The organism is Flavisolibacter nicotianae, from assembly GCF_003628535.1.
GTDB lineage: Bacteria > Bacteroidota > Bacteroidia > Chitinophagales > Chitinophagaceae > Flavisolibacter > Flavisolibacter nicotianae.
This window is the reverse complement of sequence record NZ_RBCI01000013.1, coordinates 57,672-115,342: the sequence shown is the minus strand read 5'-3', so window position 1 is coordinate 115,342 and position 57,671 is coordinate 57,672. Positions and strand designations below refer to the sequence as shown.

The window sequence follows — 57,671 nt, the reverse complement described above, 5'->3', positions numbered from 1 at the left end:
CTGAATGCAGAACCGGTAGCTTTTTTGGCAGGTGACGTCGCTTTTTTGGGTTTAACTACCTTCTCCGCTTTGTCAGCTTTTTCCTTCTTCTCCGGTTTTTCAGCAACTTTAGGTGTTTTGGATTTAAGCTCGTTAGCCATAAATTCAAAGATAATCATTGACCCGGTGAATCACAGGCCGGGTGCGGCTTTTCCAAAAATTTTGTCGTTATTTTTTGAGAAGGCTCACCAGCAGACAAATCCAGCCCAGTATGAAAAAAAGTCCGCCGATGGGTGTCAAAATGCCAACAGCCGTCGGCACCGACTTGTTCATGGCGTAAAGGGAAACGATCAGGTAAAGCGAACCCGAAAAAAAGATGACCCCGGCGACAAACAACACGCCGGCGTAAGAAAGGTAATTATTGATGATTCGTTCCGATAAAATGCCAACCAGCATCAGCGCCAGCGCATGGTACATCTGGTACTGCACACCGGTTTGGTAAATGGCCACATTCTCCGGCGACACCACTTTTTTCAGTCCGTGTGCGCCAAACGCACCAAGCGCAACGGCCAGTCCGGCCAGTACTGCTCCAATGATCAGAAAAATTTTTTGCATAAGGCTCAGGCGTGAAAAGTTGTTTCAATCAATTTGCCTAAGGTAAGATCATCCTCGTTAAGAATGACGTTGGCCTGCTGGTAGAAAATTTTCCGGTCGGAATATTTGCGGATGATAAAGGACCGCAGGTCTGCATCGGAAATAGAGGCGACAAGGGGACGCTGGGCTTTTTCCTTCACCAGCCGGTTGTGAAGGGTGTCCACCGAACTGTTGATCCAGATAGTCGTTCCCCGGCTCTTCATGTAATCGATGTTATTGAAAAAGCAAGGCGTGCCGCCACCGGTTGCCATGACAAAGTTTTCGTGGCTTTCAGTCAGCATGTAGAGAACATCCTTTTCCAGCATGCGAAAATATTCCTCGCCCATTTCGGCAAAGATGGCAGTGATCGCTTTGCCTTCCTTTTCTTCAATTACGCTGTCCAGGTCAAAGAAAGGAACCTGCAACTTCCGGCTCATTTCCCTGCCCCAGTGCGTTTTTCCGCAACCCATGAAGCCGATTAAATAAATGCGCATGTCGTTATAAAATTTGCAATGGGCAATTGGCAAAGCGAACCAACTTAACAATTGCACATGGTCGATTGCCTATTGATTTCCCCTTCCGCTGTTGGTGATGTAATCCTTTAGTTCACGGTTGAAGGCCGTTTCGCCGATCAACTGTTCCAGGCCAATATGCATGCGGTAGTTCCAGTAGTACTGGGGGTTGGCCGGGAGGTTAATCCGCTCTTCGGCCGGGTTTTCACGCCGCAGCGTGTCGCTCATACCCAAAATATCCTGTAGCTGGAAGATGCTCCACATAGCTGGTGAATACAGGTGTTGCAACACGATAGCCCGGTTTACCCACGGCTCGCAGAAATAAGGAGCCGGCCCCCACTCTCCCAACACCCGGTTGAAAAAGCGCTGGGTCCTTTCCCTGTCTTCTTCCCACCAGCCACGGATGGTGCTCATGTCATGCGTAGACGGCGTAACTACCGACAGGTATGGCGCATTGCGGGGATGGAAAAATTCTATAGTGTGATCTTTGGGCATGCGCTGCACTTCCAAGCTCAGGATGCCCAGGCGCTGCATCACTTCGGGAACGCTGTGCGGCACCATACCAAGGTCTTCACCGCAAATAAGCATGTCGGTGGCTGCTTTCAGCGCCGGTAATTTTTTCAGGGCTTCCTGCTTCCAGAATTCGTCCTGGCGGCGGAAAAAATAATTGACGTAAAGGTCTTTGAGTTTATGCCTGGTCGCCTCATCCAGGTGCTGGAATGAGGACGTCGTATCCATCGCAATGCGGAAATGAAACTGTTGCCCGTTCGATCCCGCCTCTTCAAACAACAGCACGTTACTCACGAGGTCAAACAGCCCACGCTGCAGTTTTTCATTGTCATCGCTTTGGGGTTGCGTCGCAAAATAGTCCTGCACTTTGCGCTGCGTATTGAAGGCTTCCTGTAAATCATACCCCCCCTTTTCATTTGCGACCAGGAAGTTTTCTTTTACAAACTGCGCCAGGCCATCAAACGTTTGGTACAGGATGGCATCAATGATAAACGGTTTGCAGAAGCGATCGTAATCGAACCAAATTCCGCGTTCGCCGAATTCGTGAGCCGACACCGGCAACGCAGGAATAAACCGCCCCATGATGCCGTCGATGCTTTCTGTCGGGATACTCCAGATACGAAAGAATCCTAGAATATGATCAATGCGGAACGCATCAAAGTAGTTGCTCATCTGGTGAAAACGGAGCTTCCACCATTCAAAATGGTCTTCCTCCATTTTCTGCCAGTTGTAGGTCGGGAAGCCCCAGTTCTGGCCTTTTACCGCAAAATCGTCTGGCGGCGCTCCGGCCTGCATGTCCATGTTATACAGGGACGGGGCTGTCCAGGCGTCCGCACCATAACGGTAAATGCCAATCGGAATATCGCCCTTGATCGCAATACCTTTTTTGTGCGCATGGTCCACTGCTTCTTTCAACTGGAGGTGAAGGTGGTATTGCACAAAATAAAAGAAGGCGATCTGCTTGTAGCTTTTTGATTTAGCCCCTGTCAGTTTTGCAATCTCCGCTTCGTTGTAAACGGCACCGGTTTTCCATTTTGAAAAATCGGCGGTCTTGTATTTATCACGGTAAAAACAAAAGGCTGCATAGGGCACCAGCCAGGCACGGTTGTCTTCGAAAAACTCCAGGAAACTGTTTTCTTCCAGGAAAGCCATGTCGTCGGCCGCATAGAGTTCCTGCAGGGTGTCCAGCTTTATTTTGATGACCTGGTCGTAATCAATTTCAGCCAGTTCATTGAGTTGCTTTTGTTTGTTGGTAAGCGACTTTACTTTTTGTAAACCCTTCTTGCCCCCCACTTTCTGCAGGTTGATGTAAATGGGATGAAGCGCAAACGCCGAGATGGCCGCATAAGGATAGCTGTCTTTCCAGGTAAATGTGGCAGACGTATCGTTGATTGGCAAAAGCTGGATCAATTTCAGGCCGGTCTCCTTCGCCCAGTCGGCGAGCAATTTGATGTCGGTAAATTCACCGATGCCAAAACTACCGGCACTGCGCAGGCTAAAAACCGGGATCGCCACGCCGGCGCCTTTCCAGGTTGTGTTTGGCAGGTGCACAAAGGCATCATGAACGATCGTCTGTTTATTCGTAAGGTCGTTGCTGAATAACACACGGTTGTCTCCGCTCTCGAAGCGAAGAAATTCGCCGCTGTCCTTCTTCACCACACCATATTTATATGATACGGGAAGGGACGACTGCGTGAGGTTCAGGCCAATACTCCACCAGGAGCCTTTTTTCGTCAGCAGCAACGGTGCAGACGTATCCCAGGAACCAAAAGTAGCCGTGCTTCCCAGCATGCATACGGCTTCGTCGGGATGGAGAAGGGGCGCTTTTACCTTAAACGTATGCGTTACCTTGCCGTCTTTTTTTGCCTTCCCTTTGCCTTTGTCTTTAAAAAACACCTCATGAAAAGGGGCTGTATTGAATGCATTTTCGACAAAACTTTCATCGTTCCAGCTATCGATCAACAAGATGTCGCCGCTCGCAGAATGGAAATCCACTTTGCGGTCTTTTTCGCCTTCCACGACGTACTCCCCGGCTTCGGTGAGAAAAACATACCGGTAATGAAGTGCATTTATTTCTGAAGGATCTACCTCAATAGAACCATACCAGAACTCCTCGTTGAGGTATTGGAGCGGAAAAGCCTTTGCCGGATCATTCTCCCCCAATGCTGTCAGATTCCCGCTCACAAAAACTGCCTGTCCATACCGTGTCCGAAACCGTAGATAAAATTCAAATTTCATTGATCGCAATTGCAGAAGGTTAATGTAATGTGTCGCTGCCACACGTCGGCGAAAATAAGAAAAGCTTTCTAAGAATACCCTGAGCACAAGACAGGACAAAAAATATCCTTTTTGTTTCCGCCCCGTCGCCTATTTTTGCCAAAATTTTTCCAGATGGAAATGCAAAAAAGAAATAAAGGTTTATACTGGATATTGTTTTTAGTCGCTGTAGCGCTGACCATTTTTGCGATAGCCACGCATTGGCCCTGGCTGACACTTATCTTACCGTTTGTTTTTACATTTTTTGTTTTGGCAATGGATATTGTGTAACGTCATCTTTCTAATTTTCAATTTCATCGAATACAATAGTAAACGAAAGCCGGCTTGCAGCCGGCTATTTTTTGCCTGCCATCCGCAAAATTTTTGAAAATGGCAGGTGGAAGCAGACAAACCGCATCCGCTTTTCATTCACGATCAATTTAAATTGCCGGGTTGGGAGTCGCTGGCTTCTTTTCCAAAAGAAAAACCCACAACCGGGGTTGTGGGTTTGTTATCTGAAAATGTTTGGCGATTACTTCACTTCTTCAAATTCGGCGTCGGTTACATTTTCACCTGTACCACCTGCACCTTGCTGACCGGCACTTTCTGCGCCCTGGTCGCCGGGCTGTGCGCCACCGGCACCTTGTGTTGCTTTGTACAACTCTTCGCTGGCTGCCGTCCATGCGTTGTTCATTTCGGTTACCGCCGCGTCGATTTGTGCAATGTCCTGCGACTTGTGCGCTTCACGCAATTTGTTCAGGGCATTTTCGATCGGTGCTTTTTTATCAGCAGGGATTTTTTCACCGTATTCCTTCAATTGCTTTTCCGTCTGGAAGATCAGGCTATCGGCCTGGTTGATCTTTTCCACCTTTTCTTTTTCAGCCTTGTCTTTATCGGCGTTGGCCGCAGCCTCTGTTTTCATTTTTTCGATCTCTTCCTTGGTCAGGCCCGAACCGGCTTCGATCCGGATCTTTTGCTCTTTGCCTGTTCCCTTGTCCTTGGCTGTTACATGCAGGATACCGTTGGCATCTATATCGAAGATCACTTCGATCTGCGGTACGCCACGCGGCGCCGGCGGAATGCCGTCAAGGTTGAAGATACCCAGGCTCTTGTTGTCCTTGGCCATGCCGCGTTCGCCCTGCAGTACATGAATTTGTACACCGGGCTGGTTGTCGCTGGCTGTTGAGAACACTTCTGATTTTTTGGTTGGAATTGTCGTATTCGACGGGATCAGGGTTGTCATGACACCACCGAGGGTTTCGATACCCAGGCTCAGCGGCGTAACGTCGAGGAGCAACACATCTTTCACTTCACCGGTCAACACCGCACCCTGGATAGCAGCACCTACAGCAACCACTTCATCCGGGTTAACACCTTTGTGCGGTTTGCGTCCAAAGAACTTCTCTACGATCTCCTGTACCTTAGGGATACGGGTAGAACCACCGACGAGGATCACTTCATCGATCTGCGACGTACTCAGGCCGGCATCTTTCAGCGCTGCTTCGCAAGGCTTCAGGCAACGCTCAAACAGCGTATCGGCCAGTTGCTCAAACTTTGCACGTGTAAGTTTCTTCACCAGGTGTTTCGGTACGCCATCGATGGCCGTGATATAAGGCAGGTTGATCTCTGTTTCGCTCGACGAAGACAATTCGATCTTTGCTTTTTCAGCAGCTTCTTTCAAACGCTGCAGGGCCATTGGATCTTTGCGCAGGTCTACGTTCTCGTCTTTGCGGAACTCTTCTGCCAGCCAGTCCATGATCACCTTATCGAAGTCATCACCACCCAGGTGCGTATCACCGTTGGTTGACTTGACTTCGAAAACGCCATCTCCGAGTTCAAGGATCGAGATATCGAAGGTACCGCCACCAAGGTCAAATACGGCAACGTGGTGATCTTTGCCTCCTTTGTCCAGGCCATAAGCAAGGGCGGCGGCTGTCGGCTCGTTCACGATACGGCGCACATTCAAACCGGCGATTTCACCGGCTTCCTTGGTTGCCTGCCGTTGTGCATCGTTGAAATAGGCCGGAACGGTGATCACCGCTTCGGTTACTTCCTGGCCCAGGTAATCTTCTGCTGTTTTCTTCATTTTCTGCAGGATCATCGCAGAAATTTCCTGCGGCGTGTACAGCCTGCCATCAATGTCGATACGGACGGTATTATTGTCACCCTTCGCTACTTTGTAGCTCCAGTGGCTGATTTCTTCTGTGACTTCATCAAAGCGGCGTCCCATGAAACGCTTGACGCTCATGATGGTATTTTGCGGGTTGGTGATCGCCTGGCGCTTGGCAGGATCACCTACTTTGCGTTCGCCATTTTTCAAAAAAGCCACCACCGAAGGCGTGGTACGACGGCCCTCATCGTTGGCAATCACAACAGGTTCGTTACCTTCCATGACGGCCACGCAACTGTTGGTTGTACCCAGATCAATTCCAATTATTTTTCCCATTGCTTATTGAATTTAAAGTTCATTATTGGTTATCAATGATTATGCCTGATGGAAAAAGGGTGAAATTTTGGCAGTCGGCGGGAGAAAGACGTGGCGAGGGGTGACAGGTTGAGGTTGAGGTTAAGATTGAGGCGAAGGAGGGGGTAATAAAATACGAAACAGTTTATCAAGCAGGAACCGGCGATAATTCGCCGGTTCCTCTTACAGACACGTATTGCAAAAAAAGACACAATAACAGTCCAGGCCGTCATCAACCATCTTTTGCCTGTCGACTGTCTTTTGCCGTCAGCCATCCGTCTGCGATCTACATTTCATCGGCGCTCGGGCCGTACATTCCCGGAACCGGCACATCCAGCAGGCGCAGGTAAACGGAAAGCTGTCCGCGGTGATGAAGCAAATGATTCATCGCCAAGGTCCGAACCGCGGCAATGCGGGGCAGGGTGAAGAAAACATGGTCGCCACCGCGGAGTGTCCAGCTTCCCCGCAGGGTCTCATCCGATGCATTTTGCAGGGTTTGCAGTGCCTTTTGGTAATTGCTTTCAAATGTTGATGCCAGTTCCTGCTGGGACGCCGCATTTTCTTCCTTGTATCCTCCTTTTGCAAAGTCAAATTCGTCAGTTGTGAGTACCAGGGTCATCCAATTTGGAATATTGGCAATGTGCGATGCAAGTTTGCCTAGCGACATTGACTTGCCGTGTGGCTTCCAGTCGAATTTTCCGTCGGGTACCTTGCCCAGCATTTTTTTCGTGGATGCCGTTTCCTGCTGAAACTCCGGGATCAGTGATTGATTGAGCATATTATTGGGTTTGGTTAGTGAATTCGTCAATTCTGTCTTCAAATGTAGCGGTGATTTCTTCCGGATGCTCGAGTTTGTGAACGGTGTCTTTTCTCTTCCGCATCTTCCAGACCTGGATCAGTGCAGTAACCGTGAAAACCCCACCGACAAGGAAATAAAGAATGTCCTGGTTGTTACTGATCCGATCTGCAATCAGGCGACCGCCAAAGATAAAAACGGCCGTGCCGGCAAACATGCCGATAGCGACACCGGCCGTATAGATAAAAAAGTGGTTCCAGCGAGGCTCCAATACTTTTTTGGTAAACAGGACGGTACTCCAGCCAAACCAAAACGGGATCTGCATCGGGTTGACGCCGTTGATGACAATGCCCAAAAGAAACTTCGGAAGAGCGTTGCTCAACAACACGTTCTTGTGCACCGCCGGGTGAAGAGCGGCATAGAAGTTGGCAAGGGCCAACGCTACCACAATCGCCAGTGTCACCCATTCCAGTGCTTTGAAAAGCGTTTTCTGTTTTTGGATCCACTGCATTGCCAACAGGGTGACCATCACGTAAACAACATCAGGCACCACCATTCCCAGCGCAAAAATGATTGCCGGTTGCAACCCGTCGGATATCGCGATTTGCATTGCCGCCAGATTCTGCGTACCCAACGGCAGCATGCCGATAAAGGAAATTAAAATTCCGGCGAAAAATATGCGCAGAAGCTTTAGCATAAACGATTTTAAACAAGTGAAACGGAAAACACGAAAAGAAGGCCTTCAATTACCAAAACGCCTGTTTCACATCTCCCGCTAAACATCTTACTAAATCAATATTTCCCTGTCTGCCCGTTCCAGGAGCGCCGCATGTTTGCGGGCCTGCTGCAGGAAACGGTAGCCTTCCCTGTTGCCCCAATAGCGAACGCCCTTATGACGGTTGTTGTACCGGCCGATCTCGTACATCACCTTCCAGTGTTGGGCAAAAACAGAAAGCGCTTTGAACCAGGAAAAACCGGCATTGTATACATGATTGGGCTCCGCTCCCGTGCCATTGAACTCAAGAATCCGAAACTTCCCCTGTTTCAGTTCTTCAATGCTGTTGCACTTCAGGTCGTAGCGACCGTAGAAAAATGAACAGCGATGACTCAGTGGATCAAAGATCTCCAGGAGGCGGCGATCGATCAAACCGTGGAGATTGATAAACCGTGCGCCCCGGTTCAGATTGGCCGCATGGGTCAGAATGTATTTTTCGCCGTTGGGAATAATCGTCTCCAATTGCTTTTCGTGCTTAATGCGCATTTCCTCCAGGCGGTGTTTTGCCTTAGGGTGTTGGAGGATCAAGTCCCACAAGCTGCTTTTCCCATCGCCGTAAACATGCATCATTTCTTTCTGGATAAAGCCGCTGATGGTACCGCTTTGCCGGTTGGGATACCGGTAATAAAACACGCTGACTTCCAGTGGCGCTTCAATCAGTTCCTGGATGATGTAGTCGACAGGAACATGATCGTGGTAGAACTTTAGTTTCTCTTCGCTGTCTACCTTCCGGAACAACAAGCCTTTCAGGCCACTTTCGGGCTTCACACACAAAGGGTAGGTAAACCCGTTTTGCGCAATCACCTTCCTCACTTCGTCAAAGGTTTGCTTCGGCTGGAGGTAAGCTGTTTTGGGGTAGGAATTTTCCGGCAACAAGTCGTACATCTCTTTCTTGCCTTCGCCTTCGAAACCCGCAAACGTCAGCGTTGGATCAGTGGGTGTAAAAAACCAAAAGCACCTTGCCTTCACCGCATACCACAACCACAACGGACCCAATGGCGCATATATCAGGTTGAAAGGCCAGAGTTCCCAGTTCGTCAGTTTTTCCCAAACACGTTTCCAGTTACGCATGAGCGGGCAAAGTAAACGGCAAAAGGCAGAATGAAAAAGTGAAAAAACAAAATCCTTCCACTTCCGCAAACCTGTTTTGAATGACCACTTTTGCCGATTGCCATTCCGCCCCGTATTTTTGGCGCTTACTAAATGATCGTTTATGCACGTTCCTTCGATGGCCGAAATGATAGCAGCCGGTGAAACGCCTGAAATCCTTTTCTGGGTTGGCTGCGCCGGGAGCTTTGACCAGCGGGCACAGAAAGTAACAAAAGCTTTCGCCACCATCCTGCAGCATGCCGGAATCAAATTTGCCATCCTGGGCAAGGAAGAAATGTGCACCGGCGACCCTGCCCGCCGTGCCGGCAACGAGTTTCTTTTCCAGATGATGGCCTACCAAAATATCCAGACCCTGAATATGTACGAGGTCAAAAAGATTGTGACCATTTGCCCGCACTGCTTCAACATTTTTAAAAACGAATATCCCGAACTGGGCGGCAATTTCGAAGTGATGCACCACACCACGTTTCTGCAGCAGTTGATTGATGAAGGAAGAATCAAACTGACTGACGCGACCTCGTTCAAAGGCAAAAAAATCACCTACCACGATAGCTGTTATCTCGGCCGCGGCAACGGCATTTACGAAGCGCCCCGAAAAGTACTGGAAGCCCTCGATGCGGAGCTGGTTGAAATGAAGCGCTGTCGCAAATTCGGCATGTGTTGCGGTGCCGGCGGTGCGCAGATGTTCAAGGAAGAGGAAAAAGGAACAACGCGAATCAACCTCGATCGCAGTGCCGAGGCCATTGAAACCGGCGCCAGCATTGTGGCGGCCGCCTGCCCTTTTTGCAATACCATGTTGACCGACGGCGTAAAGGCTGCCGAAAAAGAAGACAGCGTCAAGGTGCTGGATGTGGCGGAAATACTGGCACAAAGCCTTTCGCAGGAAAAATAGCTGCATAAAAAAAGCTCCTTCGTAAAGGAGCTTTTTTTATGCGTATCTGTATCATATCTGCTCGATCGAAACGCGGGTGTATTTTTCTTTTTTGTTGTATTCCACCACCATGATGTGACCGTCTTTTGCCGGCATGACACCCGTGTTGATGTTACCGTCCTTGTGCGGGATGGTGCGAACGGTTTTTTGCTTGTTCATGTTGTAAATCACGATGTCCTTGATATCGTCCACCACCACGAAATCGGTCTTTGTTTCGGAGTTGGTCACACGATGAAAACTTTTGTTGATCCCGTAGCCCCTGATTGGTCCGCGGCCGAAAAGGCCTCCCGTATTGTTGCAGGCAATAGGATCCAAAATTTTTAACTCACCATTGCCCGACTGCTTCAGCAGCGATGCGTCGGTAACCTGGTACTTGTTAAACCCTGTCATCATCCAGATCATCGGGCTCACAACAATCAACGGCGACAAAACGACTCCGGTGGCGATGCTGCCCCAGCGTAATTTGCGTTTTACCGACGACCCAACAAAAACGGTATTTCCATCGTAATCTTTATAGGACTGGTCAAAAAAAGGATACACCTGCTTTTCTTCAAACCGGCCTTTTTCCGAAATGCCCGGTTTGGAGCCATCATTCCAGTACGAAAATGTTTCTTTAAAATCCTTGCGGCTACGGCCATTCAAATCGATGGTAAACACACCGAAGTAAGGCGACTTCGTTACGCCTTTCATCGTTTGCACGCCTTCACTCCTGTCCGGATTGATGATCATTCCCGATACGTAAGGCCGGCCCGAGACAGGATTGCTGCCCCAGCCAATTACCCGGAGACTGTTTCCTTTTTTGTCTTTCAGGTCCAGTTTGTCATAATCCGTGGCATCGGCAAAACTGTAGCCCCTGGCTTCCCAGCCGCCTTCACTACTCGACGACTTCTGCGAAAGCACATACACATCTTCGTTTGTAGCCAGCAGGTAGTCCTGCGGATTTTTGGTGGCGAGCTTCTTGTCCCATAGTTGGGTGCCTTTCAGGTCAAATGCCGCGATGTGGCCATTGTCACTGTCCTGGAAATATGCGGCAAACCCTTTTTGGCTTACGTTGGAGAGTTGGACGGATTTCGACAGCCTGACCGAAGCCGTATTTTTTTTACCGGTAACATAGGTTGGCAGCAGCTCCGCGTCGACCTTGCTTTTCAGCGAGGCGGTTTTCAGGATCTTGCCATCTAACGTTACAAACTGGAAAAACACACTGCCGGCGCCTTTGGCTTTGGCGGCTTCAAAATCCTTTTTCGTGGGGAAACTTTTGCCGTTGAAGCTTTTAAAATATCCCAGGCAAATCACATCCTGGTCGAAGGCTACCGAATGCAGGTCGAGGTTTTGTTCGCGAAATTCCAGCTTACCGATGTCATTCAGATTTTCATCCATGATGGTAAGGCGGTAGTTGAAACTGTCCTCGCTGGCTTTTTCGAGTTGGGTCAGGGCGAGGTAGCCGACGAGCGACTGGTCCTGCCGGATCAACTGTACCTGTGAGCGGATCTCGTCCCCCACTTCTTTGAATACTTTCGACTGGGCACCGGCAAAAAAGTACATTACGCTCAACCCAAGTAAAGAGAGAATCGTTTTTTTCATAAGCGGTTTTAAAATGTTAGTCCTGGTTTTACTGTTTAAAATGATTGGCAAATTCGCAATACATGCTGTTGCTATAGGTTTCGAGGAACGCTTTTGCGGCAGAGGCATTGGCCTTGTCTTCATTGCTCTCCCCGGTGTTTAAAGCAGCCATCAGCGACTTTAGCCCAACCGCATCGGCAGGCAGGCTTTGCCAGAAGGCAAGCGAACGTGAAACGGAGCAAAACTGCTGCAGGTTTTCCCGTGGGATCTGCTCCAGCGCCGTTTGCAGGGCATAATAGTCTTTGGAAATATATTCTTTCGGAACGATGGCGATAGAGCGGAAGCGATTGAGTTGTTTATCGGAGTAATACAATCCCTGCACAATGTTGTGCACCATAAAGTCGTACCAGGGATCGTTGTTGCCCTTGTCCTTTTCCAAAAAAATGCGGTAGAGGCAGGCTGTCAGTTTGAGGTCGTCAAACAGGTTCCAGATAAGAATGCGGTTGGCTTTTTCTTTGACGGAAAATGGGATGGCCGTCAAGTTCAGGCCTGCGTCGGTTGCTTTCAAAGTCGCAGCATACCGTGCGTCGCAGTCAGGATGGGTCTTCAGCGAATCTTCCAGCTTGTTGTTATCCTGGAAATTGTAATTGCGGGTGGAAAGTCCTTTCGACCGCTTTTGCGTCCATGCATCTTCCAGTTGCATGTTGTAGGGAGAAAAATACGCTTTTACCGGGTGCGCCAGCGGCTGACGGTATTGCATGTCGGCGCTGTCCAGGCGAAGAAAGAAACGGGCGTCGAAGCCAATATGGCTATTCTTTAATAGCACAACGGCAAGAGAGTCGGCGTCGCTTTCGTGGTAACGGTGATGGCGACTCCGGTCGATAGAATATCCTTCGAAGATTTTTTTCAGTTTGGAAAACCGCTGGTATTCATTTTTGAGAACATCATCCAGCGACTTTTTGTATTCGGCCGAAGTGAAATATTCCGCCTGTTCCCGCATGGATTGATCGGGATGCTGCAGAATGTTGTGCGAAAGTTCGTGGGCAATGACAAGGGCAATTTCCTCGCGGCTTTCAGCAAAGCTGATCAGGCCCGCATTAACGGCAATGATATTTCCGCCAATCGCATACGCATTAACTGCGGCACTCCGGTCGATCAACAGCAAGGGCTTTTGTGGCAGCATACCCTGGTTACCGGAAACAAGATTGGCCAGGATGCCGTCGACATAACGGTAAACTTCATCCTCCTTTACGTAATTGTTATTGTCGATGGCCGTGGCAATATAGGCAGCGCGGCCATCCCAGATTTCCCGGTATTTTTTCTGGGTTTCTTTTTCGGTATAAAGCGTAGGGCAAATCCAAAATTTCTTCAGGGAGTCCTTTTGCCTGGCATAAGCCGTTTTAGAGAGGTCCTGGTAGGTATACAACTGGGCTTTTTGAGCCAGGGCCGGAACAGCGGCCAAACAACAGAACAGGGAAAACAGGCGAAGCGCCTTTGGCAAACGAAGAAAAGCAGTCGGTGGCATAAATATTCAAAAGATTACGGATCGGGCCACAAAATAAGGCAATTGTTTTGCCCGTGCAAGCAACCCTCCGCTACATTTGGATCAGGCTGCAGCATCCTTCCGCCGACAAATCCCGGGTCGGAAAGGAAGCCCGCCCAAAGAACGAAAGGTGTTTGTATTTTTGCACCATGAACCTCGAGTACAAGCACCTTCTTCCCGATAACTTTTCCGATAACAGCCGCGTATGGATTTACCAGAGCAGCCGGCTTTTTTCGCTCTCAGAAGCATTGGAAATCGAGGCGCTGTTAAACAAGTTTACGGCCGAATGGCGTTCCCACGGCGCCGATGTGGAAGCCTATGGCAATTTGTTCTTCGGGCAGTTTGTGTTGCTGATGGCGGATGAAACAAAGGCCGGCGTAAGTGGCTGCAGCACGGATTCCTCGGTTCGTTTCATCAAGAGCCTGGGCGAACAGTTCAAGGTGGACTTTTTCAACCGCACCCACCTTGCGTTTTATATCAAAAATAAAATTCAGTTGCTGCCCCTAAGCCAGCTCTCCTACGCCCTGCAAAATCATTTCATCGACGGGAATACGCTTTACTTCAACAATCTTGTGCAAACCAGGAATGAACTGGAAAATGCCTGGATTGTTCCGATCAAAGATTCCTGGCTTGCCCGCAAAGTAACCCTGCCGGCTGGCTCCAGCCATTAAACCAGTTTTTAATCCAATTGATCCTTCAGGCACCCGTGTGACCGGGCCAGTCTCATTGCAGCCAGGCCCGCCGCAACTGTTTTTTACCTGGCGATTTACCCGTTTCTATCTGCAAACGGATTGGTAAAAAGAGCACACCCGTTGCTGTCATCCTGTCACAAAAAAGCATATTCTTTATCTTTGACCCCACTTATCTATGATGCAGGAACTTCTTATTGATAAACAACACGACGAAAAACGGCAAGGCGAGGCATATGCGCCCTTTCAAAGCGACGCAAACACCTACAAACGCCATTTTTATATTGAGAGCTACGGTTGCCAGATGAATTTCAGCGACAGTGAAATTGTCGCTTCCATTCTTTACGACCAGGGCTACGGCGCCACCCGGAATTTCGAGGAAGCCGATCTGATTTTGCTCAACACCTGCTCCATCCGGGAAAAAGCGGAGCAGACGGTACGGAAGCGACTCTCCGAATTCAAAAAACTGAAAAAAGCAAAACCGGCGATGCTGGTTGGCGTATTGGGTTGCATGGCCGAGCGGCTGAAAGCAAAATTCCTGGAGGAAGAAAAGCTGGTGGATATCGTGGTGGGACCCGATGCGTATCGCACTCTTCCCGACCTGATCGCCGAAGCCGGTGGTGGCCAGAAAGCCGTGAATGTTCTTTTGAGCCGGGAAGAAACCTACGCCGATATTGCGCCGGTGCGCCTCAACAGCAATGGCATTACAGCTTTTGTCAGCATCATGCGCGGCTGCAACAACATGTGCTCATTTTGCGTGGTGCCGTTTACACGGGGCCGCGAACGGAGCCGGGATGCAGCCAGCATTCTCCACGAATGCCAGGAACTTTTTGACGCCGGCTACAAAGAAGTAACCCTGTTGGGACAAAACGTCGACAGCTATTATTATATTTCGGACAGCGAGCCGAAGCCTGTCACATTTGCCAATCTCCTGGAGATGGTTGCCCTTATCTCTCCGGACTTGCGTGTGCGTTTTTCCACATCCCATCCTAAAGACATTACCGACGATGTGCTGCATACGATGGCGAAGCATGAAAACATTTGCAAATACATTCACCTGCCGCTGCAAAGCGGTTCTACCCGTGTTCTTCAACTGATGAACCGCAACTACACCCGCGAATGGTACATGGCAAAAGTTGACCGCATCCGGGAGATCATGCCCGACTGCGGTATTTCGTCCGACATCATTGCCGGTTTTTGCACCGAAACAGAAGACGAACACAAAGACACTGTCAGCCTGATGGAATATGCCGGCTACGACATGAGCTATATGTTTTTTTACAGCGAAAGGCCCGGCACGCTGGCCCAGCGCCGTTACCAGGACGATATTCCGGAAGACGTTAAAAAACGCAGGCTGCAGGAGATCGTGGAAACACAGAACCGGCTTTCGCTGCAAAGCAACAAGAAAGACATTGGAAAAACAGTCCGGGTGCTGATCGAAGCAAATTCACGCCGGAGCGAGGAAGCCTGGATGGGACGAAACTCGCAGAACAAAGTCGTCATTTTTCCGAAGGAATCATTTGACCTGAAACCAGGCGATTACGTCAACGTCAGAATTGCGGATTGCTCGCAGGCAACCCTATTTGGCAGCATAGTTTAAAAAAAACGAATGGATTTACAAAGCATCAAAAACCGGTTTGGAATCATTGGCAATTCTCCCGCCCTCAACTATGCATTGGAAGTGGCCGTGCAGGTCGCCAATACGGATCTCACTGTTTTGATCGCAGGTGAAAGCGGTGTGGGGAAAGAAGCCTTTTCGCATATCATTCACTCTCTTTCGGCCCGGAAGCATAACCCGTTCATTGCTGTGAACTGCGGTGCCATTCCTGAAGGCACCATCGACTCCGAATTATTCGGACACGAAAAAGGATCGTTTACCGGCGCTGTCGATAGCCGGAAAGGGTATTTCGAAACCGTAAACGGCGGCACCATCTTTCTCGACGAAATTGGCGAAATGCCGCTGGGCACGCAGGCCCGCCTGCTGCGGGTATTGGAGTCTGGCGAATTTATCCGGGTGGGGTCTTCCAAGGTTCAAAAAACCGATGTACGGGTCATCGCCGCAACCAACAAGGACCTGCTGCAACTGGTGCAAAACGGCAGGTTCCGCGAAGACCTTTACTACCGGCTGAATACCGTTCCCATCCGGGTGCCGGCCTTGCGAGACCGGAAAGAGGACATCGTGGTACTGTTCCGCAAGTTCGTTGTTGATTTTGCCGAACGCTATAAAACAACACCTGTCCAACTCGATGAAGAAGCCCGGAACATATTGACCAATCACCCCTTTCCCGGTAACGTTCGCGAACTGAAAAACCTGGCGGAACAAATCTCTGTCCTGGCCCGTGACAAACAGGTTTCAGCGAGAGAACTGAACCGCTTCCTGCCGGAACATACGCCGGTTAACCGCCTTCCGGTTTTAGCACACACCAACGGGCAGGAAACCCATGAGTTCAGCAACGAGCGGGAGATCCTGTACAAGCTCTTTTTTGACATGAAGCGGGACGTGACGGAATTGAAAAAGCTTTTCGTAGAAATGGTGCAAAATCCGGCCGTTGCCAATCAAAACCATTCCGTTCTTGCCGAAGTAAGAGACCTCCAGCAAGTCGGCGTCAGCACACCGCTGATTATGGGCAACGCAGCGCAGGCTTCACAACCTGTGCTCATGCACAACACCGGTGAAATTCATGCCCACGAAGAGGTGGACGAAAGCCTCAACATCATGGACAAGGAAAAAGAACTGATCATCAAGGCGCTGAAAAAGCACAAGAACAAACGCAAGGATGCCGCCATGGACTTGGGCATCAGCGAACGAACCCTTTATCGCAAACTAAAAGAGTACGACATCGACCAGTAAACTTTAAAAGTCAAAAGCCAGAATTTTATGCTTCCACCTTTCATCAGGAAAAACAAACTGCTCCTTTTGGCAGCTCCTCTTTTTTACGTTTTACTTTTGACTTTCCCTTTCTCGTCCTGCGGCATTTACGGCTTTTCCGAAAAAGGACAGATCACCGACAGTGCCCGCACCGTAAAAGTGACCACGTTCGAAAACAAGGCACCCTATGTGAACCCGCAGGTAAGCCCGGCCATGTCGGACCGGCTCCGCCAAAAAATCGTCAGCCAAACAAAGCTGACCAATACCAATAACGAAAACGCCGACTACAATATCACCGGTTACATTGCCGATTATTCCGTTGCCACAACAGGCGTGACCAGTTCGAACGGACAGCAACAATCTTCCCTCAACCGTCTAACCGTACGAGTGCATGTTTCGCTGAGCAAATTCGGCAACCAGCCGGAAGAATTTGATGTCAGCCGGAGTTTTGATTTCGCCGCCTCGCAGTCGTTGCAGGCAGCAGAGTCGAGCCTGCTGGATGAGATGGTTCGCAACCTGACGGACGAAATTTTCAATCATATTTTTTCCAATTGGTGATGTAACTTGCCCTCTCTATGAGCGAAAGAATACATGGATTGGCTCACCTCCTGCCTGGCAAAACTTCACTGGACGATTATAGTGTAGATGAAATCCAACAACTCACGAGGCGGTATCCCTATTTCGCTCCCGCGCAGTTTCTTTTGCTGCAGAAATTAAAGGAGTCCGGTTCTCCAGAAGTGGAGGCGCAACAGCGAAAAGCCGTGCTTTATTTCCACGACCCCGTGCAGTTTGAAGCATTCGTTTCTGCGGAGAAATTTTACATGGACGAATCGGCTGTGCTCAACCGCACGGCGCTAAATGCAGGTAAACCAGACCGGTTGACGGAACAGGAATCCGACCTGGATCCTGTCGCAGACGAATCAATTTTTCCTGTGCAGAAGAGTACCGAACAAGAAGGCCGGTTAGCGGACGAGCCTGAACAAGCTGACGTGCAGGAAGGCTTGGCGCAGCAAGACGAAGAAGCTTTACCGGCAACCGACGAAGACGGCGAAACACCTATTCGCGACGAACCCATGACTGGATCGTTCTCCCTGACGGAAGAAAGTGAGAGCGACGACTCAGCAGATGAAACGCCAGCGACTGACGAAACGGAACCGGCTGTGGATTCCGGCACAACAACCGGCGCCATACCAGTTACAGCAGAAGAACAAACGGCCGGTGAACTTACGGCTGAAGGGAATGTAACGAATGAAAGGGACAATCCATCGAAAGCCATTCCTTCTGCAACCGGTATGTCGCCGCAACAGGGCGAAGCGCTGACCTTTGAGCCCTATCACGCCGTCGACTATTTTGCTTCGCAGGGTATCAAAATCATGACAGATGAACTGCCGAAAGACAGATTAGGAAAGCAGATGCGCAGCTTTACCGAATGGCTGAAAACCATGAAGCGGTTGCCGGCCACGGAAATGGCAAAACGGCCCGAAAGCACGGCCGAAAAGAACGTGGAAACCATGGCCAGCCACTCTGTCGAGCAAAGCGATGTGGTAACCGAAGCAATGGCCGAAGTGTGGGCCAAACAAGGCGCAACCGAAAAAGCCCGGGAAATCTATAACAAATTAAGTTTGCTCAATCCCTCCAAAAAGGCTTATTTTGCTGCCAAAATTGAAAATCTAAGCGGATCATGACCACCTTATTTATCATTCTGATTATCCTTGCCTGTGTTGTGCTGACCCTGATCGTATTGGTGCAAAATCCCAAGGGCGGTGGCCTGGCCGGGAATATTGCCGGTTTCAGCAACCAGTTTATGGGTGTGAAACAAACCACCGACGTTTTGGAAAAAGGCACCTGGATTTTTGCCGGTGTTATTGCCATTCTTTGTATCGCTTCTACCTTGTTTATTGCCGGTGGCCGCAGCATCAATCGTGCCGACAACCTGGGTAGCGGCGTAACCAACACGCAGCAGACAGCTCCTGTGCAGAACCCGCAACCGGCACCTGCGCAACAACCAGCCAAGTAAGTTTTCCTTCACGATATTTCCGGAAACCCTGCCTCTTACGGCAGGGTTTTTTGTTACTTTGAACGGTATGAAAAAGATTCTTTTGATCGGACTTCTTTTGGTTTTGCTGGCAGCTGCAGTTGCCGGCTGGATTTTCCTCGGTCCCGGCACAGGCTTTTCCGCACAAAAAGAATATCTCTATATCCGCTCTGATGCCGCCACCAAACAGGCGGTGTTGGACTCTATCGAGAAAAACAAACTCGTCTCCAACAAAACGGCGTTTGAATTTCTTGCCAGCCGGCTGAATTACTGGACCGCCATCAAGCCGGGCAAGTACGAGATCAAAAAAGGCACGAGCCTGCTGACCATTGCCCGCATGCTGCGAAACGGCCGGCAAACACCGGTTAATTTGGTGATCACCAAGTTGCGCACCAAAGAAGACTTTGCCCGGTTTACCGGTGCCCGTTTCGAATTTGACTCGTCGCAGATGATCAGCTTTCTCAACAATTCCGACACATTGCAGAGATATGGGGCGGATACGGCATCGGCATTGTGGAATGTTATCCCGGATACCTATACCTACTTCTGGAATACCACGCCTTCGGCGGTGTACCGGAAGATCCATGCGGAGGCAAAAAAATTCTGGAACCAGGACCGAAAAACAAAAGCCGAAGCGATCGGCCTTACGCCAAAAGAAGCCTATATCCTTGCATCGATCATCGAAGAAGAAACAACCAACAACAAGGAAAAAGACACGGTGGCCAGCGTATACCTGAACCGGCTGAAAAAAGGAATGCCGCTGCAGGCCGACCCTACCCTCAAATTTGCCACCCGTGAGTTTGCGCTGAAACGGATCGCAGGGCCGATTCTCCATGTTGCTTCTCCTTACAACACCTATCAAAATAAAGGGCTGCCACCGGGCCCGATCTGCACACCCTCCAAGATCACCATCGATGCGGTTCTGAACCCTGCCCAAACCCCCTATCTCTATTTCGTTGCCAACAGCCGGCTGAACGGGCACCTGTTCAGTTCGACATTTGAAGAGCATGTCAAAAAAGCGAATGTCTACAGGGAAGAAGACAAAAAGCGGATAGAGGCGGCACAGGCCCGGTAAGCAGCAAATTTTTGTACTGCTGTTTTGATGAATCCTGGTTACAGCCAGACAGGCGGTGGAAGGAACACCAAAAAGTTTCGGAACCTTACGAAAACGCCTGGTTATGAAAATAGGTACCTCTTCCTGGCCTTACCGCTTTTTGCGTTTGCCCTACCTACGCAGTTGCCGATCGGGGCCGATATCCCGAATGCAGACCCGCCCATGAAAGATGTAGGCGGAAAAGAATTCACCCTGAAAGAGTCGGTAAAAAAGAACGGGCTGCTGGTGATGTTTAGCTGCAATACCTGTCCTTATGTGCGACGAAACCAGCAACGCACCAAGGAGATCGCGAAACTTGCCCTTTCGAACGAGATTGGTGTCATCCTGGTCAACGCCAATGCTGCTGAACGTGACGGCGACGACTCCTTCGAAGCCATGCAGCGATACGCTGCGGAGCAGGGTTACCAATGGCCTTATGTTGTGGATGAAAAGAACAGACTGGCCGACGTCTTCGGCGCTACCCGCACACCGGAAAATTATCTCTTTAATAAGGAAGGCAAACTGGTTTACCGGGGTGCCATCGACGACAACCCCGACGAATCCACTGTTACCCGCAAACACCTACGCATCGCCATAGAAGAGATGCTTGCCGGCAAAGAAGTTAGTGTCAACACAACGCGTTCAGTCGGCTGTGGCATTAAACGCATTCGCTAACCTCTGTTTCGCTGGAAACCCCACCCGGTGAAGCCCTGCAATGGCGGGGCTTTGCTGTTTTATCACAGAGCGACAATATTTCTCACAGACCGCACGGATGAACGCAGGATATTTATCTGTGCTTTCTGTGCCATCTGTGAGAAACAGTCTCATTCAGCTCAAATTGAATCTTGCATTTATGTAGTAGCAGACAAACCAGCGAAATATCCCAATATTGACTATCTCAATATCGAACACCCCGATACCCAGCATCCGGCCACCAAACCGACGTTGGTTTAAAATCCGCCCGGCATCTGCTTTTCCGTTTTCAGGTTGCGCAGGCTTGGATCCATGGCAATTGCCTTGTCGCAAAGGGCCCGGCCATTGTCCACCTTGCCTTTTTTCTGGTAGGCCATTCCCATCATATACATGGCTTCGGCCTTTTTATTGTCGATCTCCAGTATCTTGTTGTAGAAGCCAATGGCATCGTCGTATTTGCCGGCATCGTAGCAGGCTTCGGCAATCATGTCCAGTAACCCAAGGTCGGTCGGACGCTTGGCGAGGGTTTGCTTCATCATCTCCAGACCTTCACCAAACTTGCCGGCGTTCATCAGGGCCGTGGACAGGTTTTGCATATACTCGTTGTCTTTTTTATATCCTTTCTCACCGGCTTCCAGCATGTATTTCAGGGCATTCTGGTCGTCGTTCATGGCATAATAAGCCAGCGCCATTTCATAAGTTAAACGGGCATTCTTTGGATCCAGCGCGACGGCCTTCTGGAAATACGGTATGGCCTGCTTTATATTTTGCATGTTGGTGAAAGCGGTTGCCAGGATATGCGGGATTTCAGCATTTTCCGGTTCGGCCTTTGCTGCTGCTTCCAGGAACCGGATGCCATTTGCCAAGTCTTCCATTTCGTAGTAGGAACGGCCCAGGATATAGTCCACCTTTTCTGCCGCATCGGCTTTCTGCAACAAACCGGCATACTTGATGGCATCCGGGAACTGCCGCATGTTGTAATTCAAATTCATCAACTGCTTGTAGGTGGCAGCTGTGGCGCCGCCCATGCTTTCCAGTTGGGTCAATTTTTCTTTTGCCTTGGCCAGCAGGCGAATATCCAGATAAGCCGTGGCCAGTTCGCTTACAACCTGGGTATTTTTAGGGTTCAAACGTTCCGCCTTCTCCAGGGCTTTGACGACCTCCATTCTTCGCCCTTTGGCTTTTTCGTCCAGGGCTTTTTGCAGGTAAATTGCGGAACTGTCGGTTTGGGCAAAAGCAGCCGAAGAGAAGAAGATGGCGGCTGCAGCCAGCAGGTTTTTTTGCATAGGATAGTGTTTTTCGATTACGGGTCGAAAATAAAACGAAAAGGCCGCATTTTGCGTATGCGGCCTCCAGGATTTTTTCAACGCCTTATTTCAGCAGGACCGCTGCCAGCGGCGGCAGATTTACCAGCAACCGGTACCGTTTGTCGTCCCCTTCCCCAATCGGCTCGCAAACCAGGTTGGAGTTGGAATAGTTTCCCGTGCCCCAGAACTGGGCACTGTCGCTGTTGAAGATTTCCTTTTTGTATGGCCTTGTCACTTCGATTTGCCACTGTTCCTTGGGGAGGGGATTCGTATTGAGGACGACCAGGATATCGTCGTCTTCCGTTTTCCCCATCCGCTTGTACACCAGCACGCAGGCATCCCGGTGGTTCAGGTCAACCCATTGAAAGCCGTTGGGCGAGAACTGGCATTCATACAAGGCCGGCTCCTGTCGCAATAAACGGTTTAGTTCCCTGACACATTCCTGCAGCTTTTTGTGCGAATCGTGTTGGAGGAGATACCACTGCAGCTCCGATTTATAATTCCATTCACTGGTCTGGCCAAATTCATCGCCCATGAAAAGAAGCCTTGCGCCGGGATGGGTCCACATATAGGTGTACAGCACACGCAGGTTGGCAAATTTTTGCCACTCATCACCGGGCATTTTATAGAGCATGGGGCTTTTGCCGTGCACCACTTCATCATGGCTCAGGGGGAGCATAAAGTTTTCGTCGTAGAAATACATCATGCTAAACGAAAACTTGTTTTGATGATGAGAACGGAAGTACGGATCGATCTTAAAATAGTCCAGCGTGTCGTGCATCCAGCCCATCATCCATTTCATCCCGAAACCAAGGCCTCCCATGAATGTTGGCTTTGAAATCCCTGGCCAGTCGGTCGCTTCCTCCGCGATGGTTTGTACGTCGGGAAAATCGCGGAAGATCGTTTCGTTCAGGTCTTTGATGAATGCGATCGCTTCGAGGTTGCCGTTGCCACCGTATTCGTTGGGTTCCCATTGCCCTTCAGTCCGCGAATAGTCGAGCCGGAGAATAGACGAAACGGCGTCCACACGAATCCCGTCAATATGAAAAAGGTCGAACCAAAAACGGGCACTGCTGATGAGAAAGGACTTGACCTCTCCCCTTTTGTAATTGAAGATGTACGAATTCCAGTCGGGGTGAAAGCCTTTGCGCATGTCGGCGTATTCGTAGGTATGCGTTCCGTCGAACATGTAAAGACCATGTGCATCGTAAGGGAAGTGCGACGGCACCCAGTCGAGAATAACACCGATCCCGTTTTGGTGCAGTTGATCAATCATGTGCATCAGGCCTTCGGGTGGACCAAACCGTGAGGTCGGTGCAAAATAGCCAGTGCACTGGTAGCCCCAACTTCCGTCGAATGGGTGTTCCATCACGGGCATAAGTTCCACGTGGGTAAATCCCAACTCTTTTACATAGCTCACGAGGCGCTCTGTAATGTATTCGTAGGAATTGTATTCTTCCTCGTTTGCCGGGTCGGGGCGCATCCAGCTTGCCAGGTGCACTTCATACACGCTCCAGGGCGCATCCAGCGCATTTTTCTCCTTGCGGTTTTGCATCCAGTTGCTATCGCCCCATTGATAATCGAATTCCCACGTGATGGTGGATGTGAGGGGACGTTTTTCCCAAAAATTGGCCAGCGGGTCACCCTTTACCGTAATCCTTCCTTCAAAACCGGTGATGTGATATTTGTACAACTCGCCCTTTTTCAGGCCCGGTATAAATCCTTCCCAGATGCCGCTCTTGTCCCACCGGGGATTCAACGGATGCGATTCGGCGTTCCAGTCGTTGAAATTGCCGATAACGGAAACCTGGGTGGCATTGGGCGCCCAGACACAGAAATAATACCCCTCCCGATCCAGAACACTCAGCCGCTTTGATCCGAATTTCTTGTAAATACTGTAATGCGAACCGGCCTGGAAGTAGGCCACGTCGTCATCGTAAAGGATAGAATAGTTCCAGACTGACTTCGTGGTATCCACAAAATTCTGATCCTCGTAGCGACTAACTTTTTGATTTGTGGAAATTCCCTCGTTCTGCATCATATAAAGAATTTTTGACCGTTTAAGTAAAGTTAACAAGTCGAAAACTCTTTACCGATTAAATTGCTTTACCAATAACCAACACATGAGACGACTGCTTTTTGCCTTCGCCGTGCTGCTCTGTGCACACACCCTTTCCGCACAAACCACCGTTAAAGGCTCTGTCACCGACACAGCCGAAAAAAAGTCTCTTTCCAACGCGGTTGTTTCGCTGCTTTATCAAAAAGACTCCACTCTCTACAAGTTCACCCGTACGGATAGAACCGGTTCGTTCCAGTTAAACGATGTCAGGCCGGGCGCATATACCCTGCTGGTGACCTATCCCAAATTCGCCGACTTTGCCGATGATCTCCCGGTGAAAACAGAACCTGTAGACGTGGGAAAACTGGCCATGACCCAACGGGCCCAGTTGCTGCAGGCTGTCATCATCCGCAGTGCGGGTGCCATCCGAATCAAAGGAGACACGACTGAATTTGTGGCCGACAGTTTTAAGGTGCGGGAAGGTGCCACTGTGGAAGAGCTGCTGAAAAAACTGCCGGGCTTCCAAGTGAACAGCAAGGGCGAGATAACTGCGCAGGGACAGCGGGTGCAGAAGGTACTGGTAGATGGGGAGGAGTTTTTTGGAGATGACCCCACAATGGCCACCAAGAACATTTCGGCCAGAGCTGTAGACAAAGTACAGGTATTCGATACAAAGACAGACCAGCAGCAACTCACCGGTATCAGCAACGGTAACGATGGGAAGACGGTCAACATTAAACTGAAAGAAGACCAGAAAAAAGGCGGTTTCGGGCGGTTCAATGTTGCGTCCAACTTCCGCAGGTATACCGATGCCACGCTTTTGTATAACCGTTTTGTTGGCCGGAAAAAGTTTTCCGTTTACGGCACCAAGAGCAACACCAGCACGGGTTCGATCAACTGGCAGGACCAGCGCAAGCTGGGGCTGAACGATTTCGAGTTTGACGAGGTCTCCGGTTATTATATGAGTTTTGGTTCCTACGACGAAACCTTCAACGACTGGAATTTGCGTGGTTTGCCGGACGCTTATTCGGCAGGCGGGCTTTATTCCAACAAGTTCAGCGGCGAAAAGCAAAGTGTGAATGCTTCTTACCGGTACAACCGCCTTGGCACAAGCAACCTGGGCACCAACATCACGCAAAACATTTTACCGGACACGGTATTCTACAGTAACCAAACCACGCAGTCGAGAAGCCTGAACGAGCAACACGCCTACAACGGCAAATGGGAATGGAAAATTGACTCGCTCAATTCCCTGCGCTTTATTACAGCCTTTACAAAAAAGTCGACGACCTACCTCACGAACGTGGAAACGGAACTGCTTTCGGAAGAAAAGTTGCGGGTAAACAGCGGCGACCGCGAAACCGAGGGAAGAAACAACCGGTTGCAAAACGATAACTCGTTACAATACAAGCGCCTGTTTAATAAAGCCGGCCGTCAACTGATCGCCAACCTGCGTTTCAACCTGGTAGATGATGACGGGTTGGGCACACTGGCTTACACCAACCGTTTTTACAAAAACGGCATTCCCGATTCTACCGAAACTTCCGATCAGCAAAAAGTCAACAAGGGACATTCGGAAACGATAGGCGCCAAACTGACCTATGCGGAACCGTTGAGCACAAAGATTTCACTGGTGATGGAGTACAGTTACAACCGCAACACGGCAACATCGAATCGAAACACGTACGAAAAAGGCAACAACGGCAAATACGAACAACTGAACCCGCTCTTCAGCAATAATTTCGACATGACGGCGCTTTCGCATGCGGGCACCCTGATCAGCCGGTATGCTACCAAAAAAATACAGGCCTCGTTTGGATCCGGCGTATCGGCCGTAGCATTGAACCTGCTGAACAAGGACAACAACACCCAACGTCACTACAATTTTCTCAACCTGACCCCCCAGTCGAGCTTCTCGTATGTGATCAAGCCCAATAACTCCATCCGCCTGAATTACCGTGGCGCCACCGTTCAGCCCAACCTGGAGCAATTACAGCCGCTGCGCAACAACAACGACCCGTTGAATATCGTGATCGGCAACCCGAACCTGGATGTAGGCTTTCGCCACAACGTCTGGCTCTCGTATAACTCTTACAAGCTCCTGAAGCAAACGGGCATCTGGACGTCGCTCAGCTACAATACCACGCACAATGCCATTACCAACATCACCACGATTGACCAATACGGTAAAAAGACCACCATGCCGGTGAACGTGAACGGCAACCATAACTGGAATTTCTGGGGCGAATGGAACAAGGGCGAGGGTGAAAAAAAACTGATCCACAACGCTTCGGTAGAAGCCAATGGCGGTACGGCCAACAATTTTATTAATGGCCTGGCCAACCGCACTACCTACTCGACGATTGAATTTGGCTATGGCCTTCGGTACGAGATCGAACAAAAATGGAGCTTGTTTGCCAAACCCAAAATCGGTTATAGCCGTTCGCTCTCCAGCCTGAATAAGAATGCAAAAACGGACTACTTCACTTATGGCGGCGAAAGCCAGGGCCGCGTCAATTTCGGCAAGACCTGGGAACTTCGTTCCGACATCGAGCTGGACTGGCGGCAACGGATTTCCGCGTTTGATGCCAACCCGAACCTGACCATCTGGAATGCGGAATTCAGCAAAAAAGTATTCAAGAACAATTCAGGCATCATCTCGTTGGTGGCCCACGATATCCTGAACAGCAACCGTGGCTATACCCGCACCATCAACAGCAACTTTATTTCGGAAGACCGCTTTCAGCGTGTTGGGCAATACTTCATGCTGAAACTCGAATGGAGCTTCAACAAAATGGGCGGAGACCAATAACACTTTACCTGTTACCTAAAACAGAAACGAATTATGAAAAAAAGCTTCCTTCTCCTCGTCATTCTTTTCGCTGTTGCTGCTCGGGCGCAGCAGGTTTTTCACAATACGGTGAAAATCGAATTTGAAAAAGTGGTGTACGTGCGGCAGCAGTATAAAGAGCTTAGCCCGGAATGGTACGAGACGTTTAAAAACCAGATGCCCGAGCAGGCCGTTAATTACTATGAATTTTTAGGCGATACCACCCGGTCTGTTTTCCGGGAAACCAAGGAAGCACCGGTCAATCCACGGAGCTGGTATCAGCCCATTGCCGACAAAAACGTCGTATACAACGACTACAAGGCAGGGAAAACGATCACGCAAAAGCCGGTGTTCGAAGAAACCTTCCTGATGGAAGACAGCCTTTTGAGAATACGGTGGAAGCTGACGGCCGATACTCGCACCATCGCCGGCTACGACTGTCGCAAGGCACTTGGGTTTATTGACGACACACTGGCCGTCTTTGCGTTTTACACGGACGAAATTCTGGTAACCGGTGGCCCGGAAGGAATTCATGGTTTGCCGGGCATGATCCTGGGCGTGGGTGTGCCCCGCCTGCATACGACCTGGTTTGCCACCAAGGTGGAAGTGAATGGCGTGTCCACCAACAACCTTTCGCCGGCCACCAAGGGGAAAAAAGTTGACCGTAAGAAAATGATTACGGCGCTCGACGATGTACTGAAGAACTGGGGCAAGTTTGGCCGGAACATGATCCTGAACTTTGTGATCTGATGCGAAACGACCCTGGTTTCATTCGATAGCAGATGAGAGTTGACAGATACGCATAGCGAAAGAACAGCGTTTTTTTACCAAGACACGTGTTTCATTTTACCGGCAGTTGTATATACGCATCAATCGCATTTAGAATAAAAAACCTCCTGATTTTTCAGGAGGTTTTTTTTATTGAAATATTATATAAACCCGATGCTTATTGAATATTGCAAATTGCCCATTGCCTATTCACCATTACTACTTCGCCAGCTCCAAAATCCAGATCGTCTTTCCGGGTACCTTCCATTCTTTTGCAGCCAGGTCGGCGGCCCAACCCGCAGTAATATTCTTTGCCTTGGTAAAGCCACTGGTGCGTTCTGCAAATCGGGCCGGTTTTATCGTTTTTTCTTTACTGTCGGTATTCATCACGACCATCACGGTTTGGTTGTTGTCGTAACGGAAGTAGGTGTACACCCAGTCTTCCGGCACATACTGCATCAGTTTACCGGTTTTGATGGCGGAAGAGGCCTTGCGGAAATTGGCAATGCTGCGTGTCCAGTTGAAAACTTCCTCTTCGCGGCCGCTTCTGCCCTCCGGGGTAAAAAAGTTCTTCTTATCGCCCTGCCAGCCGCCGGGAAAGTCAAGCCTCACCCAGCCATCGGGATTGGAGACGCCTTTCATCAGCGCTTCGGTTCCATAATACATTTCCGGAATACCGCGGGTCGTCAGCAGCCAGCCGATACCCATTTTCAGCTTGTCGACGTCCTCTCCTACCTGCGAAAGAAAACGGGACATGTCGTGGTTGTCGAGAAAGACAACATGGTTCATCGGGTGCTGGTAAACAAAATCGTTTGCAAGCGTCTGGTACAGTTTGTTCACCCCTTCGGTCCAACCAAAGTTTTGCGTCAGGGCCGGGTTGATCCCGTATAAATTGGTTTGGAAATCCGTCACGCCGGGCAGGTTGCTTTTGAAGCGCACATTGGCAATGTTGTTTTCAGTAAAATAAGCCTGGTTCAGCGTACCGTGAACCCAGGTTTCACCGAACATGGTCATTTGGGGATACTCGTCGATCAGGGCTTTGTTGCAACGGTTCATGAAGGGCAGGTCGTTGTAGATATAGGTATCGATGCGCCAGCCATCCACCCCAAACTCTTCCACGCTCCAAATGGCATTTTGGATCAGGAAATTGGCAACGAAGGGATTGCCCTGGTTCAAATCCGGCATCTGCCGTGTAAACCAGCCGTCGCTCATCACCTTTTCGTCTGATGCCGATGCATGAATATCCATCAGGGGCTGATCTTTATATGTCGTATTGGTGTACGAGGGCCACTGGTGCACCCAGTCTTTCATCGGCATGTCCTGAATGAAAAAATTGTACAAACCTGAGTGGTTGTACACCGCATCCTGGATCAGTTTCATGCCACGTTTGTGCAGTTCATTGCTCAACGTCTTATACATTTCGTTGCCACCCAAACGGCGATCAACCTGGTAATGATTGGTGATGGCATAACCATGCTCCGTGCGGTTGGGCATGTCGTTTTCCAACACGGGAGTCATCCAGAGCGTTGTGACGCCAAGATCACGCAGGTAATCGAGGTGGTTGATGACGCCCTGCAGATCACCGCCGTGACGCAGGAAGATGGAATCACGATCGAGCGACTGGTCCCTGTAGCCCGGCACTTTGTCGTTGGAGGGATCGCCGTTGGCAAAGCGGTCGGGCATCAGCAGGTAAATGAAGTCCGACGAATTTACCCCCTGTGCAAACTGGGTTCCCTTACCCGGCCTTCGTGCCTTGAGCTCGTACCGAAGCTCGGTTTTGCCGCTTGGAGAAGGAAACGAAAAGGTTTTCATTCCAGGCTTCGCCGTTTTGTCAATCACCAGGTCCAGAAAAACATAATTGGGATTTTCGGCTGCATGCATGCCTTTTAAAACCACGCCCTGGTCCAGCTTCAGGCCGGCAGCAGGAAGCTTCATCAATGGAATCCTGGAAGCAATATTCGTTTGGCGCACCATCAACTGGAGGTTGGGATTCTTCATGCCAACCCACCAGTGAGAAGGGTAAACTGCAATGTCTTGCGCCGCTAAAATCTGGAGAAAGCAAAAGCAGGTAATGATCGCAATAATTTTCTTCATAGTTTATACAGATCGTTCTTCAATAATTTTTAATTCATCAACCAATGTTTCGTCTGTCCGTTCAGTCTTTTTTTCCTTGATAAAAAAGAAACAGATGGCCGCGGCAAGGATCATCAAATAACCGCCGCATTGAACAGCCAGTAAGCGATCGTTGTTCAAAAGATTGTTCATCACCCATTTGAAACCCAGGGAGGCCATGATCTCCGGCAACACAATAAAGAAATTGAAAATGCCCATGTAAATCCCAATCTTATCCGCCGGCAACACACCACCCAGCATCGCATAGGGCATGGACAAGATCGAAGCCCAGGCTATGCCAACGCCTGTCATGCACAGGAAAAGCATGTTTTTATCCGATACAAAGGCAACACTGATCAGTCCTGCCGCGCCGATCAGCAGGCAAAGCGAATGCGTGGCTTTGCGTCCGAGCTTATCGGCAATGGCCGGGAGAACAAAGGCAAAGGCAAACGTGACAACATTGTAATAGGCAAGCGTCAGTCCGGCAAAGTCCTTTCCGTTTCCAAACGCCGCATCGGTGTCGCTTTTGGCACCGAAAATATTATAGGCAACGGCTACCGCGTAGTAGAACCACATTAAAAACAAGCCGGGCCAGGTAAAAAACTGCACCAGCGAGATCACCCGCATCTTTGGCGGCATATTGCGGATTGACGCGGTGATTTCGCGAATGCCGCCACCGAAGCCCTTGTGCGATTCAAGCACTTTGTCTTTGTGCGGCAAGTCAGCCGGCGGATATTCTTTTGTGGTGAAAACCGTGTAGAGTACTGCGGCCAGGAAGAAGAAAGCACCGATGTAAAAAGACAGTCGAACGTTATCGGCTATCACGCCTTTTGCCGCTGTATTTTGTACATGAAACCAATTGCGCAAAACCCAGGGCGAAGCCGAGGCGATGCTTCCTCCCAACCCGATCATCAGGCTTTGCATAATGAACCCGCGGTTCAATTGGCTGTCGGGTAGTTTGTCTGCCACAAAGGCGCGGAACGGCTCCATGGCGACGTTCCCAAACACATCCATCACCCAAAGCAAACCAGCCGCCATCCAAAGGGCACTGCTGTTCGGCATCAGGATGATGGCGATCGAGCTTAAGATCGCACCAATAAAAAAATAAGGTCTTCTTCTACCCCATTTGGGATGCCAGGTTCGGTCGCTTAAATAACCGATGACCGGCTGAACCAGCAAACCTGTTAACGGCGCTGCTAAAAACAAGAGCGGAATATCATCAGGCTTGGCGCCCAGCACATCGTAGATGGGGCCCATGTTGGCACGCTGCAGGTCCCAGCCAAACTGGATTCCGAAAAAACCCACACTCATGTTGATGATCTGGGATAGCGACAACCGCGGCTTGACTGTGGCGCCGGTGCGTTCAATGACAGGATTTGCCATAAGCAATCATTAGAATTTGATTGCCGAAAGATAAGAAGGAAATGTGTATCTGTTACACACTTCCTTCTTCTATAATAAAGCTTGTTGCAATCTAGGCTCCCAGCGTAAAACCGTTGGGCAGGATAGCGCCTTTTTTAACGACGATGATCCCTTCTTTGATGGTATAAAGCGGTGTGTCTTCATCGGCCAGGTGCGGGCCACCGATGATGCGCACATCGTCGCCGATCCGGGCATTCTTATCGAGGATGACATTCTGGATAAAGCAGCGATTGCCGACACCCAATTGTGGAATCCCCTGCTCCTGTATCTCGAGAATGTCGTGGATGGTTTCGTAATAGTCGCTACCCATCAGGTAGCAACTGATGATCGTTGTTTCGTGACCGATGCGGGCACGGATCCCGATGACCGAATTCTCGATGTTAGACGCATTGACGATGCAACCATCGGCAATGATGGCATGATCGAGGCGGGTGCCGCTGATCTTTGCCGGCGGCAGCATGCGCGGACGGGTATAAATGGTTTTGGTATTGTCGAAAAGGTTGAACTCCGGGATGTCCTGCGTTAGGGCCAGGTTGGCATGAAAAAAGGCAGGGATATTCCCAATGTCTTCCCAGTAACCCTCGTACTGGTAACTGGCCACCTTGTACTTGGAAATGGATTGCGGGATGATTTCTTTTCCGAAGTCGGTCGCGTTCTTGAATTCGTCCTGCAAAATATCAAACAGCAACTGGCGATTGAAAATATAGATACCCATGGATGCCAGGTATTCCTTCCCGATGCTGCGCATTTCATCGCCGGTGTCGCTCACCCAGTCTTCCAGTCCCGATTTGGGCTTTTCCACAAAAGAGGTGATCATACCGTCCTCGGTTTTCAGGATGCCGAATTCGGAGGCCTCCTTGGCCGTAACCGGGATGGTGGCGATCGAAATATCCGCGCCGCTTTCCTTGTGGTGAAAAAGCATTTCCTGGAAATCGATCTGGTAAAGCTGGTCGCCCGAGAGGATCAAAATGTAATCACTGTCAAATGGCGCGATGTGCCGCAGGCCCTGCCGAACGGCATCGGCCGTACCCTGGAACCAGGCCGGGTTATCGGGGGTTTGCTCCGCCGCCAGGATATCAACAAAAGCCGAACTGAATGCACTGAAATGATACGTGTTTTTGATGTGGCGGTTGAGCGAAGCCGAGTTGTACATCGTAAGTACAAACATGCGGGTGATACCGGAATTGAGACAGTTGGAAATGGGAATGTCCACGAGACGGTATTTTCCTGCAATGGGCACAGCGGGTTTGCTTCGGCTGGTCGTGAGTGGTTGAAGCCTCGTGCCTGCTCCTCCGCCCAAAATGACTGATAACATTTGTTTGCTCATAATTCTGATTCAGGTTTACTGCATTAAAATTACTCCTTCGGGGAGCATATCCGAAATATTGAAAATTGTTTTTTTGGACCAGCATCTGCAGGCCGTTTGCGCTGTCGTTGCGTCGCACTCTCGTGCATCCGGTTCACTCTTCAGCACCGATCATCCACCTTGCCGGGCGTTTGTTACAACGTGCACGTCGCAGGTTCCTTTCGCTCTCCGGCTTCCGTTCGACCGGCTCAGCTTCACGCCAATGACTCGTAGACGCTGACGTATTCTCCCGCCGACGCCTCCCAGGAATGATCGATGTGCATCATATAGCTACGCATCCAGGTAAAAAGATCCCGCTTGTTGTAATACAGGTCGACAGCTCTTCCAACGCTGTTGGTCACATCGGCAACATCAGCATGGTTGAAGCGGATACCGAAACCCTGCCAGTCGCCAAAATCTTTCACCGTGTCTTTCAATCCACCGGTGCTGCGCACCATCGGGACCGTGCCGTAGCGCAACGCGTACATCTGGTTCAACCCGCAGGGCTCTACACGGCTGGGCATCAATAAAAAATCTGCGCCAGCATACAGCAGGTGGCTAAGGCCTTCGTTGTAGCCAATATAGGTGTTCACAAACCCGCCAAGCTGGCTTTGCACTTCCTGCAAACGGCCTTCAACATCCGGTTCTCCCGAACCGAGAATGAGGAAATTGACATTGCCGTGGTAGTGATAGATAGAACTGCGGATGGCATCGGGCAAAACGTCAGCAGCCTTTTCGCCCACGAGCCGACCAATAAATGTGATCAGAGGTTTTTCCGGATCAAGATTGAAGGTCTGGCAAAGCTCTTTTTTGTTTTTCCGCTTTCCTTCCTTTGCATCGTGTTCGTCGTAGTTCCTGGGTAAGAAGGTGTCGGTTGACGGGTTCCACACATCGTTGTCGATTCCATTCAGGATGCCCACACATTTCCCCTGCTCGTACTGCATCAGGAACTCCAGCCCCGCGGCCTGGTAGCGTAATTCATCGAGGTAACTGGGACTCACCGTGGTGACTTTCCAGCAACATTTGACAGCGGAGGCCAGGGGGTTGATGGCATTGTTCCATTCGAGCATGCCCCATTTATAGGAGTCATAAGCCGGCAACAGGTTCGAACGCTCCCAGCCGAATTGTCCCTGGTACTGGCCGTTGTGAATGGTGAACACGGTCGGCACATCGGCCAGGCGCTGAAAGGCGAAACAATGCTTCAGCATAAAAGGAATAAATCCCGTATGGTGATCGTGGCAGTGGATCACATCCGGCTTGTGACTCCAACTGGCGATCCAGTCGCATACGGCCGTCTGAAACGCCACAAAGCGATCGGTGTCATCGTCATAGCCATAGATCTTGTCGCGGTCGAGCAAACCGTAGATATCAACAAGGTATAATTCAAAACCAAGCTTGTTGGTTTTTTCCCTGATCACTGCATATTTAAAATGGTAGCCGTCCATGTCCTGGTGGCTTTCGTGCACCACCTCCCATTCATTGGCCGCGAGAAATTTGGTGCGGTACATGGGCATCACTACTTTGGCATTGTGCCCCAATTGGTTCAGGTATTTGGGAAGCGCCCCGACCACATCGCCTAACCCACCTGCTTTTGCTACCGGATAACATTCTGCTGATACATGTATTATCTCCATAAATATTTACATCCTTGCCGAAAGTTAGACTAAAATCTTTTCTAACAAATAGAGAACAGTAATTTTTCTATGCACTAAACTTATTACTTTCAGCCTTTAATAATTATCTTCTTTATGGCAACTTCCATGGGCCCGAGCAGGCCAACCATTTCGACAACCAAAGGGCCGGCGATTCCCACCAATTATGGAGCGCTAGGCACGCTGGTTACAGTGTTTTTCTTTTGGGGCTTTATTGCCGCCGGCAACAGCGTGTTCATTCCTTTCTGTAAACACTATTTCCATTTAGACCAGTTTCAAAGCCAGTTGGTGGACTTTGCCTTTTATACAGCTTACTATTTTGGTGCACTTGGACTTTATCTCTACGGCGCATTCGGGGGTCTCGACCTGGTGGCCAAGTGGGGCTATAAAAAAAGCATCGTGTACGGCCTTTTGTTTTCTGCCCTGGGTGCGGTTGCCATGATTGTTGCCGTTAATGCCAATGCTTTTGCGGGAATGCTGGTTGGATTGTTCATCGTGGCGTTGGGCTTCTCGCTGCAGCAGACGGCAGCCCAACCCTTTGCCATTTCGCTGGGCGATCCTGCAACCGGTACAAGCCGTGTAAACCTTGGCGGCGGCGTCAATTCGTTTGGAACAATGATTGGACCCATTGTGGTTGCCTTCGCCCTGTTTGGAACAACGGCGGCCGTCTCCGACGAAAAAATTCAATCGCTTGGTTTGAGTAAAGTGATCATTCTATACATCTGCGTAGGGTTGTTATTTATTGCCGCTGCGGCCCTGTTTTATTTTTCCAAAAAAGTCCCGTCCGGCATCTCTACAGAAAGGCAGGAAAAAAGCAGCAAGGCCCTGACAGCATTGCTGGTGATGACCGGCTTATTGATTGTGATGTTTGCGCCTGTTTTCAGCAGTTACAACTCCAAAGAAGCCAAACGTATCGAAGCATTAGAAAGCGAAATCAGTAGCGAGAATTCAAAAGCGGTTGCCCTGTTGCGTGGCATGGTATCGCCTGCGGACAGTTCCTTTGCCAAAAGTTTTTTCAGCGAAAAAACGGATGCCGTTATCACTAAACAGTTGGACTCTCTGTCGACCAGTCCGGCCAATCCCGGGAACATCACCGAAGTCAAAGCCATCAAAACGGGTAACGATTCACGGGCTGCCGAAATCGCCGCTCTTAAACACCCGCTCGAACAAAAACGAATGTACTGGCTGTTTGGTGCGCTGGCTGTTGTGCTTGTCACCCTTTTGTTTTCCAATGCCCGTGCAACACGCAACCCGTCGGGCTGGGGTGCCATGCAATACCCGCAGTTGGTACTGGGTATGATTGGCATCCTGGTTTATGTTGGTGTCGAAGTCAGTATCGTCTCCAACCTGAGCGAGTTGCTGAAACAGCCGGCATTCGGGTCCATTCCTTCTTCGCTAGCTGCGCCGTATATTTCGTTGTATTGGGGTAGCCTGATGATTGGACGCTGGGCGGGCTCCGTTTCCGTCTTCAATTTAAAGCCTTCCACGCGGCAACTGTTGACGATCATCGTTCCGATCATTGCCTTCGGCATTGTGGTTGGCGTGAATGCTATCTCCCAATACGACGTTCGCCCTCTCTACCTTTATATCGTATGCGTACTGATCCAAATCGCGGCCTTTTACATCAGCAAGGACAAACCAGCCCGTACACTTTTAATTTTCGCAAGCCTTGGCATGCTGGCGATGCTGATCGGCCTTTTTTCTACAGGATCGTTGGCGATCTATGCGTTTTTGAGCGGCGGCCTTTTTTGCTCCATCATGTGGCCAGCCATTTTCACATTGTCAGTTACCGGTCTGGGAAAATACACCACGCAGGGATCGGCTTTTTTAATTATGATGATCCTTGGTGGCGGAATCATTCCTCCCATCCAGGGCAAACTCGCCGACTTTTTGCAAAGCCGTTCTACAGAACCCGGCGTGGGCATCCATCAAAGCTACTGGGTGCCGGTTGCCTGTTTTGCCTACCTGGCCTTCTTTGCATTTGCCGTAAAGGGTATCTTAAAGAAACAAGGAATTAACTATGAAGAAATCGACGCAGAAGTTTCTCCGCTTACAATAGAACCGGAAGCTGCCTTTATTGAACCAACGAAAAACTGATAACACAACATGATCGATTTATCGAATGAACTTGCCATCGGCATCGACATTGGTGGCACCAATACCAAGTACGGCCTTGTAAACCATCGCGGTGAAATCCTTGAAAAAGGCGATATCCGCACCGACGTGCACGAAAATGTGGAGAGCTTTATAGATGCAGTCTACGATGTCCTATCTCCCATTATCGAAAAGCACAAAGGTGATGGCGTTGTCAAAGGCATTGGTATCGGCGCACCCAACGGGAATTATTACACGGGCACGATCGACTATGCACCGAACCTCACCTGGCAAGGCATTGTGCCGCTGGTGAAACTGGTGACCGAGAAGTTCCACTTGCCGGCCGCACTGACCAATGACGCCAATGCAGCCGCCGTTGGTGAAATGAATTACGGCGCAGCCCGCGGCATGCGAGATTTTATCATGATCACCCTCGGCACAGGCGTGGGAAGCGGCATTGTGGCAAACGGCCAGTTGATCTACGGCCATGACGGCTTTGCCGGTGAACTGGGTCATACCGTGATCCGCCCGGGAGGCCGTAAACACTGGTCTACCAATATCGACGGTTCGCTGGAAGCCTATTGTTCCGCAACCGGCATTGTGCTCACAGCAAAAGAATTGCTGCAGCAAAGCAAAGAAGAAAGCAGCCTGCGGCAGGTTAACCCAGATGAACTCTCCTCGAAAATTATTTATGAATGCGCCGTCAAAGGCGACCCGATTGCCAAAGAGGTTTACCGCTTTACCGGCCAAATCCTCGGCGAGGCACTGGCCAATTTTGTGATGTTCTCTTCTCCCGAGGCGATCATTCTTTTTGGCGGTGTGATCAAGGCCGGCGACCTGATTATGTTACCCACGCGGGAACACATGGAGAAAAACCTCCTTCCGATTTTCCAGGACAAGGTAAAGCTGATCTTCAGTGAACTGAAAGAAGCCGATGCGGCCATCTTAGGCGCCAGTGCGCTGGTGTGGGATCTGCGGGAGTGATTTTATTGATCGTATTTCAAACAGGAGCAATGGCACCGGTTACCAACAGGACCGGAAACATTTGCTCCTGTTTTTTTTGTCTTGTGCTTACCCTTCGTTGCAGACTTGTACAGGATTACCCAATTTCTACCGGATAATAGTTACCGTTCCTTTCAGCGCAACGGTTTGATCCAGGCTGTTGACGGCCTTGATCACCCAGACATAGGTTTCACCCGGTGCGCCTTTGCCATCCCAGCCTTTTTGCATGTTGCTGGTAGTAAACAGCAGCTGGCCCCAGCGGTTGAAAATCGCAAACTGCTTCAATTCCTTTATACCAACATACACGGGCCGGAGAATTTCGTTTTTCCCATCGCCATTCGGCGTGAAAGCCGAAGGCACATAGATGGCCGGCCCTTTGAAGGTTTTAATCACCACGGTATCGTTTGCCGTACATCCTTCGACCGTCGTTACGGTTAATACGAATTGCTGGTCGCTGCTGAGGGTTACAACCGGGTCTGCCGCGGCCGGGTTGGACAAACCCGTTGCCGGGCTCCATACGAATTCGCCATTTCCAGATCCGCGCAGTTGAAACGGAAAGTCTTTGATAACGGCCGTGTCGTTTCCCGCAAATGCAGTTGCCGCATTCACCACCACGGTCGAAAGCAGCGTATCGGATACGCAACCGTTCGTTGCGTTCGCCCAGAGTTGCACCGTGTACTGGCCCGGCGCACGGTACTGGTGGGAAGTATTTTGCGCTGGAGCCGCCGAGCCGTCGCCGAAATCCCAATGCCATGCCGAAATGGTTGTGACATTGTCTTTTTGCAGGCCGCGAAACGGGAACCGGTCTTCCACGCAACCGTCCGTTGTCCCGGCTTCGATTTTCGGCAGGGGCTTGATAAGGAAGGTGGCAGCTTCCTGTGCCGGAGGTCCGCAGTCAAACTGCGAGCTGACGACAACCTCCAACTTGTGCGATCCTTCATTCAGCAAGGGCAACTGGGGCTGGCGATCTGTCGTCAGTGAGGCACCATCCAGTTTCCAATGATAGTCGACACCAATATTCTGATCGGAGAACTGCACCGCTGGCGTCAACTTGAAACAGGTATCGTTCACCTCCAAACGGCCCGACGGAACGGAGCCGATCGTCACAGAGATGGTTGAGTCTTTTTCGCAGCCGTCCTGGCCCCGGATCCGCAGGTTGACGGGGTATTTACCCGGTGCGGGATAGGTATGAAGGGGTGGATTGCGAACGGTGCTGGTGGTACCGTCGCCAAAATTCCAGTTGTAGGAAACGATCGGCGCAAACGATTCGGAGGCATCCAGGAATTGAACGGGCTTGTCTTCGCACCCGCCACTCACAGAGCCATTCGCCGAAAATATCGGATTGAGAGCTGTACAAAACTGCTGCAGGTTCACGGAGCCACCCGTCGCACCTGTGAATCCCCAGTACACATTCGGGTCATTGTTGAAAATGGTGGAGACCAGGTCGACCTGTTTTTCCACCCGCAACACACCGTCGAAAAAGGCGCTCAGCTTTTTTGATTGGGCATCCCAAACTATCCGCAGTACATGCCACTTGCAGTCTTCGACGTTGTTGCTGGTAGCCGAAATGGGAACCGGCCCCGCAAGGTCGCTGTTGTGGTCAATCACCCCATTTTTCTGGATGCTGATATGGTCGTAATCGGGATCGTTCAGGTTGAAGTTCTGCCAGGTATCCAGGGCAATGCCGATGGAGGGTTGAACCCCACCGAAGCCCATTCCCTCGCCGGAAGAACCGACGCTGGTGCTGATCGGCTGCAAAATAAAAACGATGCCGTCGGCACCGTTGGCATCTTTACATCCCAGGTATACATTGAACCAAAAATCAAACGAGGTGGTAAGGCTGATCTTGTTGCTGTTCCAGACGCTGCCGCTCTGCGTTGTTTTTTCGTCGGTCAGCGTATAACAATTGCAGGATATTTTTTGTGCCGACCCGTTCAGGATATATTGGGCAAAGCCGTGGCGGCCGATCAAAAGCAGTAGAACAATAAGCAGTTTCCGGGATAAGAAAACATTCACTTGCTAAAAATAGGAAAAAATTGGTGGGGATTTCGTTGCGGATTTAGAAGAAAGGCCGGTTCGTGTATACCCGTCGTGGCATTTTGAAAATTGGTTTTCCGATGCCTGGGCAGGTCATTTTTCGGCGGAAATTTCAACGCTGTAAAACGGGCAGCAATCAACCCTTTCTGCTCTTTTTGCGAGACGCCCAAAAACACGGGGCTCGTGCAGATCCGCCTTTTTATCTCTAATGTCGTTCTATAAACGGGGCGCTTCTTTGCAGTAAAAGATAGATCCCCGTCGATCTTATCGAGTTTTATTTAACGTCAACCGAAGTACGCGTAGCTTCCCATTCTTTTCTTCCCAGGCCGGCAAAAACGTGGCGTTCGCTGTGGTAAGACGAACGTACTAACGGCCCGCTTTCCACGTAGTCGAGACCCAGGCTGTAACCGATCTCCCTATACTCGGCAAATTCATCGGGATGAACGAAGCGGTGGACCGGCAGGTGTTTTTTTGTGGGCTGAAGGTATTGGCCCAGTGTCACCACATCGCAACCGGCATTGGCGAGGTCGCGAAGGGTTTGCACCACTTCTTCCTTTGCTTCACCGAGACCCAGCATGATGCCGCTCTTGGTGCGCATGCCGCCTTGCTTAAGCGTGGTGATCACCTCCATGCTCCGCCAGTACTTGGCCTGGATCCGCACCTGGCGGGTCAGTCGTTCCACTGTTTCGATGTTGTGCGAAACCACTTCCGGTGCCGCGTCAACGATCCGCCGGATGTTTTCTTTTTCCCCTTTGAAATCAGGGATCAGCGTTTCGAGGGTCGTATCCGGGTTCAGGCTTTTTACCGCTTTGATGGTATTGTACCAGATGATGGAGCCACCATCTTTCAATTCGTCGCGATCGACAGAAGTAATGACGGCATGTTTGACTTTCATCAGGTGAATGGCTTCCGCGACACGCTGGGGTTCATCCCAATCCACGGCATCGGGACGACCTGTGGCCACCGCACAAAAGCCGCAACTGCGGGTGCAGACATTTCCGAGGATCATGAATGTGGCCGTACCAGCTCCCCAGCATTCGCCCATGTTGGGACAATTGCCGCTTTCGCAAATCGTATGCAGTTTATGCGTATCGACGAGGCTGCGCACATGCTTGTAGCTTTCGCCAATTGGCAGCTTCACACGCAACCAATCGGGTTTTGTCCGTTTCTGTTCACTCGGCACTACCGGAAGTTCGATCATAGTAATTCTTTATGGTGAAACGTCAAACGTCAAACGCGAAACCGGTATTTACCTCGCTTTGGGAGGCGCTCCTTTTTCACGTCTAACGTCTCACATTTGACGTTTGGCATCCGGCAAAAATACGTCATTTCCGGTGCCCAAAAACAATGGCAAAATGGCCCTGGAAGAAGAGCTGTTTGGGATCGTTGTAAACCATCTGGGGAATTTTGGACGCGTAGGCATCGAGGCTCATGCCGATCTCGAGCGCCTGGATGGTTTCGTTAAAACGGCCGAAATCAAAGCGCAGGGCAGCTTTTAAAAACGCACCGGGTTTGACCTGCAGTTCGCTCCAGCCTTTGGTGAAGCCGGAGCCGCCGATGATGTTGCCGGATAAAAAGTTAACACTGTCTTTGGAGTCGTACTTGATATCACGAACCCCGGTGGGCTGCTCCTGGATCTGGATGTAATACGGTTTCAACAGCCCCAGCGCCAGTCCTCCATGCACGATGCCGAGAACAGCAATGCCGTTTTTGTTGCCTTTTTGCCCAAACACGTATTGCTGCCCAAAACCAAGCTTTGCCTGGTAGAAATTATTGATCTTTCCATACACGAACGAATTGGAAAAAAAGGTACTGGCATTCGACACCTTTTCTTCTTTGGGATGTTTAATCTCGGTTAATTCGAGCATGTATAAATTGGTGAACCGGGGCGACCGGCTACGTCCGATCTCCAGGAAAAGACCGTAACCATTGGTGCGCAGCTGCAGGCCAAACGCTGTTTGCCTGGTATAACTCAACACACCTTCTTCTTCCTGTTTGACAATGGCATCACGGCGTATTTTTTTCTCCTGTTTGCGATCTTTTGTGGTAGGCGCCTTGGCTGTGCTGTCCTGTGCAATCGAAACAAAACCGGTCGAAACGAGAAGACTGAAGAGAATAAATTTTTTCACTGAGATAGAGATATATGGTTCAAACGTAAATTTAGGCAAAAAAAGTATGACGTCCACTGTGGTTTATGAAGGCGACCTGCGCACAACCTGCACCCATTTACAATCTGCCAACCATTTCGAAACCGATGCACCTGTCGATAACAACGGCAAAGGCGAACGCTTCTCTCCCACTGACCTGATGGCCACATCCTTGGCCACCTGCATGCTCACCGTCATGGGTATCAAGGCCCGGACGATGGGATTTGACCTGAACGACGTCAAAGTAGAAGTGGAAAAAATCATGAAGGCCAATCCACGGCGTGTTGGTGGTATCAACCTCTTTTTTCATATCCCGGATGCCCTGCAAAACGTGGATGATAAAACCAGGCAAATCCTGAAGAATACCGGTACTACCTGCCCTGTGCAACTGAGTCTTCACCCCGATATTGAAGTGAAGGTCGATTGGGGGAGCTGGGGGTAGGATTTTGAGGTTAAGGTTGAGGTTTAGGTTTAGGGGTAGTGCAAACAGTGAGTGAGTATAGTAAAGTGTATGGCATTAAATTTAAAAAACTCATGGCTTACCTTGATTTTACGGAAATGCCGGCATGGCAATTAGCAGCAGAAGTCGTAAAGGAGGTTTACGACTTATCTGCCCTGTTGCCGCGCAGCGAAGACTATGCCCTGCGCGGACAAGTTAGGGAGGCTGCTATTGGCATGACCGGAAATATTGCGGAAGGATTTGGACGCCTGTACGGAAAGGATAAAACAAATTTTTATCTCTATGCCCGTGGTAGCAGCTATGAAGTGAGAAGCCATTTACTTGTCGGTCATAAAGTGGGCTATTTTACGTTGGATGCTATTTCATCTATCAATGCCAAATGCCTGAAAGTTGTTGAAGAACTAAACAAGATTATCAAAAACCTATCGTCTACACCGAGTGGTTCTTCCAACAAAAATTCGACTGCCCAACCTTAACCTTCTCCTTAACCTATAGCTTTGTCCCTCTCCCTTCAATCCATATCGCTGTTCCAGTTCAAGAATTATGATTTTGAACACTATTCGTTTTCCAACCGGATTGTTGGGATCTGTGGCCGCAACGGCGCGGGAAAAACCAACCTGCTCGATGCCATCCACTACCTCTGTTTTACCAAGAGCTATTTCCACAGAAGCGATGCCTCCAACGTACGGCACGGCCAGCAGGGCTTCCGGATCGAAGGACACCTGACGTTAAACGGGAAGGCGGAAAAGGCCGTTTGCATCCTGCGGGAAACGGGCAAGAAGGAATTTACGCTGAACGACGAACCCTATAGCCGCTTTTCGAAACACATTGGACATTATCCCTGCGTGGTCATTGCTCCTGATGATGTGGAACTCATTATCGGCGGCAGCGAAGAGCGGCGGAAATTCGTGGACACCCTTCTTTCCCAGCTCGACCCGGCCTACCTGCAGGCACTGATCCACTACAACAAGATTCTGCAACAACGCAACTCGTTTCTCCGGTCGCTGAACGAAGGGTTTGGCCGTGACCTTTCGGTACTGGATATCCTGGATGAGCAACTGGTAAAAGAAGGAAGGATCGTGTTTGCCACCCGGGCTGCGTTCCTGCGCACCTTCCTCCCCCTTGCGGCTCAACGCTACAGCGAGATCAGCCAGCAGGAAGAGCCGGTGGACCTTGTGTACGACAGTGAACTGCACCAGGCGGACCTGGCCTCGCTCCTGCGCATTACCCGGCAAAAAGATATGGTGGTGCAACGCACCAGTGCCGGCATCCACCGCGATGACCTGGTGTTCCAGCTTGGTGCACAAACCTTCAAAAGCATCGCCTCGCAGGGACAACGCAAAAGCCTGCTGTTTGCCCTCAAACTTGCCGAAATGGACATCCTGAAAAAGGAAAAAGGATTTTCGCCGCTGCTTCTTCTCGATGACGTGTTTGAAAAACTGGATGAAGAACGGATCACGAATTTGCTGGCAAGTGTATGCAGCGACCAGGACACGCAAATCTTTATTACCGATACCAACTGCAAACGGCTGGAAGGCAGCCTTCATTCGATCGGGCAACCGGTACAGATCATTGCCCTGTAATACCAAGGCGTTGACTATTTAAAATCGGCTGACTGGATTGAAGTGGACAGAGGGTAGGAAAGGGAAAACGGTGCATTTCTCCCCGCACGGTTGAGTTATCCTTAGAACAATTGAATAAAAGCTTCCGCCATTTGTGCGGTTCGATGGGTTATAGCTGCCTGCTATTGGTTTTTTCCCAGCATGCGCCGGACTTCGGCATCGAGCTTTTCGCCGGACAACTCTTCTTCGAAAAAGGCCCGGTAGTTTTTTGCGGGGTAAAGAAAAAGTGTTGCCGGGATGGCGCCGGACCAGGAGGTGTCGACAAGAGGAACGAAACGGTCGGCATTCTGTTCATCGAGGAAAACGACAGCCGACCTGATCTCCCGCTTTTTGACAAAGGCGGCAATTTCCCTGGGATAACTTTCTTTCATGTCGAGCGAAACAAGGATAAGTTTTACACCTTTTGACCTGTACCGTCGTGCCATTGCCTGGAACCGGGGCATTTCAGCAATACAGGGTTTGCAAAAGGTGGCCCAGAAGTTCAGGATAACCGGTCCGCGGGTGGTGTTGATTGCATGCTGCAGGTCGGCTGTTGACCAGCGCGGGACTGTCTGGGCTTCGGTCCACAGTCCCATTGCCAGCGCGGCGAGCAGCATGCTGCTAAGCCGTTTTTTCTTCATGATACATACCCCATTGAGTTGCCAGTGAGCCGTACTCGCCGTCGCCAAGCTTTTGCCCGGCAAAATGGCCGGCCGCCGCTTTCTGACGATAGGCTTCGTACAGGGAAACGGCACAGGCGACGCTGATATTGAGCGACTGGATCATACCTACCTGGGGAATGATGAAATTGCCATCGGCCATGGCCCTTATTTCGTCGCTGACGCCGGCGTGCTCGTTGCCAAAAACCAGGGCTGTACTCCCGGTCAGATCTATATCGTAGAGATTTTTTGCGTTGGCTGATAAATGCGTAGTCAGGATGGAGCTATATTTTTCACGGAGGGCCGCAAAGCAGTCTTCGGCATTGTCGAACTGGTGGATGGTAAGCCACTTGGCTGCGCTGCTGCTGCTGCGACTACCCCATTTTTTGTGCCGTGGAATTTTGGTGGTGAGCACATAAATTTCCTGCACACCAACGGCATCACAACTCCGCATGACGGCCGAGATGTTGTGGGGATCAAAGACGTTTTCCAATACGACGGTCAGGTCGTTTTGCCGGTGCCGCAGGACCGACTGGATGCGCTGCATACGTTCGGGAGTCATGGCGGCAAGGTAAGAATTAAAGGTTTAGGTTTGGGGGTGAGGTTGAGGTTAAGGGCTTCCGTTTTCGGCTTGAATAGTGTCTGCAAAAGCGGACGGATGTTGCAGAATTTTTCTCCTTTTTGTAATGGAATGATCCTTACATTTGCAGCCCCCGTTTGACAGTACAGGCGTGCCTGCTTTGCAAGTACCCTGCTGGCGAGCTTAATGACCGAAATTTTCGGGTGGTGGCGCAGCCCGGTAGCGCACTTGTATGGGGTGCAAGGGGTCGCTGGTTCGAATCCAGTCCACCCGACAAAAAAAGGCTTTCAGTTGATACTGAAGGCTTTTTTATTGCCTTATCTTAAAGAAATCTCACTCTCAACTGACCTGATACAAACCAGTTTGGGTCACAAATGGGTCAGAAATTAAAAACTCCTAAGGGAGAAATCAGTATTACTAATTGCGAAGGAAGAATTAGGCTCAGGTGGAGGTATGCGGGAGAAAGATATTCTTTAAACCTCCCATATTACTTTAATCCTGAAAATCTCCATTTTGCTAATGTCAAGGTTGCAGAAATCAAACTAGACATACTTCGGAGAAGTTTCGATACTTCTTTAGAAAAGTATGGCTACTTGCCTACAACTAAGCCAATTAAAGCCAAAAAAGACCTCTCAGAAGCCACCAAGCAGGAAAAATTATTATTTCTCAATGATTTAGCTGCTAAGTTCAATGAATGGGCTAAGCATTTCAGGAATGTAGACATTGATAACTCTATAGACTATTTATATATCAGGAAATGGCTAGAAAAGAGAATTCAAGTTCCTATCTATTCCATTGCCGAAAGATTAAATAGTGAAATCTGGGCTGTTACTACTTATAACAGACGGCTATCTTATCTAAACACCTTCCTCACTTGGCTTGTTGATTCTGGTATCATTGAACGAAACCCCCTTAAAGATGTATGTAAAAAGCGGGAGAAAAGAAAAATCAAATGCTCTAGAAGGAACCCATTACAGGAAAATGAAATAGTTTCCTTTTTAGATGCAATTAAAAATGATACTCATTGTCCCACTTCCAGCAGATTCAAACATTCCCACTACTATCCTTTCCTTGCATTTATCTTCCATACAGGCGTGAGAAATGCTGAAGCAATAGGCTTAAAGGTTAAACATATTGATTTTGAATCTAGTCAGATAGAAATATCTGAAACCTTTGCCCGCACTATTAAAGGCACTAATCATGCATCTAGGATAGAAAAAGGCACTAAAATGCAGAATGTCAGGTACTTACCACTTTCGACAGAGCTTTCAATATTACTGGAACCATTATTAGAAAACAAAAAATCTGAAGATTTTGTCTTCGTTTCACCTAAGGGGTTAACCATTGATGACAAAATGCTTAAAAGACGTGTTTTAAAGCCTGTAATGGAAAAACTGGGATTAGGTGATAGGGATTTATATGCTGCAAGGCATTCATTTGGCACTAGGGCTGTTCAACAGGGTATGGTACTGACAGAGGTTGCTTACTTGATGGGCCATAGTACAGTGGAAACAACAATGAGAAACTATGTTAGCGTAACAAAGCCTGCGACATCATTGCCTATTATAAGCAGGCTGGGCTAAATGGCTATTTTAGGGATAGAAAAAAATTTTGTACCTAACTTTTTGAGAATTGAAAAGCAAATTCTATGTATGTTTGACTTGTTATTTGTAGTTGTCAAATTTAACTAGAAGTTGAAGCTTGAAGCAACTCAAAAGCAGTAGTTAGAAATAGCTGCTGCTTTTTTGTTTTTCCCATTTAAATCAAAGGCTAGCTTATAGAAAACCCTTGTAGAGTAGATGCAATTTCCCCAAAACACTATTAAAGTATAACCAGTTCAAAGTATTCATTCACTTTTTTACATGCCAGGGCTAAGGTAGGTTTTCAACCTACCCTAGATGAGAGAAAATCCGTGTAGTTTTTATCAGACTCCTTGATTGATTACTGGCCTTTACTATTCCTCATAGGGTCAAACTTTTCCACTTAGGAGAAAATGTTTAACCCCTTAGATACTTTAGTTTTATTCTCGGGGTTTTTAGGTCATAAACATTTAGGCTTATGTCTTACATAAGCTTCAGCAAAACCCACAGTAAATTATTGGGGAACATCATTAGAAATCCTGCAGCCCTTGGCGTTTCCGCCTCCAAAACAGGGCTAATGATATTATTCTGACATGGCCTACAGCCATTGCCTTTAAATCCTTCAGTACATCTTAAGCGTTATCAAAACTGACATTATTGAATAAGTCATAGCTGAAGTTCAAAGAACGCCTAAAGATAGGGTAAGTAGCTGATATTCACAACTTATCAACATCATTTCTTAAAATATTTTTTCACGCGTTTAGTGTATTTCGATGCTAAGACTTAACTAAACTAATGTACCTGAAAAAACTTAATGCACGATGCCAAAAATAATATCTCCTTCCATGAGGAATCATTTAAATGATTTCTGCGTTGAAAAAAAGTAGAAATTGAGTTAGGACTTACTAAGTGGGCTGTGCTCGTTCAAGAACACTGACCATTTGAAGCCGTATTTTGACCAAATGAACATCGACATTAATTGAGGATAGTTCTGATAAGTTGCTGTTTTTATTGCTTGGCTATTGTCTTAATCAATGCTCATTGGTGGAATTGTTGGAAAGGACATTGTTGGCTTAACTGGGTTCGTTTTCACAGTGATAATAGTTATTATCACTTTCAAAATACTGACCGGTAGAAACAAGAAATAGTAAGAAAGCCCATACAGTATGCATGGGTATAATAAAACAGGTATATTAGGACTATCAATTAAAACTAAAGCTACTTCTTATGAGACGAATTCTTCTAACAGTGTTTGTCATTTCTGCTTCTGCAATTGTACAAGCACAACTGAAAATGGCTGATTTAGATAGCTTCCCTTTAGGCATATCTTTTAAGGACGCAAAACAAATAAAATCTATGTTCAAAGGTGAAGCAACTGTTTTGCAAGCTGATTTTTTGGGAGCTTACCATATCGAATATGCAAGAACGCCATTTGATATTTATGGTGAAGCAGATTATGAATTCCAATTCGTAAAAGAGAAGCTTTCAAGTATCAGCATCGAATTTAAGTTCAAAGCAAATCAAAAAAATGAATTCGAAAGATTGCTTAAACAATTGTTATCTGATTTGAAATCTGACCGTAGTATGGTAAGTATGAAAGAATATAACTCCTTGAATGCCCAAAATGCTATATCATATGTAGAAAAAGAATGTATCACAAATACTCCTGAAGATACACCTGGATATAAGAAGATAAAATCAAAGCATTTGGGAACAAGTGTTTGGGTTGTAACGGGTGGAATAAATGATAGTAGGTATTTAAGTGTTGATTGTAGTATGTATGAAAGTCATTACAACTCTGGAAAAGGAAATATGGATAATTATGACGGATGCATTGCTGCCGTCACAATTTATTTTACTAATACAACGCTACAAGAATTAAATAGCTTAGAAGCAAAGCAAAAGGTTATGAACTACAAAACATTTAGGGAGCAAGAATAAGTTCAAACTCTTTCTATTTCTCACTTCAAAATGTTAAGCCAAAACTATGCTCAATCTACTTAAACGTATGATACCCTATTACTCTGCATTGTTAGTTGTTTTGGGGATAATAAGATATAGTGTTTACTATGGATATTTTAGCCTTCCAATCAAATATTTTATTTCAGCGGGGGAGTCTTTATTGCTATTTGCAGATGAAATTATTTTGTACGCTATTATTACAACCATCTACCTAACTATAACATTTCTGACTAATGATTCCCTTTCTGAATTTGAGTTATATGGTTTTGCTACAAAAAAGACTTTTCCAAAAGCAGCAAACTCCGCTACATTAGAAAAACGAGACAGTTTCGACGAATTCATAGTTACGATTTTGCCTTTTTGTTTTTTGCCGGCCTTACTTATTTATTACATTTCTAATAATTATCTACTAACAATTGCTTCTTTAGGATTATTGATTTTTTCGGCAATTATAACTTCGCTTATTATAATTCAAGTTTGGATTGAAAAACAAACTGGTTTAAAGAGAAATAGCCATCTTTTGAAGCTTGTTTCTTCAGCATGTATAGCTGCATTATTAATCGCTTTATACTCTGCTATTGATGCGTATTATGTTCAAAGTGGTAGATACGTTGGCACCACTATCATCACCAATAAAGATTCCCTTGTATCTACTCCACACTTTTACTTCATCGGGAAAACCGATAACTATTCTATCATGTATAACGATACACTTAGATCAGCTACTATCATTCCAAATAGCGAAATCAAAAAGTTTGTAATGCACAAAAAATAAAAGCCTATCCATTTAGAATAGGCCTCCTGCAAGAGAATTTAGAAGTCAAATAAATAGTAGAATATCTATAACTAATAAAAAGCCTTTCACTCAATATATATTTTCTTCGGTGGCTTATCATTATCATCGTTCTGATTGTATTTCACGATAAACACAATAATCAAGAACAATACAAACAGCACTATATCAGTCGGTAAATCAGCTTTGGTAGCAAGGCGAAGAAGAGTGAAAATTATATATGTCATAAAATTAAAGTGATATCAATGTAAACTATTTTCTTGATTTCATTCGATTATCGTATGGACATAACATCAGACTTTCTTAAAATGTTGTATTCCCGTCCAAAAGCCATAATGTTTTAATGTCAGTTTCCATTTCATTAAGTTCAAAATACTTTCATTATCAAAGTGAAGAATACTACAGACTTGCAGCAATAGAGAATTCATTATATCTTAATTCCCTAAACCAAAACTTTAAAAATGTTTGGAATATTCAAATCTTCAGCGGAATACATCAAGCTAGGAAAAGCATTTGAAAACGCATTTACAAATGGAATGTCATTAATGCTTCAGGTTGAGAGATCACCCTACAAACAACACAGCAAAGAATTGTTATTAGCCCATAGTCATTTTATCCGGGAAGAGATTATGCAAAGAATAAATGAATATGGATGGCCTTTGCAGAACAAGATTATGTGTCTCAAGATTAAAGCTGGCAGAATAACATTAGAAGAAGCATACGCAGCTGTTCTAACTCAGGTATTTATTATGGCTGAAAGAATTGGTTGTACAGATGAAATCTCTGCTGTATTGGAATAATTATAAATAACATTTTATAACATATTTGATTAACATCATTGATATATTTCTGCCCCAATTTTTACAGATGTGCAAAAGCACCCCCCACCTCAACGTCAGCACCCGGATGCTTTGCGTAGCAAATTGGGGTAGCCCGTGCCTTTGAAAATCGCAGTTTAGATAAAGGCGCTGGTTGCCTCTGTAAAAAAATAAAAAGTAACTGCATATAAGAGTTGAAAAAGAACAGACCTGCTAGAAATGGCATCTAAAAGGGTATTTCTTCCATGTGGAAGGAATATTGATGCACTAATTTTTTAATAGCATAAGTCTGTCTTTTTAGGTAACTTTTGAAATAGGAAAATCATTTATTAACCAATTGGGTCAGGTTTGGGTCAGATTTCTAAAAAGTAAACAGTATTAAAAATAGCATTTCATACAAAAGCTTTGTAAATCATGCATTTGCACACATTTGCAAGGGTATTACTCTCTTCCATGGGGTGCAAGGGGTCGCTGGTTCGAATCCAGTCCACCCGACAAAGACAGGTCTTATTGTATAAGGCCTGTTTTATTTTTCGCTTGTGGTGAATATCTTTACCACGCATTACGGGATGTAGCGCAGCCCGGTAGCGCGCTTCGTTCGGGACGAAGAGGCCGCTGGTTCGAATCCAGTCATCCCGACCCAGCCCCCAAGTATTTTACTTGGGGCTTTTCTTTTTTAGAAACTGCCACTACGACCAATTTACCATCGGCAACCAGGGAAACGCAGGTCTGACAAAGCTTTGCTCCGCAGGCAAGTCCAGTCATCAAACCAAAAACGGTATCAGGCAGGGATGGAAACAATAAATTCGGTGCCTGTGCCTTCCCGGCTCTCCACTTTCAACTCACCGCCATGTCCTTTGGTGACGACATCATAACTCAGTGACAAACCCAGGCCCGTGCCCTCACCGGCAGGCCTGGTTGTAAAGAACGGCTGAAACACTTTATCGACGACTTTGGGAGACATGCCGGTGCCGTTGTCTTTCACCGTGATGAGGATCTGATTGCCTTCTTTCTTTGTGCTGACCTCGACGACGGGTTCAAAGGAGTCATTCAACTGTTTTTTCTTTTCCTGCACGGCATAAAAGGCATTGTTGTAAAGATTGAGAAATACCCGTCCCATGTCCTGCGGCTGCACGTCCACTTTTCCGACAGAAGAATCGTAGTGGGTTTTGGTAACAGCGTAAAACGCTTTGTCCTTTGCCCGCATGCCGTGATAACTCAGGCGGAGCCATTCATCCACCATTGCATTGATGTCGGCGGGCTCTTTTTGCCCGGAGCTTTTGCGACTGTGCTGCAACATGCTTTTGACAATGGCGCCGGCGCGGCTGCCGTGATCGCCAATTTTTTCTTCGTTTGCTGCAATGTCCCGGGCGATGGCCCTTGCCTCCTCCGTGTTTCCCCTGTCGAGTTCCTGTTGCATTTCTGCAGCCAGTTCTTTGTTCACTGCTGAGAAGTTGTTGACGAAGTTGAGCGGGTTCTGTATCTCGTGCGCTATGCCGGCAGTGAGCTCGCCCAGGGAAGCCATCTTTTCTGCCTGTATTAACTGCGTTTGTGTTCGTTTCAATTCGGTATAGGTTTTTTCAATTTCCCTTGCATGCGCCAACTCCCGCTCCCTCGCCCTCTCCCGTTCTTTGGCGGCCAGGCGCCGGCGTTGGAAACGGTCCACAGCAAACACACCGGCGATCAAACACAAGCCATAAAATGCGTATGCCCAGCGGGTACGCCACCACGGCGGTTTGATGATAATCGTCATGTAGGTTCCCTGTTCATTCCATACGCCATCACTGTTTGTGCCCTTTACCCGAAACGTATAGATACCCGGGTCAAGATTGGTGTAACTGACATAGTGCCTCGAACCGCTGTAGACCCAATCTTTGTCGACACCTTCCAGCCGATAGGCATATTGGTTTTTCGCCGGATTGTAAAAGCTTAACGAGGAGAATTCGAGAGAGAAATAATTCTGGTTATGGTTCAACACCATTTCCCTGGTTTCATCGGCACCCTCAACTGGTTTGTCGAACAGTTTAAACTGCGTGATGACAACGGGTGCGATTGGGCTATTGGCCTTCACATCAGCAGGATTGAAAAAATTAAATCCGTTCGTTCCCCCGAAATACAAGGTGCCGTCTTTCCCTTTCCAGCCTGCGCCCCTGTCTCTATACCCCGCCGCAAAAGCATTCCCCTGCAAGCCATCTTTGTAATCGTAATTGGTAAAGGTTTTCGTTACCGGATCAAAACAGGATAACCCGTTTATTGTTCCCAACCACAATTTCTTCTGCTGGTCTTCGACAATGGAATAAATGGTATTGCCCGGCAGCCCCTGTTTTGTCGTGTAGGTTGAAAAGGTTTGCTTTCCGGCATCAAAGCAGCACAAGCCCCCGGCCGATGTTCCCATCCAGATCCTGCCACCGGCATCTTCGAAGAAACAATTAATGATATTGGAACTGATGCTTGTGGAGTCGGATGGATTGTTCCTGTAATGGACAAACCGCCCGGTTTGCCTGTCCAGTTTATCGGTACCGACGCTTCCGTGCCCTATCCAGATGTTGTTCCGGGAATCGGCAAAAACGGAGAGAACCGTGAAGTCGACAATCCCTGTCGTGTCGGCCCGATCGTAATAATAATGCACAAACCGCCCGGTTTTTTCATCAAAGCTTTTTACTCCATTTCCCGTTCCGAGCCAAAGTAATCCCTGCCGGTCTTCCGTCATCGAGAAAACCGTTTTGTGGTCTTCATCCTGGAAGTTGGCCGCATTGGTGTTGTAGTGTGTGCATTCGCCCGTCTGCCTATCCAGCCGGGAAAGCATTTCTCCATTCGCTACCCAAAGGTGTCCATGCCGGTCTTCCAAAACTGCATGGACCTCGTTGTACCGGAGCGAGTTCGGACGAGCCGGATCATGTTTAAACTGCTTCCATTGCCTGTTCTTTTTATCCCAACCGTTCACTCCTCCTCCAAACGTGCCAATCCACAGATTGCCTGCTGCGTCTTCCGTTATGGCAGTAACCTGGTCGTTGCTTAACGATTGCTTATTTTTTGGCTGGTGCCGGACGAGGTGAAACGCCTTGTTGTTCAGGTTTGCCTTGTTCAACTTTCCGGAAAATGTACCGACCCAAAGCGTGTTGGACTGGTCGATCTCCAGCGCAGAAAAGCGGTTAGCACTCAGACTGTTCGGGTTATCCGGATCGTGCCAATAGGCCGTAAATACCGTTCGTTCTTTGTTGAGGCTATTCAGGCCATTCGTGGTACAGATCCATAAATTTCCTTCCCGGTCTTCTTTCAATTTGGTCCCTATCCATGAGACCATATTGCTGCTGCTGATGGCGTATTTATTTTTCGGGTCGTGAAAGAAGCGCCTGAAACTCCCTGTTTTTCTATCCAGGCTGTTGAGACCATTGTCGGTCGCCACCCATAAAACACCTGCCTTGTCTTCGAGCACGGACACCACATAATTGCTGCTCAAACCAGATGGATTACCCGGATCGTTCTGGTAATGGGTTATGCGAACCTGAGCAAGTTGTCCCGGTTTAGCCCTGGTTACATCGACCCTGTGTAAACCAGAACGATTGCCTACCCACAAGGTGCCAGCCCGGTCTTTGTAAATGCAGGCAATATCGTCGTGAAGGTCGGCCTTGCCCCCATAAATTTTGTGATAGTTCAGATCGAAACGTTCGTTCAGAAACTGCCCGGTTTCGCGGTTGAACCGGCAGAGGCCCCCGGAGTGGTTGCCGACCCACATCATCCCATTGCTGTCTTCATTGATCGCTGAAATATTCGGATCCGAGAATTTGGCACCGGGTAAGGGTTTATAGCGGGTAAATTTTTCCGTTTGGCGGTCGAACCGGCACAAGCCTTCATACGATGCCATCCAGATAGCGCCGTATTGATCTTCCCAAAGCGTATAGATGAAATTCTGGGAAAGCGAGTTGGGGTCAAAGGGATCCAACTGGTATTTCCTGAAGGTATAGCCGTCGTACCTGTATAATCCGTCCAGGGTTCCCAACCAGAGGAATCCTTTCCTGTCCTGCAGGATGGCTGTTATGCCTGTATTCGTAAGCCCTTCTTCGATACCGATGTGTTCAAAATACAGGCTTTCTTTCGGAGAAGGATTCTTCACGCGGAACTGTTGTTGCAGCGACGCACCTGCCTGTTGCTGCGCCCCGGCAACGAAAGACCCTGCCAGTAAAAAGAGTACCCACAGCTTATGAACAAGACGTTTCATGGTCAGGCCTGTTTATCCCATTCGTCATTGTCTGCCAAACCCGGTGAACTCTCCCTCTTTGCCCTGTATTTCTCCTTTTACCGGTGGCGATGCAAGGCGCCGGCAGGTGAATCCGGACGGTGGTTTCAACTGCTTTTCAACCGCCGGCGGCGGGCATCCGGGCCGGCGAATCCTCCGTCGCCCCCCGTTTGGAACCGTGGATGATTGCCCGGAGCAAAGGCTAGGATGCTACACTGCTTTCCGCAACAGTTACTGCCTGCCCGATGCGGGCTTTTCCGGCTTCGGTTGCCCTGGCCACTTCCTGCAACCTTCCGGTTTTGACATCATAGATATAGCCGTATACAGGGATTTCCGGCGATACCAGGGGATGGTTGCGGATGCGCAGGACATCCTCCACTACACTTTCTTCGAGACTGGCAAAAGGCAGAAAGGCGATGAACCTTGCCTCCTGCGAGCCGCCGGTTTCTTCGGTATTGCGCCACCCGTTTTCATCAATTTGGGCTGTTTTCAAACTCCGGGACAGGAGGTTGCGCATGATGTCGTCGGTAAACAGCTGCATCCCGCAGTCGGTGTGATGGATCACAAACCATTCCCTTGTTCCCAGAAGTTTATGAGAAATGACCAGGGAGCGGATCGCATCGTCGCTGGCCCTTCCGCCGGCGTTGCGAACCACGTGGGCATCGCCCTCGGAGAGGCCGGCAAATTTCGCGGGGTCGAGCCGTGCATCCATGCAGGTTAAAATGGCAAAGCGGCGGGCTGGCGGTAAAGCCAGGGTCCCCTTCACGCCAAAGGAAGCGGCATAAGAGGCGTTGGCGGCAAGGACTTCCTTTACAGCAGCGCTGTTTTCTTTTTGCAGGGGTTCATTTGTTGCAGACATAAGCGGTGATTTTTCGTGATAAAATGAGCATAACCGGATGGTGTTCATCCATTGGTGCAGAACATCGGGCGGTCTGTGCTGTGCTTTTATACTGTTCCGGATCGGGTCGGGCACCGGAAAAAAGGAGATCAAAAGGTCGCTCTTTCGAAAGGGAAGGTTGTTACCAACACAAAGTTACCGAGTCCTGCGCGAACAAAATGATCCTTCCGCGGATCCCGCCACAAAGGCCTGGTAAGGGCCAGCTGCGAAGCCTGGGTGGACGGCAGGAAGGTTTGGGTTTCTGCCTTGCTTACCAAGCATTTTGCAGGCTGTTTCCAGTTTTCCGAGCGCAGCACCAGATAGCTGGCAGTTTTGAAGATGAAGCGTCATGCAGTTTTAATCTGAATTTGTCATGCGCAACCGACAACCGGAAAATGCCATTCCAGCAAGGCGTTGTTCTAATGGCAAATCCTGATAACCGAAATGAAACAGGCATTCTATGAATTGAAAAGTGTTTTCTTCTAAAGGCAGAGAAAGAGATCATCTCTTAAATGCCCTGCAGAGGGGAAGAAAAGAAATGAACACAGGTGTTTAACCAAAGATTTGTATAGCGGCACAGGCAAAAAAGAAGACCTCCCCTTGCTGAGAGGTCTTTGGGATGTTGCAACGGGGAACCTGTTACTGCACGAGCACTTTGGCCACCTTGACGCCTTTTTCACTACTTACTCTAATGATGTAAAGCCCTTTTGCTTTTCTTGTTAGGTCTATCTCTACTCCGTTTGTTTCGGTAGCATTTACGATCCTGTTTTGCAATAAGGCGCCATGGCTATCTAGTACCTGCACACGTGCTTCCGGAGAAGCAAAACGGTTCAACTGTAGGCGGAACTTGCCGTGGCTCGGGTTGGGAAAGACAACCAGTTCGACAGCTTTACTATTTGGAGAAGTCTGGAAGGCTGTACTGAACGTCAAAGCTTCTTTGTCACAATTGCCATACACATCCGCTCTTATTTCTCTTTCAACGATGGCCGATTCGTTGCCCATGGCATCTTTCAAACGCAGTTGATACCGGCCAGGCGCAAGGCTCTGAAATGTGAAGCCTGCATCCGGGCCTGAGACATAGGACAAGCCGGCATTGATGGAGTACAGAAAGGGAGGTGTGCCACAGGTGGGAATGATACTGATATTGCCATCGTTCATGCCACAAGAGGCATCCAGCACGATGGTTTGGTCGTTGCGGAACGTGGGTTGCCCAAACACCTTTTTTATTTCCCGCGATACCAACACCGATTCAGTCCCACTTGCATCTTTCAACCGAAGCTGATAGATGCCGGCAGAGAGGCCCGTAAACGTGTAGCCGATTGCGGGACCTTCTACATAATCTGCTCCTCCATTGATAGAGTATAGAAACGGCGCTGTACCCGTGAGGGGAATGATGCTGATATTGCCATCGTTCATGCCACAAGAGGCATCCAGCACGATGGTTTGGTCGTTGCGGAACGTGGGTTGCCCAAATTTCAGGAAGGTAAACCCTGGGGCAACAGCAGATCCTTTTGACGTGGTGACGACAACATCACCCGTAGCGCCGTCTCCTACAATTGCCTGGATTGAGATGGCGGAAGCTGTAAAGTTTTTCACCGGGACACCTCCCAGAAAGACTGCCGTTGTGCCTGTCAATCCACTTCCGTTTATCGTTACCAGCGTGTTCGATTCCGCTGCTGCGGGATTGAAGGACTGAATCAATGGAACCTCTCTCATGTTGTTGGCAAGAACAGATAAGGTATTGGAATTGCTGCTAATGAACGATATATCCGGTTGTCCATCGCCGGTAAGGTCTGCGATAGATGCAGCCCTTGGCGAGGTGCCTGTTTTGAAATCTCTTTTGGCGTCGAACGCTATGATCCCCTTACTGCCAATGTTCCGAAATAAAGAAAGCGTGTTGGCTCCAAAGTTTGCGACAATTATATCTATTTTGCCGTCGCCGTCTAAATCACCCAAGGTTGAAAATACGGGGGTATTCCCTGCATATAAATCGTAGTATTCAGAAAAATCAATTTTGCCAGCCGTGCTGTTGTTTTTAAGGATTCTTATATTATTTGACCCGACATTGGACACTACTATATCGTCTTTACCATCGCCATCAAGATCGCCTGTGCTGGCGTGAAATGGTGTACCACCAGCCGAAAAATCAATTTTAGAAGCGAAAGAAACCATTCCCTGTGAACCCGTATTTCTTAAAACTGAGAGCAAACCGCTGTTGTAGTTGGGTACAGCCAGATCCGGTTTCCCATCTCCGTCATAATCGCCGGCTGACAACCGTTGCGGCCAGTATCCGACCGGGAAATCTTTTTGAGAAGCAATGTTGATATTGCCTGTTGTGCTGAGGTTTCGAAAGACGGATGCGGTGTTTCCGTTTTGATTGGCTGTTCCAATATCCGCTCTGCCGTCACCGTCGAAGTCAGCGATGACAATGCCATGCGGGTTAGGACCGGTGGCAAAATCTTTTGCATTGGTCATGGCAATTATCCCCGGCGATCCCTCATTTTTGTAAATGATTATCCGGCTATTCCCGTAGCTACCAATCACAATGTCTAATTTTCCATCCCCGTCCATATCGCCTAAAGCCGCGTGGAATGGCGTTGCTCCTGCCGGATAAATGACTGGCTGTGCAAAGGCCAACGATCCCGGACTGCCTATATTTCTATACAAGGACATCGTATTATCATTAATGCTCAGTACCACCAAGTCCATTTTATTGTCTCCATCCAAATCACCGCTTGTGACAAAATAAGGATACATGCCAGCCGGAAAATTTGTGGTACCTGAAAACGAAGCATCCGTGATTCCGTTGTAAGGTGCTGCAGCTGTAACAGAAAAAGGTTGTGCAGAAAAAGCGGTCAAATTTTGTGTTGTCACGGTTACA

Annotated in this window: 45 protein-coding genes and 2 tRNA genes (2 of these 47 cut by a window edge); 23 read left to right on the top strand and 24 right to left on the bottom strand. The window is 48.7% G+C overall.

Annotated features, from left to right (window positions below; all coding sequences use genetic code 11):
* The 4 genes from D6024_RS22590 to D6024_RS22575 all read right to left on the bottom strand — a co-directional run.
* Positions 1-140, bottom strand: partial view of an FtsK/SpoIIIE family DNA translocase gene (locus D6024_RS22590; RefSeq protein WP_121357107.1) — the 5' portion only. Its footprint begins 2,611 nt before the window's first position; the window shows 140 of its 2,751 coding nt (coding positions 1-140); its start codon is at positions 138-140; its stop codon lies off the left edge, out of view.
* A gap of 67 nt (positions 141-207) precedes the next feature.
* A complete protein-coding gene (locus tag D6024_RS22585; RefSeq protein ID WP_121357087.1) occupies positions 208-594 on the bottom strand; it encodes a DUF423 domain-containing protein in 387 nt (128 codons plus the stop codon).
* Between the two features lie 5 nt (positions 595-599).
* Positions 600-1,106 (bottom strand): shikimate kinase, encoded by a 507-nt coding sequence (locus tag D6024_RS22580; protein WP_121357086.1) that lies wholly within the window; start codon positions 1,104-1,106, stop codon positions 600-602.
* Between the two features lie 69 nt (positions 1,107-1,175).
* Complete coding sequence (locus D6024_RS22575) at positions 1,176-3,872, bottom strand: 4-alpha-glucanotransferase (protein ID WP_121357085.1); 2,697 nt, start codon at positions 3,870-3,872, stop codon at positions 1,176-1,178.
* Positions 3,873-4,025: 153 nt separating this feature from the next.
* Between D6024_RS22575 and D6024_RS26895 the strand changes: the two genes are divergently transcribed.
* The gene (locus D6024_RS26895) at positions 4,026-4,181 is read left to right on the top strand and encodes a hypothetical protein (RefSeq protein ID WP_162944936.1); all 156 of its coding nucleotides are present in this window, start codon (positions 4,026-4,028) and stop codon (positions 4,179-4,181) included.
* A gap of 241 nt (positions 4,182-4,422) precedes the next feature.
* On the opposite strand, the gene dnaK is transcribed toward D6024_RS26895, so the two are convergent.
* From dnaK to D6024_RS22555, 4 genes are all read right to left on the bottom strand, one after another.
* Entirely contained in the window at positions 4,423-6,336 is a 1,914-nt protein-coding gene (dnaK, locus tag D6024_RS22570; RefSeq protein ID WP_121357084.1) for a molecular chaperone DnaK, read from the bottom strand.
* A 304-nt stretch (positions 6,337-6,640) separates the two neighbouring features.
* On the bottom strand, positions 6,641-7,132 hold the full coding sequence (locus D6024_RS22565) for a DinB family protein (protein ID WP_121357083.1): 492 nt from the start codon (positions 7,130-7,132) through the stop codon (positions 6,641-6,643).
* A 1-nt stretch (position 7,133) separates the two neighbouring features.
* Complete coding sequence (locus D6024_RS22560) at positions 7,134-7,793, bottom strand: LysE family translocator (RefSeq protein ID WP_262670743.1); 660 nt, start codon at positions 7,791-7,793, stop codon at positions 7,134-7,136.
* 144 nt (positions 7,794-7,937) lie between these two features.
* Positions 7,938-8,996, bottom strand: a complete 1,059-nt coding sequence (locus tag D6024_RS22555; protein WP_121357106.1) for an ATP-grasp domain-containing protein — start codon at positions 8,994-8,996, stop codon at positions 7,938-7,940.
* A gap of 142 nt (positions 8,997-9,138) precedes the next feature.
* On the opposite strand from D6024_RS22555, the gene D6024_RS22550 reads away from it, so the two are divergent.
* The gene (locus tag D6024_RS22550; RefSeq protein ID WP_121357081.1) at positions 9,139-9,927 is read left to right on the top strand and encodes a (Fe-S)-binding protein; all 789 of its coding nucleotides are present in this window, start codon (positions 9,139-9,141) and stop codon (positions 9,925-9,927) included.
* A 51-nt stretch (positions 9,928-9,978) separates the two neighbouring features.
* Here D6024_RS22550 and D6024_RS22545 read toward each other — a convergent pair whose 3' ends face one another.
* A complete protein-coding gene (locus tag D6024_RS22545; protein ID WP_162944950.1) occupies positions 9,979-11,547 on the bottom strand; it encodes a DUF6770 family protein in 1,569 nt (522 codons plus the stop codon).
* A 28-nt stretch (positions 11,548-11,575) separates the two neighbouring features.
* Positions 11,576-13,051 (bottom strand): M48 family metalloprotease, encoded by a 1,476-nt coding sequence (locus D6024_RS22540; RefSeq protein ID WP_121357079.1) that lies wholly within the window; start codon positions 13,049-13,051, stop codon positions 11,576-11,578.
* A 167-nt stretch (positions 13,052-13,218) separates the two neighbouring features.
* Between D6024_RS22540 and D6024_RS22535 the strand changes: the two genes are divergently transcribed.
* The 8 genes from D6024_RS22535 (at position 13,219) to D6024_RS22500 (ending at position 20,430) form a co-directional block, all read left to right on the top strand.
* The gene (locus D6024_RS22535; RefSeq protein ID WP_121357105.1) at positions 13,219-13,740 is read left to right on the top strand and encodes a hypothetical protein; all 522 of its coding nucleotides are present in this window, start codon (positions 13,219-13,221) and stop codon (positions 13,738-13,740) included.
* 199 nt (positions 13,741-13,939) lie between these two features.
* The gene (miaB, locus tag D6024_RS22530) at positions 13,940-15,358 is read left to right on the top strand and encodes a tRNA (N6-isopentenyl adenosine(37)-C2)-methylthiotransferase MiaB (protein WP_121357104.1); all 1,419 of its coding nucleotides are present in this window, start codon (positions 13,940-13,942) and stop codon (positions 15,356-15,358) included.
* 9 nt (positions 15,359-15,367) lie between these two features.
* Entirely contained in the window at positions 15,368-16,609 is a 1,242-nt protein-coding gene (locus D6024_RS22525) for a sigma-54 interaction domain-containing protein (RefSeq protein WP_121357078.1), read from the top strand.
* Positions 16,610-16,636: 27 nt separating this feature from the next.
* Positions 16,637-17,185: an LPS assembly lipoprotein LptE gene (gene lptE, locus D6024_RS22520; RefSeq protein WP_121357077.1), complete on the top strand. Its 549-nt coding sequence runs from the start codon at positions 16,637-16,639 to the stop codon at positions 17,183-17,185.
* 17 nt (positions 17,186-17,202) lie between these two features.
* On the top strand, positions 17,203-18,312 hold the full coding sequence (locus D6024_RS22515; protein ID WP_162944949.1) for a hypothetical protein: 1,110 nt from the start codon (positions 17,203-17,205) through the stop codon (positions 18,310-18,312).
* Complete coding sequence (secG, locus tag D6024_RS22510) at positions 18,309-18,644, top strand: preprotein translocase subunit SecG (protein WP_121357075.1); 336 nt, start codon at positions 18,309-18,311, stop codon at positions 18,642-18,644. Before D6024_RS22515 ends, secG begins: the two co-directional genes overlap by 4 nt.
* A gap of 67 nt (positions 18,645-18,711) precedes the next feature.
* The gene (gene mltG, locus D6024_RS22505; protein ID WP_162944948.1) at positions 18,712-19,737 is read left to right on the top strand and encodes an endolytic transglycosylase MltG; all 1,026 of its coding nucleotides are present in this window, start codon (positions 18,712-18,714) and stop codon (positions 19,735-19,737) included.
* A gap of 27 nt (positions 19,738-19,764) precedes the next feature.
* Positions 19,765-20,430 (top strand): thioredoxin family protein, encoded by a 666-nt coding sequence (locus D6024_RS22500; RefSeq protein ID WP_121357073.1) that lies wholly within the window; start codon positions 19,765-19,767, stop codon positions 20,428-20,430.
* A gap of 275 nt (positions 20,431-20,705) precedes the next feature.
* Here the strand turns inward: D6024_RS22500 and D6024_RS22495 are convergent, their stop codons facing one another.
* Positions 20,706-21,734: a tetratricopeptide repeat protein gene (locus D6024_RS22495; protein WP_162944947.1), complete on the bottom strand. Its 1,029-nt coding sequence runs from the start codon at positions 21,732-21,734 to the stop codon at positions 20,706-20,708.
* Between the two features lie 85 nt (positions 21,735-21,819).
* The gene (glgB, locus tag D6024_RS22490) at positions 21,820-23,796 is read right to left on the bottom strand and encodes a 1,4-alpha-glucan branching protein GlgB (protein WP_240410125.1); all 1,977 of its coding nucleotides are present in this window, start codon (positions 23,794-23,796) and stop codon (positions 21,820-21,822) included.
* 82 nt (positions 23,797-23,878) lie between these two features.
* On the opposite strand from glgB, the gene D6024_RS22485 reads away from it, so the two are divergent.
* Together D6024_RS22485 and D6024_RS22480 are read left to right on the top strand one after the other, a co-directional pair.
* Positions 23,879-26,626, top strand: a complete 2,748-nt coding sequence (locus D6024_RS22485) for a TonB-dependent receptor (RefSeq protein ID WP_121357071.1) — start codon at positions 23,879-23,881, stop codon at positions 26,624-26,626.
* A gap of 33 nt (positions 26,627-26,659) precedes the next feature.
* Positions 26,660-27,394 (top strand): GLPGLI family protein, encoded by a 735-nt coding sequence (locus D6024_RS22480; protein WP_121357070.1) that lies wholly within the window; start codon positions 26,660-26,662, stop codon positions 27,392-27,394.
* Between the two features lie 237 nt (positions 27,395-27,631).
* Here D6024_RS22480 and D6024_RS22475 read toward each other — a convergent pair whose 3' ends face one another.
* The 4 genes from D6024_RS22475 to D6024_RS22460 form a co-directional block, all read right to left on the bottom strand.
* Positions 27,632-29,506, bottom strand: coding sequence for a glycoside hydrolase family 13 protein (locus D6024_RS22475; RefSeq protein WP_121357069.1), 1,875 nt, complete (start codon positions 29,504-29,506; stop codon positions 27,632-27,634).
* A gap of 3 nt (positions 29,507-29,509) precedes the next feature.
* The gene (locus D6024_RS22470) at positions 29,510-30,907 is read right to left on the bottom strand and encodes an MFS transporter (RefSeq protein ID WP_121357068.1); all 1,398 of its coding nucleotides are present in this window, start codon (positions 30,905-30,907) and stop codon (positions 29,510-29,512) included.
* A gap of 91 nt (positions 30,908-30,998) precedes the next feature.
* The gene (locus D6024_RS22465) at positions 30,999-32,273 is read right to left on the bottom strand and encodes a glucose-1-phosphate adenylyltransferase (protein ID WP_205573352.1); all 1,275 of its coding nucleotides are present in this window, start codon (positions 32,271-32,273) and stop codon (positions 30,999-31,001) included.
* Positions 32,274-32,506: 233 nt separating this feature from the next.
* A complete protein-coding gene (locus tag D6024_RS22460) occupies positions 32,507-33,925 on the bottom strand; it encodes a glycogen synthase (protein WP_121357066.1) in 1,419 nt (472 codons plus the stop codon).
* A gap of 114 nt (positions 33,926-34,039) precedes the next feature.
* Between D6024_RS22460 and D6024_RS22455 the strand changes: the two genes are divergently transcribed.
* Together D6024_RS22455 and D6024_RS22450 are read left to right on the top strand one after the other, a co-directional pair.
* Positions 34,040-36,040, top strand: a complete 2,001-nt coding sequence (locus tag D6024_RS22455) for an MFS transporter (protein ID WP_205573351.1) — start codon at positions 34,040-34,042, stop codon at positions 36,038-36,040.
* A 9-nt stretch (positions 36,041-36,049) separates the two neighbouring features.
* Complete coding sequence (locus tag D6024_RS22450; RefSeq protein ID WP_121357065.1) at positions 36,050-37,021, top strand: ROK family protein; 972 nt, start codon at positions 36,050-36,052, stop codon at positions 37,019-37,021.
* 126 nt (positions 37,022-37,147) lie between these two features.
* Here D6024_RS22450 and D6024_RS22445 read toward each other — a convergent pair whose 3' ends face one another.
* The 3 genes from D6024_RS22445 to D6024_RS22430 form a co-directional block, all read right to left on the bottom strand.
* Complete coding sequence (locus tag D6024_RS22445; protein ID WP_121357064.1) at positions 37,148-39,055, bottom strand: lectin-like domain-containing protein; 1,908 nt, start codon at positions 39,053-39,055, stop codon at positions 37,148-37,150.
* Between the two features lie 295 nt (positions 39,056-39,350).
* Complete coding sequence (gene lipA / locus D6024_RS22435) at positions 39,351-40,277, bottom strand: lipoyl synthase (RefSeq protein WP_121357062.1); 927 nt, start codon at positions 40,275-40,277, stop codon at positions 39,351-39,353.
* Between the two features lie 124 nt (positions 40,278-40,401).
* Positions 40,402-41,205 carry a hypothetical protein gene (locus tag D6024_RS22430; RefSeq protein ID WP_121357061.1) on the bottom strand — a complete coding sequence of 268 codons (804 nt, stop codon included), beginning with the start codon at positions 41,203-41,205 and terminating at the stop codon, positions 40,402-40,404.
* Positions 41,206-41,251: 46 nt separating this feature from the next.
* On the opposite strand from D6024_RS22430, the gene D6024_RS22425 reads away from it, so the two are divergent.
* From D6024_RS22425 to recF, 3 genes are all read left to right on the top strand, one after another.
* A complete protein-coding gene (locus D6024_RS22425; protein WP_121357060.1) occupies positions 41,252-41,665 on the top strand; it encodes an OsmC family protein in 414 nt (137 codons plus the stop codon).
* Between the two features lie 92 nt (positions 41,666-41,757).
* The gene (locus D6024_RS22420) at positions 41,758-42,159 is read left to right on the top strand and encodes a four helix bundle protein (RefSeq protein ID WP_162944946.1); all 402 of its coding nucleotides are present in this window, start codon (positions 41,758-41,760) and stop codon (positions 42,157-42,159) included.
* A gap of 21 nt (positions 42,160-42,180) precedes the next feature.
* Positions 42,181-43,266: a DNA replication/repair protein RecF gene (recF, locus tag D6024_RS22415; protein WP_121357058.1), complete on the top strand. Its 1,086-nt coding sequence runs from the start codon at positions 42,181-42,183 to the stop codon at positions 43,264-43,266.
* Between the two features lie 161 nt (positions 43,267-43,427).
* Here the strand turns inward: recF and D6024_RS22410 are convergent, their stop codons facing one another.
* Together D6024_RS22410 and D6024_RS22405 are read right to left on the bottom strand one after the other, a co-directional pair.
* On the bottom strand, positions 43,428-43,925 hold the full coding sequence (locus tag D6024_RS22410) for a TlpA family protein disulfide reductase (RefSeq protein ID WP_121357057.1): 498 nt from the start codon (positions 43,923-43,925) through the stop codon (positions 43,428-43,430).
* On the bottom strand, positions 43,906-44,505 hold the full coding sequence (locus D6024_RS22405) for a TrmH family RNA methyltransferase (protein ID WP_121357056.1): 600 nt from the start codon (positions 44,503-44,505) through the stop codon (positions 43,906-43,908). The genes D6024_RS22410 and D6024_RS22405 overlap by 20 nt, the downstream gene beginning before the upstream one ends.
* Positions 44,506-44,723: 218 nt before the next feature.
* On the opposite strand from D6024_RS22405, the gene D6024_RS22400 reads away from it, so the two are divergent.
* The 6 genes from D6024_RS22400 to D6024_RS22375 all read left to right on the top strand — a co-directional run bounded on the left by D6024_RS22400 (position 44,724) and on the right by D6024_RS22375 (position 50,315).
* A tRNA-Pro gene (locus D6024_RS22400) sits at positions 44,724-44,797 on the top strand.
* A gap of 100 nt (positions 44,798-44,897) precedes the next feature.
* Positions 44,898-46,106: a site-specific integrase gene (locus D6024_RS22395; protein WP_121357055.1), complete on the top strand. Its 1,209-nt coding sequence runs from the start codon at positions 44,898-44,900 to the stop codon at positions 46,104-46,106.
* A gap of 1,224 nt (positions 46,107-47,330) precedes the next feature.
* Positions 47,331-48,044: a hypothetical protein gene (locus D6024_RS22390; protein ID WP_121357054.1), complete on the top strand. Its 714-nt coding sequence runs from the start codon at positions 47,331-47,333 to the stop codon at positions 48,042-48,044.
* 67 nt (positions 48,045-48,111) lie between these two features.
* Positions 48,112-48,840, top strand: a complete 729-nt coding sequence (locus D6024_RS22385) for a hypothetical protein (RefSeq protein ID WP_162944945.1) — start codon at positions 48,112-48,114, stop codon at positions 48,838-48,840.
* A 479-nt stretch (positions 48,841-49,319) separates the two neighbouring features.
* Entirely contained in the window at positions 49,320-49,658 is a 339-nt protein-coding gene (locus D6024_RS22380; protein WP_121357052.1) for a hypothetical protein, read from the top strand.
* A gap of 583 nt (positions 49,659-50,241) precedes the next feature.
* Positions 50,242-50,315 (top strand) — tRNA-Pro (locus D6024_RS22375).
* A 142-nt stretch (positions 50,316-50,457) separates the two neighbouring features.
* Here the strand turns inward: D6024_RS22375 and D6024_RS22370 are convergent.
* The 3 genes from D6024_RS22370 to D6024_RS22355 form a co-directional block, all read right to left on the bottom strand.
* Positions 50,458-53,895 (bottom strand): sensor histidine kinase, encoded by a 3,438-nt coding sequence (locus D6024_RS22370; protein ID WP_121357051.1) that lies wholly within the window; start codon positions 53,893-53,895, stop codon positions 50,458-50,460.
* Between the two features lie 220 nt (positions 53,896-54,115).
* Positions 54,116-54,772 carry a beta-class carbonic anhydrase gene (locus tag D6024_RS22365; RefSeq protein WP_121357101.1) on the bottom strand — a complete coding sequence of 219 codons (657 nt, stop codon included), beginning with the start codon at positions 54,770-54,772 and terminating at the stop codon, positions 54,116-54,118.
* Between the two features lie 657 nt (positions 54,773-55,429).
* Positions 55,430-57,671 carry the 3' portion of an FG-GAP-like repeat-containing protein gene (locus D6024_RS22355; RefSeq protein ID WP_162944944.1) on the bottom strand. Its footprint extends 272 nt past the window's final position, so the window shows 2,242 of its 2,514 coding nt (coding positions 273-2,514); its start codon lies off the right edge, out of view; its stop codon occupies positions 55,430-55,432.

Excerpts from the sequence above, each read along its gene's own strand:
- D6024_RS22585 (WP_121357087.1), bottom strand. The coding sequence starts at position 594 with ATGCAAAAAATTTTTCTGATCATTGGAGCAGTACTGGCCGGACTGGCC.
- D6024_RS22580 (WP_121357086.1), bottom strand. The coding sequence starts at position 1,106 with ATGCGCATTTATTTAATCGGCTTCATGGGTTGCGGAAAAACGCACTGG.
- D6024_RS22575 (WP_121357085.1), bottom strand. The coding sequence starts at position 3,872 with ATGAAATTTGAATTTTATCTACGGTTTCGGACACGGTATGGACAGGCA.
- D6024_RS26895 (WP_162944936.1), top strand. The coding sequence starts at position 4,026 with ATGGAAATGCAAAAAAGAAATAAAGGTTTATACTGGATATTGTTTTTA.
- dnaK (WP_121357084.1), bottom strand. The coding sequence starts at position 6,336 with ATGGGAAAAATAATTGGAATTGATCTGGGTACAACCAACAGTTGCGTG.
- D6024_RS22565 (WP_121357083.1), bottom strand. The coding sequence starts at position 7,132 with ATGCTCAATCAATCACTGATCCCGGAGTTTCAGCAGGAAACGGCATCC.
- D6024_RS22560 (WP_262670743.1), bottom strand. The coding sequence starts at position 7,793 with ATGCTGCCGTTGGGTACGCAGAATCTGGCGGCAATGCAAATCGCGATA.
- D6024_RS22555 (WP_121357106.1), bottom strand. The coding sequence starts at position 8,996 with ATGCGTAACTGGAAACGTGTTTGGGAAAAACTGACGAACTGGGAACTC.
- D6024_RS22550 (WP_121357081.1), top strand. The coding sequence starts at position 9,139 with ATGCACGTTCCTTCGATGGCCGAAATGATAGCAGCCGGTGAAACGCCT.
- D6024_RS22545 (WP_162944950.1), bottom strand. The coding sequence starts at position 11,547 with ATGAAAAAAACGATTCTCTCTTTACTTGGGTTGAGCGTAATGTACTTT.
- D6024_RS22540 (WP_121357079.1), bottom strand. The coding sequence starts at position 13,051 with ATGCCACCGACTGCTTTTCTTCGTTTGCCAAAGGCGCTTCGCCTGTTT.
- D6024_RS22535 (WP_121357105.1), top strand. The coding sequence starts at position 13,219 with ATGAACCTCGAGTACAAGCACCTTCTTCCCGATAACTTTTCCGATAAC.
- miaB (WP_121357104.1), top strand. The coding sequence starts at position 13,940 with ATGCAGGAACTTCTTATTGATAAACAACACGACGAAAAACGGCAAGGC.
- D6024_RS22525 (WP_121357078.1), top strand. The coding sequence starts at position 15,368 with ATGGATTTACAAAGCATCAAAAACCGGTTTGGAATCATTGGCAATTCT.
- lptE (WP_121357077.1), top strand. The coding sequence starts at position 16,637 with ATGCTTCCACCTTTCATCAGGAAAAACAAACTGCTCCTTTTGGCAGCT.
- D6024_RS22515 (WP_162944949.1), top strand. The coding sequence starts at position 17,203 with ATGAGCGAAAGAATACATGGATTGGCTCACCTCCTGCCTGGCAAAACT.
- secG (WP_121357075.1), top strand. The coding sequence starts at position 18,309 with ATGACCACCTTATTTATCATTCTGATTATCCTTGCCTGTGTTGTGCTG.
- mltG (WP_162944948.1), top strand. The coding sequence starts at position 18,712 with ATGAAAAAGATTCTTTTGATCGGACTTCTTTTGGTTTTGCTGGCAGCT.
- D6024_RS22500 (WP_121357073.1), top strand. The coding sequence starts at position 19,765 with ATGAATCCTGGTTACAGCCAGACAGGCGGTGGAAGGAACACCAAAAAG.
- D6024_RS22495 (WP_162944947.1), bottom strand. The coding sequence starts at position 21,734 with ATGCAAAAAAACCTGCTGGCTGCAGCCGCCATCTTCTTCTCTTCGGCT.
- glgB (WP_240410125.1), bottom strand. The coding sequence starts at position 23,796 with ATGATGCAGAACGAGGGAATTTCCACAAATCAAAAAGTTAGTCGCTAC.
- D6024_RS22485 (WP_121357071.1), top strand. The coding sequence starts at position 23,879 with ATGAGACGACTGCTTTTTGCCTTCGCCGTGCTGCTCTGTGCACACACC.
- D6024_RS22480 (WP_121357070.1), top strand. The coding sequence starts at position 26,660 with ATGAAAAAAAGCTTCCTTCTCCTCGTCATTCTTTTCGCTGTTGCTGCT.
- D6024_RS22475 (WP_121357069.1), bottom strand. The coding sequence starts at position 29,506 with ATGAAGAAAATTATTGCGATCATTACCTGCTTTTGCTTTCTCCAGATT.
- D6024_RS22470 (WP_121357068.1), bottom strand. The coding sequence starts at position 30,907 with ATGGCAAATCCTGTCATTGAACGCACCGGCGCCACAGTCAAGCCGCGG.
- D6024_RS22465 (WP_205573352.1), bottom strand. The coding sequence starts at position 32,273 with ATGAGCAAACAAATGTTATCAGTCATTTTGGGCGGAGGAGCAGGCACG.
- D6024_RS22460 (WP_121357066.1), bottom strand. The coding sequence starts at position 33,925 with ATGGAGATAATACATGTATCAGCAGAATGTTATCCGGTAGCAAAAGCA.
- D6024_RS22455 (WP_205573351.1), top strand. The coding sequence starts at position 34,040 with ATGGCAACTTCCATGGGCCCGAGCAGGCCAACCATTTCGACAACCAAA.
- D6024_RS22450 (WP_121357065.1), top strand. The coding sequence starts at position 36,050 with ATGATCGATTTATCGAATGAACTTGCCATCGGCATCGACATTGGTGGC.
- lipA (WP_121357062.1), bottom strand. The coding sequence starts at position 40,277 with ATGATCGAACTTCCGGTAGTGCCGAGTGAACAGAAACGGACAAAACCC.
- D6024_RS22425 (WP_121357060.1), top strand. The coding sequence starts at position 41,252 with ATGACGTCCACTGTGGTTTATGAAGGCGACCTGCGCACAACCTGCACC.
- D6024_RS22420 (WP_162944946.1), top strand. The coding sequence starts at position 41,758 with ATGGCTTACCTTGATTTTACGGAAATGCCGGCATGGCAATTAGCAGCA.
- D6024_RS22410 (WP_121357057.1), bottom strand. The coding sequence starts at position 43,925 with ATGAAGAAAAAACGGCTTAGCAGCATGCTGCTCGCCGCGCTGGCAATG.
- D6024_RS22405 (WP_121357056.1), bottom strand. The coding sequence starts at position 44,505 with ATGACTCCCGAACGTATGCAGCGCATCCAGTCGGTCCTGCGGCACCGG.
- D6024_RS22395 (WP_121357055.1), top strand. The coding sequence starts at position 44,898 with ATGGGTCAGAAATTAAAAACTCCTAAGGGAGAAATCAGTATTACTAAT.
- D6024_RS22390 (WP_121357054.1), top strand. The coding sequence starts at position 47,331 with ATGAGACGAATTCTTCTAACAGTGTTTGTCATTTCTGCTTCTGCAATT.
- D6024_RS22385 (WP_162944945.1), top strand. The coding sequence starts at position 48,112 with ATGATACCCTATTACTCTGCATTGTTAGTTGTTTTGGGGATAATAAGA.
- D6024_RS22380 (WP_121357052.1), top strand. The coding sequence starts at position 49,320 with ATGTTTGGAATATTCAAATCTTCAGCGGAATACATCAAGCTAGGAAAA.
- D6024_RS22370 (WP_121357051.1), bottom strand. The coding sequence starts at position 53,895 with ATGAAACGTCTTGTTCATAAGCTGTGGGTACTCTTTTTACTGGCAGGG.
- D6024_RS22365 (WP_121357101.1), bottom strand. The coding sequence starts at position 54,772 with ATGTCTGCAACAAATGAACCCCTGCAAAAAGAAAACAGCGCTGCTGTA.